At 65.9% G+C, this 57,671-nt stretch carries 50 protein-coding genes and 1 pseudogene (1 of these 51 running past the window's edge); 23 read left to right on the forward strand and 28 right to left on the reverse strand.

What is annotated here, in order from left to right; translation table 11 throughout:
- The 9 genes from ABQ039_RS12480 to prmB all read right to left on the reverse strand — a co-directional run.
- A protein-coding gene (locus ABQ039_RS12480) for a phosphoribosylanthranilate isomerase (protein ID WP_016903693.1) crosses the window boundary here: on the reverse strand, nt 1-412 show its 5' portion. It extends 257 nt beyond the left edge of the window; 412 of the gene's 669 nt are visible here — the first part of the coding sequence; its start codon is at nt 410-412; its stop codon lies beyond the left edge, outside the window.
- Nucleotides 409-1,182: a tRNA pseudouridine(38-40) synthase TruA gene (gene truA / locus ABQ039_RS12485; protein WP_054592523.1), complete on the reverse strand. Its 774-nt coding sequence runs from the start codon at nt 1,180-1,182 to the stop codon at nt 409-411. The genes ABQ039_RS12480 and truA overlap by 4 nt, the downstream gene beginning before the upstream one ends.
- Nucleotides 1,183-1,220: 38 nt before the next feature.
- Entirely contained in the window at nt 1,221-1,607 is a 387-nt protein-coding gene (locus tag ABQ039_RS12490; RefSeq protein WP_065031771.1) for a VOC family protein, read from the reverse strand.
- Nucleotides 1,604-3,574, reverse strand: coding sequence for a FimV/HubP family polar landmark protein (locus tag ABQ039_RS12495; protein WP_349778415.1), 1,971 nt, complete (start codon nt 3,572-3,574; stop codon nt 1,604-1,606). Before ABQ039_RS12495 ends, ABQ039_RS12490 begins: the two co-directional genes overlap by 4 nt.
- A gap of 220 nt (nt 3,575-3,794) precedes the next feature.
- Nucleotides 3,795-4,820, reverse strand: a complete 1,026-nt coding sequence (locus ABQ039_RS12500) for an aspartate-semialdehyde dehydrogenase (protein ID WP_039510062.1) — start codon at nt 4,818-4,820, stop codon at nt 3,795-3,797.
- Between the two features lie 87 nt (nt 4,821-4,907).
- Entirely contained in the window at nt 4,908-5,984 is a 1,077-nt protein-coding gene (locus ABQ039_RS12505) for a D-glycerate dehydrogenase (RefSeq protein WP_349778414.1), read from the reverse strand.
- Entirely contained in the window at nt 5,977-7,080 is a 1,104-nt protein-coding gene (aroC, locus tag ABQ039_RS12510) for a chorismate synthase (RefSeq protein WP_102596344.1), read from the reverse strand. The genes ABQ039_RS12505 and aroC overlap by 8 nt, the downstream gene beginning before the upstream one ends.
- Nucleotides 7,070-7,558 carry a hypothetical protein gene (locus tag ABQ039_RS12515; protein ID WP_104542607.1) on the reverse strand — a complete coding sequence of 163 codons (489 nt, stop codon included), beginning with the start codon at nt 7,556-7,558 and terminating at the stop codon, nt 7,070-7,072. Before ABQ039_RS12515 ends, aroC begins: the two co-directional genes overlap by 11 nt.
- Nucleotides 7,548-8,474: a 50S ribosomal protein L3 N(5)-glutamine methyltransferase gene (gene prmB, locus ABQ039_RS12520; RefSeq protein WP_349778413.1), complete on the reverse strand. Its 927-nt coding sequence runs from the start codon at nt 8,472-8,474 to the stop codon at nt 7,548-7,550. The genes ABQ039_RS12515 and prmB overlap by 11 nt, the downstream gene beginning before the upstream one ends.
- 80 nt (nt 8,475-8,554) lie before the next feature.
- Here prmB and ABQ039_RS12525 point away from each other — a divergent pair, with 80 nt between their 5' ends.
- Together ABQ039_RS12525 and asd are read left to right on the forward strand one after the other, a co-directional pair.
- Nucleotides 8,555-9,205: an SCO family protein gene (locus ABQ039_RS12525; RefSeq protein ID WP_349778412.1), complete on the forward strand. Its 651-nt coding sequence runs from the start codon at nt 8,555-8,557 to the stop codon at nt 9,203-9,205.
- Entirely contained in the window at nt 9,202-10,050 is an 849-nt protein-coding gene (asd, locus tag ABQ039_RS12530) for an archaetidylserine decarboxylase (RefSeq protein ID WP_349778411.1), read from the forward strand. The genes ABQ039_RS12525 and asd overlap by 4 nt, the downstream gene beginning before the upstream one ends.
- Before the next feature lie 636 nt (nt 10,051-10,686).
- On the opposite strand, the gene ABQ039_RS12535 is transcribed toward asd, so the two are convergent.
- On the reverse strand, nt 10,687-12,270 hold the full coding sequence (locus ABQ039_RS12535) for a transglycosylase SLT domain-containing protein (protein ID WP_228911635.1): 1,584 nt from the start codon (nt 12,268-12,270) through the stop codon (nt 10,687-10,689).
- A gap of 285 nt (nt 12,271-12,555) precedes the next feature.
- On the opposite strand from ABQ039_RS12535, the gene ABQ039_RS12540 reads away from it, so the two are divergent.
- Both ABQ039_RS12540 and ABQ039_RS12545 read left to right on the forward strand, forming a co-directional pair.
- Nucleotides 12,556-14,061, forward strand: a complete 1,506-nt coding sequence (locus tag ABQ039_RS12540; RefSeq protein WP_349778410.1) for a helicase HerA-like domain-containing protein — start codon at nt 12,556-12,558, stop codon at nt 14,059-14,061.
- Nucleotides 14,062-14,127: 66 nt separating this feature from the next.
- Nucleotides 14,128-14,643, forward strand: a complete 516-nt coding sequence (locus ABQ039_RS12545; RefSeq protein WP_080689456.1) for a hypothetical protein — start codon at nt 14,128-14,130, stop codon at nt 14,641-14,643.
- A gap of 67 nt (nt 14,644-14,710) precedes the next feature.
- Here the strand turns inward: ABQ039_RS12545 and nudK are convergent, their stop codons facing one another.
- Nucleotides 14,711-15,310, reverse strand: a complete 600-nt coding sequence (gene nudK / locus ABQ039_RS12550; protein ID WP_024939544.1) for a GDP-mannose pyrophosphatase NudK — start codon at nt 15,308-15,310, stop codon at nt 14,711-14,713.
- 356 nt (nt 15,311-15,666) lie between these two features.
- On the opposite strand from nudK, the gene ABQ039_RS12555 reads away from it, so the two are divergent.
- Nucleotides 15,667-16,941: a hypothetical protein gene (locus ABQ039_RS12555; protein WP_181142371.1), complete on the forward strand. Its 1,275-nt coding sequence runs from the start codon at nt 15,667-15,669 to the stop codon at nt 16,939-16,941.
- 414 nt (nt 16,942-17,355) lie between these two features.
- Here the strand turns inward: ABQ039_RS12555 and ABQ039_RS12560 are convergent, their stop codons facing one another.
- Nucleotides 17,356-18,822 (reverse strand): rhomboid family intramembrane serine protease, encoded by a 1,467-nt coding sequence (locus tag ABQ039_RS12560; RefSeq protein ID WP_349778084.1) that lies wholly within the window; start codon nt 18,820-18,822, stop codon nt 17,356-17,358.
- Between the two features lie 106 nt (nt 18,823-18,928).
- Here ABQ039_RS12560 and greB point away from each other — a divergent pair, with 106 nt between their 5' ends.
- Complete coding sequence (gene greB, locus ABQ039_RS12565; protein ID WP_104607978.1) at nt 18,929-19,435, forward strand: transcription elongation factor GreB; 507 nt, start codon at nt 18,929-18,931, stop codon at nt 19,433-19,435.
- Between the two features lie 125 nt (nt 19,436-19,560).
- Here the strand turns inward: greB and rimO are convergent, their stop codons facing one another.
- Nucleotides 19,561-20,934 carry a 30S ribosomal protein S12 methylthiotransferase RimO gene (rimO, locus tag ABQ039_RS12570; RefSeq protein WP_024939540.1) on the reverse strand — a complete coding sequence of 458 codons (1,374 nt, stop codon included), beginning with the start codon at nt 20,932-20,934 and terminating at the stop codon, nt 19,561-19,563.
- 180 nt (nt 20,935-21,114) lie between these two features.
- Here rimO and ABQ039_RS12575 point away from each other — a divergent pair, with 180 nt between their 5' ends.
- From ABQ039_RS12575 to ABQ039_RS12590, 4 genes are all read left to right on the forward strand, one after another.
- Entirely contained in the window at nt 21,115-21,777 is a 663-nt protein-coding gene (locus ABQ039_RS12575; RefSeq protein WP_016905084.1) for a dienelactone hydrolase family protein, read from the forward strand.
- Complete coding sequence (locus tag ABQ039_RS12580; RefSeq protein WP_349778083.1) at nt 21,774-22,211, forward strand: HIT family protein; 438 nt, start codon at nt 21,774-21,776, stop codon at nt 22,209-22,211. Before ABQ039_RS12575 ends, ABQ039_RS12580 begins: the two co-directional genes overlap by 4 nt.
- 27 nt (nt 22,212-22,238) lie before the next feature.
- The gene (locus ABQ039_RS12585) at nt 22,239-22,406 is read left to right on the forward strand and encodes a LiaI-LiaF-like domain-containing protein (RefSeq protein ID WP_349778082.1); all 168 of its coding nucleotides are present in this window, start codon (nt 22,239-22,241) and stop codon (nt 22,404-22,406) included.
- A gap of 489 nt (nt 22,407-22,895) precedes the next feature.
- Complete coding sequence (locus tag ABQ039_RS12590) at nt 22,896-23,081, forward strand: LiaI-LiaF-like domain-containing protein (protein WP_024939537.1); 186 nt, start codon at nt 22,896-22,898, stop codon at nt 23,079-23,081.
- Nucleotides 23,082-23,103: 22 nt separating this feature from the next.
- On the opposite strand, the gene dcd is transcribed toward ABQ039_RS12590, so the two are convergent.
- Both dcd and apbC read right to left on the reverse strand, forming a co-directional pair.
- Entirely contained in the window at nt 23,104-23,673 is a 570-nt protein-coding gene (dcd, locus tag ABQ039_RS12595; RefSeq protein WP_010366727.1) for a dCTP deaminase, read from the reverse strand.
- Nucleotides 23,674-23,769: 96 nt separating this feature from the next.
- Complete coding sequence (gene apbC / locus ABQ039_RS12600) at nt 23,770-24,621, reverse strand: iron-sulfur cluster carrier protein ApbC (RefSeq protein WP_024939536.1); 852 nt, start codon at nt 24,619-24,621, stop codon at nt 23,770-23,772.
- 339 nt (nt 24,622-24,960) lie between these two features.
- Between apbC and ABQ039_RS12605 the strand changes: the two genes are divergently transcribed.
- Nucleotides 24,961-27,951 (forward strand): TonB-dependent receptor domain-containing protein, encoded by a 2,991-nt coding sequence (locus ABQ039_RS12605; RefSeq protein ID WP_349778081.1) that lies wholly within the window; start codon nt 24,961-24,963, stop codon nt 27,949-27,951.
- Between the two features lie 380 nt (nt 27,952-28,331).
- Nucleotides 28,332-31,436: a TonB-dependent receptor plug domain-containing protein gene (locus ABQ039_RS12610; protein WP_179465526.1), complete on the forward strand. Its 3,105-nt coding sequence runs from the start codon at nt 28,332-28,334 to the stop codon at nt 31,434-31,436.
- A gap of 98 nt (nt 31,437-31,534) precedes the next feature.
- On the opposite strand, the gene ABQ039_RS12615 is transcribed toward ABQ039_RS12610, so the two are convergent.
- Nucleotides 31,535-33,130 (reverse strand): NAD(P)/FAD-dependent oxidoreductase, encoded by a 1,596-nt coding sequence (locus tag ABQ039_RS12615; protein ID WP_349778080.1) that lies wholly within the window; start codon nt 33,128-33,130, stop codon nt 31,535-31,537.
- 339 nt (nt 33,131-33,469) lie between these two features.
- On the opposite strand from ABQ039_RS12615, the gene ABQ039_RS12620 reads away from it, so the two are divergent.
- The 3 genes from ABQ039_RS12620 (at nt 33,470) to ABQ039_RS12630 (ending at nt 38,147) form a co-directional block, all read left to right on the forward strand.
- Nucleotides 33,470-35,572, forward strand: coding sequence for a M13-type metalloendopeptidase (locus ABQ039_RS12620; RefSeq protein WP_349778096.1), 2,103 nt, complete (start codon nt 33,470-33,472; stop codon nt 35,570-35,572).
- A gap of 106 nt (nt 35,573-35,678) precedes the next feature.
- Nucleotides 35,679-35,963 carry a M13-type metalloendopeptidase gene (locus tag ABQ039_RS12625; protein ID WP_374057799.1) on the forward strand — a complete coding sequence of 95 codons (285 nt, stop codon included), beginning with the start codon at nt 35,679-35,681 and terminating at the stop codon, nt 35,961-35,963.
- Nucleotides 35,964-36,134: 171 nt separating this feature from the next.
- Complete coding sequence (locus tag ABQ039_RS12630) at nt 36,135-38,147, forward strand: M13 family metallopeptidase (RefSeq protein ID WP_349778079.1); 2,013 nt, start codon at nt 36,135-36,137, stop codon at nt 38,145-38,147.
- A gap of 212 nt (nt 38,148-38,359) precedes the next feature.
- Here the strand turns inward: ABQ039_RS12630 and ABQ039_RS12635 are convergent.
- The 7 genes and pseudogenes from ABQ039_RS12635 to ABQ039_RS12665 all read right to left on the reverse strand — a co-directional run.
- Nucleotides 38,360-38,515: pseudogene (locus ABQ039_RS12635) on the reverse strand (DUF1751 domain-containing protein); the annotation flags it as partial.
- Between the two features lie 138 nt (nt 38,516-38,653).
- Nucleotides 38,654-39,352: a rhomboid family intramembrane serine protease gene (locus ABQ039_RS12640; RefSeq protein ID WP_054591556.1), complete on the reverse strand. Its 699-nt coding sequence runs from the start codon at nt 39,350-39,352 to the stop codon at nt 38,654-38,656.
- Between the two features lie 40 nt (nt 39,353-39,392).
- Complete coding sequence (locus ABQ039_RS12645; protein ID WP_126965952.1) at nt 39,393-39,800, reverse strand: MGMT family protein; 408 nt, start codon at nt 39,798-39,800, stop codon at nt 39,393-39,395.
- A gap of 188 nt (nt 39,801-39,988) precedes the next feature.
- A complete protein-coding gene (gene gorA / locus ABQ039_RS12650; RefSeq protein WP_046343417.1) occupies nt 39,989-41,359 on the reverse strand; it encodes a glutathione-disulfide reductase in 1,371 nt (456 codons plus the stop codon).
- A complete protein-coding gene (locus ABQ039_RS12655) occupies nt 41,356-42,606 on the reverse strand; it encodes an FAD-dependent oxidoreductase (RefSeq protein ID WP_349778078.1) in 1,251 nt (416 codons plus the stop codon). Before ABQ039_RS12655 ends, gorA begins: the two co-directional genes overlap by 4 nt.
- A 7-nt stretch (nt 42,607-42,613) precedes the next feature.
- The gene (locus tag ABQ039_RS12660) at nt 42,614-43,858 is read right to left on the reverse strand and encodes a DUF418 domain-containing protein (RefSeq protein WP_126967373.1); all 1,245 of its coding nucleotides are present in this window, start codon (nt 43,856-43,858) and stop codon (nt 42,614-42,616) included.
- A gap of 207 nt (nt 43,859-44,065) precedes the next feature.
- Entirely contained in the window at nt 44,066-44,545 is a 480-nt protein-coding gene (locus tag ABQ039_RS12665; RefSeq protein ID WP_024939526.1) for a peptidylprolyl isomerase, read from the reverse strand.
- A 73-nt stretch (nt 44,546-44,618) separates the two neighbouring features.
- On the opposite strand from ABQ039_RS12665, the gene ABQ039_RS12670 reads away from it, so the two are divergent.
- Both ABQ039_RS12670 and ABQ039_RS12675 read left to right on the forward strand, forming a co-directional pair.
- Nucleotides 44,619-45,200 carry a C40 family peptidase gene (locus ABQ039_RS12670; RefSeq protein WP_039512201.1) on the forward strand — a complete coding sequence of 194 codons (582 nt, stop codon included), beginning with the start codon at nt 44,619-44,621 and terminating at the stop codon, nt 45,198-45,200.
- 109 nt (nt 45,201-45,309) lie between these two features.
- Nucleotides 45,310-46,059 carry a C40 family peptidase gene (locus tag ABQ039_RS12675; protein WP_016903983.1) on the forward strand — a complete coding sequence of 250 codons (750 nt, stop codon included), beginning with the start codon at nt 45,310-45,312 and terminating at the stop codon, nt 46,057-46,059.
- 147 nt (nt 46,060-46,206) lie between these two features.
- Here ABQ039_RS12675 and ABQ039_RS12680 read toward each other — a convergent pair whose 3' ends face one another.
- The 3 genes from ABQ039_RS12680 to ABQ039_RS12690 all read right to left on the reverse strand — a co-directional run bounded on the left by ABQ039_RS12680 (nt 46,207) and on the right by ABQ039_RS12690 (nt 48,991).
- Entirely contained in the window at nt 46,207-46,698 is a 492-nt protein-coding gene (locus tag ABQ039_RS12680; RefSeq protein WP_024939524.1) for an acyl-CoA thioesterase, read from the reverse strand.
- A 106-nt stretch (nt 46,699-46,804) separates the two neighbouring features.
- On the reverse strand, nt 46,805-47,641 hold the full coding sequence (locus ABQ039_RS12685) for a bifunctional 2-polyprenyl-6-hydroxyphenol methylase/3-demethylubiquinol 3-O-methyltransferase UbiG (protein WP_184609110.1): 837 nt from the start codon (nt 47,639-47,641) through the stop codon (nt 46,805-46,807).
- Nucleotides 47,642-47,650: 9 nt separating this feature from the next.
- The gene (locus tag ABQ039_RS12690; protein WP_102256552.1) at nt 47,651-48,991 is read right to left on the reverse strand and encodes a dicarboxylate/amino acid:cation symporter; all 1,341 of its coding nucleotides are present in this window, start codon (nt 48,989-48,991) and stop codon (nt 47,651-47,653) included.
- Nucleotides 48,992-49,132: 141 nt separating this feature from the next.
- Between ABQ039_RS12690 and ABQ039_RS12695 the strand changes: the two genes are divergently transcribed.
- From ABQ039_RS12695 to ABQ039_RS12715, 5 genes are all read left to right on the forward strand, one after another.
- Nucleotides 49,133-50,839 (forward strand): alkaline phosphatase, encoded by a 1,707-nt coding sequence (locus ABQ039_RS12695; protein ID WP_349778077.1) that lies wholly within the window; start codon nt 49,133-49,135, stop codon nt 50,837-50,839.
- A 91-nt stretch (nt 50,840-50,930) separates the two neighbouring features.
- Nucleotides 50,931-52,226 (forward strand): tRNA lysidine(34) synthetase TilS, encoded by a 1,296-nt coding sequence (tilS, locus tag ABQ039_RS12700; RefSeq protein WP_349778076.1) that lies wholly within the window; start codon nt 50,931-50,933, stop codon nt 52,224-52,226.
- A gap of 31 nt (nt 52,227-52,257) precedes the next feature.
- Nucleotides 52,258-52,521 (forward strand): exodeoxyribonuclease VII small subunit, encoded by a 264-nt coding sequence (locus tag ABQ039_RS12705; RefSeq protein WP_016903977.1) that lies wholly within the window; start codon nt 52,258-52,260, stop codon nt 52,519-52,521.
- Between the two features lies 1 nt (nt 52,522).
- The gene (locus ABQ039_RS12710; protein WP_065032482.1) at nt 52,523-53,398 is read left to right on the forward strand and encodes a polyprenyl synthetase family protein; all 876 of its coding nucleotides are present in this window, start codon (nt 52,523-52,525) and stop codon (nt 53,396-53,398) included.
- A 503-nt stretch (nt 53,399-53,901) separates the two neighbouring features.
- Complete coding sequence (locus tag ABQ039_RS12715; RefSeq protein ID WP_349778075.1) at nt 53,902-54,999, forward strand: M35 family metallo-endopeptidase; 1,098 nt, start codon at nt 53,902-53,904, stop codon at nt 54,997-54,999.
- A gap of 70 nt (nt 55,000-55,069) precedes the next feature.
- On the opposite strand, the gene ABQ039_RS12720 is transcribed toward ABQ039_RS12715, so the two are convergent.
- Complete coding sequence (locus ABQ039_RS12720) at nt 55,070-55,537, reverse strand: DUF4870 domain-containing protein (protein ID WP_349778074.1); 468 nt, start codon at nt 55,535-55,537, stop codon at nt 55,070-55,072.
- 106 nt (nt 55,538-55,643) lie between these two features.
- The gene (pmbA, locus tag ABQ039_RS12725; protein ID WP_065032483.1) at nt 55,644-57,011 is read right to left on the reverse strand and encodes a metalloprotease PmbA; all 1,368 of its coding nucleotides are present in this window, start codon (nt 57,009-57,011) and stop codon (nt 55,644-55,646) included.
- A gap of 52 nt (nt 57,012-57,063) precedes the next feature.
- Between pmbA and yjgA the strand changes: the two genes are divergently transcribed.
- Entirely contained in the window at nt 57,064-57,645 is a 582-nt protein-coding gene (gene yjgA / locus ABQ039_RS12730) for a ribosome biogenesis factor YjgA (protein ID WP_349778073.1), read from the forward strand.
- The last annotated feature ends 26 nt before the right edge of the window (nt 57,646-57,671 follow it).

Raw genomic sequence — 57,671 nt, forward strand, 5'->3', positions numbered from 1 at the left:
CGAACAGGAAACCGGCGGTATTGGGAAAGGCGAGCTGCAAGGTTCGCGCGTTGGCGTCCTCGCCATTCATCCCGCCGCTGCCCATCGGCACCGCCTTCAGATACGGCAGGTTGAAGCTGCGGCAGAACGCGTCATCTTCCTCGCCATGGAACTGCAGCAAGGTCGGGCGTACGGTGCGCACCACTTCGCGCACTTCTTCCTTGGAATTATTGCGGAACAGCGCCACCACATCGACCATCGGCGCAGTGGCCTGGCGCATCGCGCGCGCTTCGGCTGGCGCCACGCGGCGCGGGCTGCCATGCGCAAAGATGAAACCTACCGCGTCCACACCCAGCTCGCCGGCCAGTCGGATATCACCGGCGCGAGTCATGCCACAGAACTTGATACGGGTGCGGTACAGCGATCGATTCATTGGGTTACCTCAGCGGGCAGATGCCACTCTGCGGGATACAGCGGCCCGACGAAGACCAGGCCTTGTGGCGGCGCTGTCGGCCCGGCCACCGTGCGGTCGCGGCCGGCCAGCAACGTCGCGATCCAGTCGCCCGGTTGTTCCCCGGCTCCGATCAGGATCAGCGAGCCAACAATATTCCGCACCATGTGATGAAGGAATGCATTGGCCTGGACCTGCACCTCCACCACCTCGCCGATGCGTTGCACGCTGATGGCCTGCAGGTTGCGGCGTGCATGCAGAGCCTGGCACTGCACGCTGCGAAATGCGCTGAAGTCGTTCTCGCCCAGCAAGGCCTGCGCGGCTGCGTGCATGGCATCGGCATCCAGCGGGCGCCGTTCCCAGCTCAAGGTCTGGCGATATAGCGCCGGGCGTATCTGCCGGTTGAGCAGGCGATACCGGTAGCGGCGTGCACGCGCGGAAAACCGCGCATGGAAATCGGCGGCGGCCGGTACGCACCAGCGCACCGCGATCGAGGGCGGCAGGCGCGCGGTGGTGCCCAGCATCCAGCCACGCGGCGCGCGGCGCGCATCGCTGTCGAAATGCACCACCTGGCATTCGCCATGCACCCCGGCATCGGTGCGGCCTGCGCACACCACCTGCACCGGGGCATCGGCCACCGAGGACAGCGCCGCCTGCAGGCTGGCCTGTACGCTCGGTCCGCCATGTTCCCCCAACTGCTGCCAGCCCTGGAACTCGCTGCCGTCGTACTCCACGCCCAGCGCGTAACGCATCGGAACCTGCCTGTTATCGAATCGATGGAGCGCGCGGACTAGCCGACCGTGCGCTCGGACCACACTGCCAGCGTGTTACCGCCCGGCTCGCGGAAATGAAAGCGGCTGCCGCCGGGAAAGCCGAACACCGGCTTGACGATCTCGCCACCGGCCGCGCGAACGCGCTCGGCCATGGGCTCCAGCGCGTCGGCATACAGCACGACCAATGGGCCAGCGTCTGCCGGCGCTACCGCGGTGGCGCGATAGAAACCGCCGTCCAGACGACCGTCGTTGAAGGCCAGATAATCCGGGCCATAGGCCTGAAACTGCCAGCCGAACACGGCTTCGAAAAAGGCGCGGCTGGCCTCCAGATCGAGCGAGGCGAATTCCACGTAATCGATGCGGCGCTCGCGTGCGGCGGCCATGCTGTCCAGCGCCGGGCTCATGCCAGGCGTTCCAGCAGTTCGGCGGCCTCGGCGCGGCTGGCCTCGTCGCCGGTTGCCGCGACTTCCAGCAACAGGCCACGCGCGGTGTCCCTGTCGCCAAGGTCCATGTAGGCCACGGCCAGCTCCAGACGATCGCGCCCTGCCGAGACGAATTCCCTGCTGTTCACCGCGCTGGGCGCAGCGGCAGGCGCAATGGGGGCCGGATCGACATCCAGGCGGTCCTGCGTGGCGACCGACGCGGACGGCACGCCCGGCGGCAGATCGCTGCTGGCATGCGCAACATCACCTTGCGGTACCTGGCCGTCTTCCGGCTGCGCGTGCGCGGACCTCGGCGGCTCCGGCACCGCGTCCTCGGGCGCGACGAACGCCGGCTGCTCTACCGGAGGCGCTGGCGGCGTTGCGCGCAGCGAGCGCCAGTCATCGCTGGCGACCACCGGCGGCGCGGCGGCAGGCTCGGACAGCGGCGGCTCGCGGCGCAGCACATCGGACAGCGGTTGCTGCGTCTGCTGGGCGCGTTCTTCCTCGCGCAGATCGGCCTGCTCGAATTCGGGTTCGTGCAGCACATCGTGCTCGCTGGGCACGGTGGCCTGCGCATCGTCCTGCGGTTCGGCGGCGTCTGCCGCGGCACCGACCGGTACGAAATCGAACTGACGCCGCGGCAACGGCGGCAGCGGCGAGGGTTTGCGCCGGCGCGCCGCCAGCCAAGCGACGACCGCCGCGACGATCAACACCAGGCCACCGATCAGCCACAGCGGAAACCCGCTGCCCTGCTGTGCCGCAGCCGGCGTCTCCGACAGCCGCTTCTGCGCGGCCGCCAGGTCGGTGTCCTTCATGGCGATCAAGGCCTGCTGTTGCTGCTTGAGCTTTTCCAGATCGGCCACGCGGGTGCGCAGATCCTGTAATTCCGCATCGCGGGTGGCGATGTCTTCCCTGGCCTGTTGCAACTGTTGGTTGGCCGCCATGTCGCCCTCGCCTTCGGCACTGGTGCCGGACGTGGCGCCGGCGGTGTTGGTCTGACTCGCCACTGCAGGGGCGATCTCGAGCCGCGCGCCGGCACCTGCTGACGCCGCCGCTGCGGCAGGCGCGGGCGTTGCGGCCGCAGCGCCAGCCTCGGCCGGCTGCGGAACCGCCGAGCGCGCCTGACGCCACTGCGCGGCCTGCTCACGCACCATCACCGCCGCCTCGGCGGCGCCGACCTGTGCCAGCGCATCCTCCTGCGGGGTGCGCAGCACTGCGCCCTGCTTCAATCGATTGATGTTGCCGCCGATGAAGGCGTCCGGGTTGGTACGCAGCAGCGCCAGCATGGTCTGGTCGAGCGAATGCCCGCTGGAACGGGCCACCGCGGCAGCGATCTCCGACAAGGTCTGGCCCGAGCGCACCGCCGGCAACGCATCGCCGGCCGGCACCGGCGCGGCAGCGCGCGTGCTGGAACGTGCGCCAGGCGCCGCCGCGTCGGCGGCCTGTCCGGCGCGTTCGGCGGCGGCTGCGGGCGCGGCGGCCGGCGCGCGTGCGATGGCATTGCTGGCCCCGGCGCGCGGCGCCTCGATGCCTGGCTCGGCGATCGCCGCGGCGGTGTTGGGCGCATCGACCAATGCGGAATATTCGCGCACCAGCCGGCCCTGGCCCCACTCCACCTCGATCAGGAAGTTGATCGCCGGCTGCTCCACTGCCTGGCTGCTGGTCACGCGGATCACCGCACGCCCGCGCGCGTCCTGCGCGAACTGGAATTGCAGGTTGCTGACCAGCCCCTGCGGGCGTTCCAGACCGACCCGTGCAAACGTGGTGGCCGATGCCAGCGCCACGCGTGCGTTGTCGAGTTCGCCCGGCTCGTTGGAGATGACCGGAATCTCGGCCACCAACGGCTGCCCGGGCCTGGACAGCACCCGGATATCGCCCAAGCCCAACGCCATGGCAGCGCCGCTGCAAGCCATCAGCAGCAGCGCACCTATCCCTTGTATCGGACGCATCGCGCCCCCGCCCCTATGTTTCATGGGCATCAATATAGCCGCTGCATGAGCGAAAAAGTCGGCGACCCGACGCAGAGCGCAGATGCCGCCGCGATGCCGCGATGCGACATGCATGCTGCAGCTCATCGGCAACGCATGGGTAGGAGCGCACTTGTGCGCGATGAGGCTTCACTGGGAGAGCTTCATCGCGCGCCAGCGCGCTCCTACGGCACTACGGCGATCAGCCTTCCTGTGCGACCAGCTCGGCCAGCTGCACGGCATTGAGCGCGGCGCCCTTGCGGATGTTGTCCGAGACGATCCACAGATTCAGGCCGCGCGGATGCGACAGGTCCTCACGGATACGGCCGACGAATACCGCGTCCTTGCCGGAGGCATGCGTGACCGGCGTCGGGTAGCCGCCAGGCTTGCGCTCGTCCACCACTTCCACGCCGGGCGATGCGGCCAGCAGCGCGCGCGCGTCTTCGACGCTGATCTTGTCGCGAGTTTCGATCGCCACTGCTTCAGAGTGACCGTAGAACACCGGCACGCGCACCGCGGTGGGATTCACCTGGATGGAGTCGTCGCCCAGGATCTTGCGGGTCTCCCAGACCAGCTTCATCTCTTCCTTGGTGTAGCCGTTGTCCTGGAAGTCGTCGATGTGCGGAATCAGGTTGAAGGCGATCTGCACCGGGAAACGCTGCGGATCGATCTGCTGGAAGCTCAGCAGCTCGCTGGTCTGCTTGCCCAGCTCTTCCATCGCCGAACGCCCGCCGCCGGAGACCGACTGGTAGGTCGCCACATTGATGCGCTCGATGCCGTACTTGCGGTGGATCGGGCCGAGCGCGACCAGCATCTGCATGGTCGAGCAATTGGGGTTGGCGACAATGCCGCGCGGGCGCTGCTTCAGCGCTTCGGGATTGACCTCCGACACCACCAGCGGCACGTCGTCGTCGTAGCGGAACGCGGAGGAATTATCGATCACCACCGCGCCGGCGGCGGCGAACTTGGGGCCGTACTCCTTGGACACGCTGCCGCCTGCGGAGAATAGCGCGATGTCCACGCCGGTGGGGTCGAAGTCGGCCAGGTCCAGCACATCGACCTTGCCGCCATTGAACTCCACCTGCCCGCCGGCCGAGCGCGCCGAGGCCAGCGCGTACAGGGTGGCGACCGGGAAGTTGCGCTCGGCCAGGATGCTCAGCATGGTCTCGCCGACAGCGCCGGTGGCGCCCACGACCGCGACGTTGAAACGACGGTTTTCGTTGCTCATGAGATTGTCTTTATCGAATAAGAAAAGAGGGGGAACGCGCTTGCGCAGTGGGTTCGGGGAACCTCCAAAGCTGGCCGCGGAGGTTCCCTATCGTTTGGTCGTGATGGTTTTGCCGGTGCCGGTGCTGGTCGCTTCGTCAGCGCGCGCGCCGCCCTGTTTGGCAGCAGCCACCGCATCGGCATTCAGCGCGCTCGGCGGATGGCCGGCATTGGCGCCTTTGCCCAGCGCGGCAATCAGGTTGTCCACCGCCAGCTGCACCATCGCGCGGCGCGTGGCCAGGCTGGCGCTGCCGATGTGCGGGGTGAGCACGACGTTGTGCAGGGCCAGCAGCTCGGGACGGACGGACGGCTCGCCTTCGTAGACATCCAGGCCGGCACCGGCCAGACGCCCGTTGGCAAGCGCATCGGCCAGCGCGATTTCATCGACCAGGCCACCGCGCGCGATATTCACCAGCGTGGCGGTGGGGCGCATCTTGCCCAGCGCCGCGGCATCGATGATGTGGTGCGAGTCCCTGGTGTACGGCAGCACCAGCACCAGGTGATCGGACTGCGCCAGCAACGTGTCGCGGTCCACGTACTGCGCGCCGAGCGCCTGTTCGGTGGTGGCCGGCAGCTGGCTGCGGTTGTGGTACAGCACGCGCATGCCGAAGCCATGCGCGCCGCGGCGGGCGATGCCCTGCCCGATCCGGCCCATGCCCAGGATGCCCAGCGTGCTGCCGTGGAGATCGGCACCGAGCATGGTCTTGAACGACCACTGCCCCCACTGCCCGTCGCGCAGCCAGCGCTCGGCTTCGGTGATGCGGCGCGCGGTGGTCATCAGCAAGGCAAAGCCGAGATCGGCGGTGGTCTCGGTCAACACATCCGGGGTGTTGCTGGCCAGGATGCCGGCTGCGCTGAGCGCATCCAGATCCAGGTTGTTGTAGCCCACGCCGACGTTGGCGATCGCGCGCAGTTGCGGTGCAGAGGCGATTTCCGCCGCGCCGATACGCTCGTTGAGGGTGATCAGCGCACCGTCCAGCGATGCCAGCCGCGCAGCCAGCTCGGCCGGCGAATACGCGGTGACGCGCGCGGTGGTGGTCAGCTCGAAATGCTCGCCCAACTGCGCGACGACATCGTCGAACAGCGGCTGGCTGACCCACACCTTGGCGCGGGGCGACTCAGACATCGGCCTGACCGGGAATGCGTGGCGTCACCTCGCCGACATCGCCGCACTGGGCGCGATGACGCAAGGCCTGGTCCATCAGCACCAGCGCCATCATCGCCTCGGCGATCGGGGTGGCGCGGATACCGACGCAGGGATCGTGGCGGCCGGTGGTGATCACATCGACCACCGCGCCGTCCGCGTCCACGGTCGCGCCGGGCAGGCGCAGGCTGGAGGTCGGCTTGAGCACCATCGAGGCGGTGATCGCCTGGCCGGTGGAAATGCCGCCCAGGATGCCGCCGGCATGATTGCTGAGAAAGCCTTCCGGGGTGATCAGGTCGCGGTGTTCGGTGCCCTTCTGCGCGGCGCTGGCGAAGCCGTCGCCGATTTCCACGCCCTTGACCGCATTGATGCTCATCAAGGCGGCGGCCAGTTCGGCATCGAGCTTGCCGTAGATCGGCTCGCCCCAGCCCGCCGGCACTCCACCGGCCACCACGTCCACGCGCGCACCGACCGAATCGCCGGACTTGCGCAGCGCGTCCATGTAGGTTTCCAGCTCCGGCACCTGCTCGGCATGCGGCCAGAAAAACGGGTTGTCCTCGACCGCATTCCAGTCGAAACCGGTCGGGCGGATCTCGCCCAGCTGCGATAGAAATCCGCGCACCAGCACGCCGTAGCGCTGCTTGAGCCACTTCTTGGCGATCACCCCGGCGGCCACGCGCATGGTGGTCTCGCGCGCGGACGAACGCCCGCCGCCGCGCGGATCGCGGATGCCGTACTTCTGCCAATAGGTGTAGTCGGCGTGCCCGGGACGGAACTGCTGGGCGATGTTGCTGTAGTCCTTGCTGCGCTGATCGGTGTTGCGGATCAGCAGGCCGATCGGCGTGCCGGTGGTGCGGCCTTCATAGACGCCGGACAGGATCTCGATCTCGTCGGCTTCGCGGCGTGCCGAGGTATGCCGGCTCTTGCCGGATGCACGCCGCTGCAGATCGTGGGTGAATTCTTCCGGCGCGATCTCCAGGCCCGGCGGGCAACCGTCGACCACGCAGCCGATCGCCGGCCCGTGCGACTCGCCGAAGGTGGTGACCGTCAACAGGCGGCCGAAACTGTTACTGCCCATGACGGCATCCTCTCAACATTGCAGCAGGTGGCGTGGCGCGCAGGATGCGCGGCAGGTGACGTGCCGCCACCAGCATCGGTGCCACCGCCAACAGGCCGCTGAACACCAGCACAAAGACATCCAGCTTAATGCGCCCACTCAGCAGCCAATCGGCGAGCAGGTGCAGCGCAACGCCAGTTCCGACCAGCAGGCCGAGTGCCACGATGAGCGTGCGGCGCCGATGCGCACGCAAGGCCGCATCCGAACTGACCACCACGATCCACGCCGACACCAGGCCGAAAAACGCCATCAGGCCGAAGCCGATCTCCGCCCCCGCCCTCAACAAGCGCTGAGGCAAGGGACCGCCGTACATCGGGTCGAACAGGCGGTACACCACGTCGATCAAACCGAGCGGAATGCCGACACCGAAGATGGACACCGGCACCAGCAACAGCAGATCGCTCAGCTGCGGCCGCGCGATGGACGACTCAGCGCGCACTGGCCAGCTCGGCGATGCGGGCGCCGTGCGCGATCAGCTCGCGGCATTCGACCGCGAAGATGCCCATCTGCCCCACCTTGAACTCGACCCAGGCCAGATCCACTTCCGGCAGCAGCTTGATCAGGTGCTGCTCGGACTCGCCCACTTCGCAGATCAGCAGGCCATCTTCGCTGAGGTGCTGCGGCGCATCGCGCAGGATCTTCAGCACCAGATCCAGGCCGTCGTCGCCCGCACGCAGACCCAGCTCCGGCTCGTAGGAATACTCCTGCGGCAGCGCATCGGTTTCGTCGTTGGTGACATACGGCGGATTGGTGACGATCAGGTCGTACTGGCGGCCACCCAGCCCGGCGAACAGGTCCGACTTGAGCAGGGTGACATTGTCGGCATGCAGGCGCGCCTTGTTTTCGGCGGCCAGTGCCAGCGCGTCGTCGCTGATGTCCACGCCGTCCACGTCCCACTGCGGGTTGTAGTGGCCCATGGCGATCGCGATGCAGCCCGAACCGGTGCACAGGTCCAGCGCGCGGGTGACTTCGCGTCCGCCCAGCCAGGGTTCGAAGCCGGCCTCGATCAGCTCGGCGATCGGCGAACGCGGCACCAGCGCGCGCGCATCGCTCTTGAAGCTCAGCCCGGCGAACCAGGCCTCGCCGGTCAGGTATGCCGCCGGCACGCGCTCGTTGATGCGGCGCTCGAACAGGACCAGCACCTGCTCCTTTTCCGAGCGCAGCAGGCGCGCCTGGCCATAGGCCGGGCCCAGATCGTGCGGCAGATGCAGGCTGTGCAGGACCAGCTGGGTGGCCTCGTCCAGCGCATTGTCGTAGCTATGGCCGAAGGTCAGACCGGCTGCATTGAAACGGCTGGTGCCGTAGCGGATCAGGTCGATGATGGTGTGCAGTTCGTCGGCCGCGGCGGCAGTCATGGCAACAACTAAAGAGGAATCGGCCCACGATTATAGAGGTCGGATCGGTATCATGAGCGTCCGTTGCACTGGAAACCGCCATGTTCAATCGCAATACCGGCATCGTGCTGCTGGTGGCGCTGGCCGCCGGCCTGGGGCTGTTGCTGGGCCAGAAGTTTCTTGGCGCCGCGCCCAGCTCGCCCTGGCCGCCCACCCGCACCATCACCTTTTATCCGCAGCCACGCACGCTGCCGCAGTTCAGCCTGCGCCAGTCCGACGGCACCCAGCTGGTACCCGGTGAGCTGCAGGGACATTGGACGCTGGTGTTCCTGGGCTTCACCTTCTGCCCGGACGTCTGCCCGACCACGCTGACCGATCTGGCGGTGGCGCAGCAGCAGTGGGAAAGCATCCCCGATGGCCTGCGCCCGCGCGTGCTGTTCGTGTCGGTAGACCCGGAGCGCGACCCGCCGGCGCGCCTGGGCGAATATGCGCATGCCTTCCACAAGGACACCCTGGCCGCCACCGCCGAGGTGCCGGCACTGCAGCGCTTCGCCACCGCGCTGGGCTTCGTGTTCCAGAAAGTGCCGGGCAAGGGCTTTGCGGACAATCCCAACGACTACAGCATGGATCACTCGGCCGGCATCGCCGTGCTCGATCCGCAGGGCCGCCTGGCCGGGCTGATCCGTCCCCCGCTCGACCCCAAGGCGATCGCCGCCGACCTCCAGCAACTGACCAAGGTAACCGCTCCGTGAGTCTCGTCACTTCCCTGACCTACGTGCTGCCGCACCGGTTGCTGTCCTCGCTGGCGCGCGCGCTGGCCTATTCCGATACGCCGTCAACCAAGCAATGGTTGATCGACACGGTCACGCGCAAGTTCGGCGTGGACCTGGGCGAGGCACTGGAACCGGACCCGCGCGCCTATCCCACCTTCAATGCATTCTTCACCCGCGCCTTGAAGCCGGGCGCACGCGTGCCCGACGCCGATCCTGCGGCGCTGCTGATGCCCGCCGACGGCCGCATCAGCCAGCTCGGCCCGATCGAGAACGGCCGCATTTTCCAGGCCAAGGGGCAGTCGTTCACTGCCGCAGAATTGCTCGGCGACGCCGAAGCGGCGCAGCCGTTCAACGACGGCCTGTTCGCCACCGTCTACCTCTCGCCCAAGGACTACCACCGCGTGCATATGCCGTGGACCGGCACCCTGCGCGAGACTGTGCACGTACCCGGCCGCTTGTTCAGCGTCGGCCCGGATGCGGTGCGCAATGTGCCGCGGCTGTTCGCACGCAACGAGCGCCTGGTCTGCCACTTCGACACCGACTTCGGCCCGATGGTCTCGGTGATGGTGGGCGCGCTGCTGGTGTCGGGCGTGGAAACGGTGTGGAGCGGCGTGGAGATCCCGCGCTACGGCGACCGCATCACGCGCAAGGACTATCGCGGCAAGGGCATCGTGCTGGAGCGGTTTGCGGAGATGGCGCGCTTCAATTACGGCTCGACCGTGATCGTGCTGCTGCCGCCCGGTGTCGCAAAGCTCGATGGCGGACTTGCCGCGGAGACATCGGTGCGCCTGGGGCAGGCGCTCGCCCGTCGCCAGGTGAGCTGATCACCGCCGCGCGCCTGCGCTGTTCGCTTCGGTAATGCAACAGCGACGCCCTCGTAGGAGCGGGCCTGACCGCGACAGGGCCTTCTCGACGACGTTCAATGCGCAGGCGCATGTCGCACCCCCAGTCTTCGATATAGAGCGTTCTCGCCTGCGTTGGAACTATCCGGACCGCTTCTTCGCGGCCAGGTCCGCTCCTACCACGGCGCAGCCCGGCGCAGTGCCCCGATGCGGTGCGCCTGCCTACGCTGGCCGACGATCTCCGCTGATCAATTCGATGGCCTACTCCGATGCAGGAGCATGGGTCTGCGACGAAAACGCCGCCGCGACGGTGTCATTGCCGCCAGGCTCGCTCGCTACAAGACCGATGCCCACTCAGGCTCCCAACAAGACGATGCGGGTGTAGGAGCGGGCCCGACCGCGACGTGGCATGCGCAGTGAGGCTGGGGGCTTGCGCCTTTGGCACGCCCAGCCCCCGATTTGGAGCCGCCTTGCCTGTGCTGGAGCTACCCGGGCTGCTTTGTCGCGGCCAGGTCCGCTCCTACGGGGCGGCCTACCGCTTCTAACGGAGCGCGGCTCGGCGCAGCTTGCCGAAGCAGCTGGCCGATGCTCTAACCGACGTAGTACTGCAAGCGCTGCTCAGCGATCGCAGCCGGCCAGCTTGATGCTCTGCCCTGGCTTGAGCGCATACGACGGTGCCTTCAGGCCATTGGCCTTGGCCAGCTCCTTGATCTCGCACTGATACTTCTGCGCGACGCGGCCGAGCGTGTCGCCCCTGGCGATGGTGTAGCTGCGCGCCTGCTTGGCCTTGGGCTTGGCGATCGCCGGCTGGCCGGTGGCCACGGTGGTCGGCACGCCGGCCATCGGGCTGACATCGCCCACCGCCACGCTGGGCACGTACTCGGGGGCGCTGCTGCTGCGCACGATCGCGCTGTTGAGATCGGCGGTGATCAGCGTGCGTGCCAGGTCCGCGCGCGGGCCGTTCACGCAGTAGCGCGTGTACAGGCTGGCGATGCGGTTGGTGGCGTTGATGACGGTGCCGGCCGGGATCCAGCCATCGGATTCATAGCGCGGGTTGAGGTTGCGCAACGCACGCATGTAACCGTCGCGCGTGCCCATGCTGCCCAGGCAGATGGTGAGTTCGTAGATGGTGGTCGACTTGGCCAGCTTCAGCGTGGCCGGCTGCGCGTCGAGCTTGGCGAAATCCACACCGTACTGGCGCGGGTGCAGGAAGATCCATGCCGCGGCGATCACCATCGGCACGTAGTCCTTGGTTTCGGCCGGGAACTGGTTGTAGACATCCTGCTCCCAGAACCCGCGCCCGCCGCTCTGCGAGAACACGCGCGCGGCACGGCCTTCGCCGCCGTTGTAGGCGGCCAGCGCCAGTTCAATGTTGCGGTTGAGCCCGGCCATGCGCTCGTTGAGGTAGGCGGCGCTGGCTTCGGCGGCGCTGCGTGCATCGAAGCGCGTGTCGAAGCCGGTGCCGTCCGGGCCCAGCCCGAAGCGACGCCCGGTGGCCGGCATGAACTGCATCAACCCGGCCGCGCCGGCACGCGAACTGGCGTGCACCTTGCCGTTGGATTCCTTGGCCATGATGCCGAACAGCAGTGCCTCGGGCAGGCCGCGCTTCTGCCATTCCGGCCACATCACCCCGCGCAGGTTGCTGTAGTTCTCGTAGCTGGTCAGCAGCGCCGGGCGCATGTCGGTCAGCCAGCGGCGGATGCCGGCCTGCACGGCAGGGTTGTACTGCACCATCTTGTCGAAATCGTGGCGCTGGTCGTTGAGCAGCGTGGCGGCACGCGCCGCCTCGGGCACGCCGTTCGCCGCCGGGCCGAGGTGGTCCGGGTCGGCCTGCAGCAGGGTGTCGTCGTCCTGCGGATCTTCGGCGGCCGGCGCTTCGGCATCGGCGCGCGCCTTCAGCAGGCGCTTGTAGGTGGCCAGCTGATTGGCGACCAGGCAGCCACGCTGCTTGATGCAGGCGTCGATGACATCTTCCATGTCCTCCAGCGCGGCATCGCCTTCGGCGGTGCCCTTGGGGTCGGAGTTGTTCACCAGCACCAGCGCATCGCGGTAACGCTTTTCGGCGGCGGCCATGCGGGCATCGAGCACGGCGGCCTTCTCCGTGTCGCGTTTGGAAATGGCGTGGGCAGCGGGGACGACAGACATCAGCGCCACCACGACCAGAACCGGCCATGGGCGCAAACCAAAATGAGCGAGCGGCATCGTAGGCAGTACAGCGGAAAGGCAGGCAGGGTAGCCGCCGGGGCGACACCGGGGCAAGGCGGCGGGGCCGGCAGGGTCAGTGGGCCGTTAGCTTGGCAGTGGCGCAGCGGGCCTGGAATGCCTGGGCAAACGGCGGCAAGCGGCTGGCACACCGGCTGCGTCATTGCACCGCCTGTCGGCCGCCGGCAGCCGGACAGCGCGGTCGAAATCCGGGGTCAAGCGCCCGCCCGGTCTGCGCGGCCGGATTGCCCGCTAGAATCCGGCGTTTCCCACCGGATCTGCGCTATGGCCTCGTTCCTGCTCGGCAAAGGCGTCACCGACGACATCCCGGTCGTGCTGGAAGGACGCTTCGGCAATCGCCACGGACTGGTGGCCGGCGCCACCGGCACCGGCAAGACCGTGACCTTGATGACCCTGGCCGAAGGCTTCTCGCGCATGGGTGTGCCGGTGTTCCTGGCCGACGTGAAAGGCGATGTCGCCGGACTGGCGGTGGCAGGCGACGGCGCCGCCGGCGTGCTGCAGCGCGCCACGGAGATCGGCACCGCCGATTACGCGCCGGCCGCCAGCCCGGTGGTGTTCTGGGATCTGTACGGCCAGCTCGGCCACCCTGTGCGCACCACCGTCAGCGAGATGGGCCCCACCCTGCTCGCGCGCATTCTGGAACTCAACGACACCCAGTCCGGCGTGCTCGACATCGTGTTCAAGCTGGCCGACGACCGCGGCCTGCTGTTGCTGGACCTGGACGACCTGCGCGCGCTGCTTGGATTGGTGGTGGAAGAACGCAAGGAACTGTCCACCAGTTACGGGCTGGTCTCCAGCCAGTCGGTGGCCGCGATCCAGCGCGCCCTGCTGCGGCTGGCGCAGGACGGTGGCGAGCACTTCTTCGGCGAGCCGGCGCTGGAGCTGGCCGACCTGATGCGCGTGTCTGCGGACGGCCGCGGTGTGATCGGCATCCTGGCGGCCAATCAACTGGTGCTCAAGCCGAAGCTGTATTCCACCTTCCTGCTGTGGCTGCTGTCGGAACTGTTCGAGCGTCTGCCCGAGGTGGGCGACCTGGAACACCCCAAGCTGGTGTTCGTGTTCGACGAAGCGCATTTGCTGTTCGACGATGCGCCGGCTGCGCTGGTGCAGCGGATCGAGCAGGTGGTCCGGCTGATCCGCTCCAAGGGCGTGGGCGTGTATTTCTGCTCGCAGTTTCCCGACGACATTCCGGACAACATCCTCGGCCAGCTCGGCAACCGCGTGCAGCATGCCCTGCGCGCGTTCACCCCGCGCGACCAGAAGGCGGTCAAGACCGCGGCGCAGACCTTCGTGGCCAACCCCAAGCTCGATGTGGCCACGGCGATCTCCAGCCTGGGCACCGGCGAGGCGCTGGTGTCGCCGCTGCAAGGCAAGGGGGTGCCGGCACCGGTGCAGCAAACGCTCATTGCCCCGCCGCGCTGCCGCATGGGCGCCATCAACGAGACCGAACGCGCGCAGGCGCGCGCGGCCAGCCCGGTCGGCACCCGCTACGACACCGCGATCAACCGCGAATCGGCTGCCGAGCTGCTGGCGCGCCGGGTCGAACAGGTCGCCGAACACAACGCCGCACCGCCGGCACGCACCCGCGAGGACGAGGAAACGCAAGACAGCGGTTTCGGAAAAGCCGTCAAGGATGCCGTGTTCGGCACCGGCCGCCGTCAGGGCATGCTGGAAACGATGGCAAAGCAGACCTCGCGCACCATCGGCAGCAAGATCGGCCAGCAGATCGTGCGCGGCATCTTCGGCAGCATTTTTGGTGGGAAGCGTTAGGTAAAACGAATAACCACAGGGACGAACACTATGCGCAAGATATGGATGCATCTTTGTGGGATTGCCATGCTTGTTCTGACTGCAACTTGCGGAGCACAGGAAAAAACACGCAACCCCAACTACGACTACCACGATCCTGGCTATGGCCCAATCAAGTGGCCATTGCGCAGCCAGCACCTTCTCGCCGGCCACTACTCAGGCCTCTTGCAGATAGAGGGCGAACGCCCTGAATGCGCAAGTGCACACGCTGACTTGTGGCTGGAAGCCGCCGTCAAGGATCAGAAAAGTCATCGCTATACGTTGAAGTACACCTGTCTGTCTGGACAAGATCCTAAACATCACAGACAGACAGTGACCTTGCGTAGTACGTGGTGGGTGGATGAGATCGCGGGCAGCTGCTTGATCTTGCAAGCAGAGCCCGACCCACGCTTTTCCTATCCCTCTCCGCTCTACGGATTCCGGATTGATGAAACTGACAACCCCAAACCCGGTGTTGCTGAGTTCCTATCCCAGGATGGCGGAAGCTGTCAGAGCGGCGGAGCATCCGAATACCAGGACAAGATCCTGAAGCGCGTGCATTGAGTTGCAAGCGACCTAGATCTTTGGCAGCCGACTCTGAGGCGCTACCGCCATAGCGCAACGTGCTGCTCTATGCCAACACACCATGCAACTTGGCGTACTGCAACAGCATGATGGTCTTGGCATCGGCGATCTCGCCCGAGCCGATCATCGCCAGCGCTGTATCAAGGGACAGCTCGAGCACCTCGATCTCTTCGCCGTCTTCTTCGAGTCCGCCGCCCTCGCTGACCTTGTCGCCGTCGAAGTATTCGCCAACGAAGAAATACAGACGCTCGGTCACCGAACCCGGGCTCATGAAGGCCTCGAACACCTTGCGCACGTTGTCGATGCGGTAGCCGGTTTCTTCTTCGGTTTCCTTGCGGATGCAGGTCAGCGCATCGTCCTGGTCGAGCAGGCCGGCGCAGGCTTCGATCAACATGCCGTCGGGATTGCCGTTGAGCAGCGTGGGCAGTCGGAACTGGCGGGTGAGCATCACCGTCTGTTTGGCACGGCTATACAGCAGGATGGTGGCGCCATTGCCACGATCGTAGGCTTCACGTGACAGGGTCTGCCAGCGGCCGTCCTTGCGCTGGAAATCGAACGTGACCTTGCGCAGCACATACCAATTGTCCGAGAGCACATCGATGCTGCGAATGCGGACCTGCGGGTTGCCGGTGGCAGAAGGATTCAAGCGACACTCCCTGTGATGCGAGCAACGGCAATGCCAGGGGCGCGGCGCGCCCGGTCGCTCGTATGGGCCGCAAGATTGCGGCGGGCCATTATTTTACCTATCGCCTCCTCCGGTGCGTCGGACAGATCACGCACGCAACGCATCGGCGGTCTGTCGATGCGCGTCCGATGCTATCGGACACAGCGAGCTTCGATGCAATGCCGGCACTGATGCACGGCCTGGCCAGCAGTATCCGGACCATGCCCGCGACATGTCCCCGGTCGCTGGCGATCCAGGGTAGTCGGCGTCCCTCCCCCAATTGCGTGACGGCACGCACCACCGCACAATCCGGTCACATCACACGCCTGGGGAGCGTCATGGAAGACCGTTTTCGCGCACGCAAGGTTGCCGCGCAGGCCGCGCCGGCACCGTTCTGGACCCGCATTCCCGCCATTGCCACCTATCCGCTGCGCGGCTCGGCGCTGTACGCATTGATCGCGCTGACGCTGTGCAGCGCGCTGCTGGTGCTGCCCGGCATCCTGAAACTGGTGGTCGCCGGCGTGCTGGGCATGGCGACCTACACCTATGCCTTCGACATCCTGCGCCATACTGCCGACGGGCAAGCCGACGCGCCCCGGCTGGGCTACAACAGCTTCGACAGCGCGGTGCCGCGGCTGATCCTGCTGGCGCTTGCGTTGGGCATCGTCATTGGTGCCGCTGGCGTGCTGGCGGGCAAGCCTGGCCTGACCATCGCCTATCTGGCAGTCCAGCTGCTGCTGCCGGGCATGATGATTGCGCTGGCCATCGATGGCAGCCTGCGCCGCGCCCTCAATCCGGCCGTGTCGATCGACATGGCAATGCGCATCGGCTGGCCGTACCTGGCTGCATACGGTTTGCTGTACGTGATCCAGGGCAGCGCCACTGCGGCGATCTTCATTGCGGTGAAGTATCTGCCGCCGATCGTGCGCGAGGCGACGATGGTGATCGCCTCGATCTGGAGCCTGTTCGCCAGCTTCCACCTGATGGGGTATCTGGTCTACCAGTACCACGAAGACCTCGGCTACGTGCCCAGCGGCGATGCCGCGTTCGAGCGCGAAGACCCCGATCAACGCCTGCTCGACGAAGCCGAACAATATCTGCGCGACGGACATTCCGACGAGGCATTCCAGGCGCTGCGCGGGGCGGTACGTTCGCGTGCGGTGAGCCTGGCGGTGCACGAGCTGTATCAGCGCCTGCTGCGTCAACACCATCGCAACGACGAACTGCGCGAGCACACCCGCCAGTACATCAACCGCCTGCTTCAGGAAAAACAGGAGCGTCGCGCTCTCGCATTGCAGCGCGAAGCGCTGGACGGCGACTCCACGTTTACCCCGCTGACGCCTGAGCACGCCACCTTGCTGGCCGAGCGCGCAAAGATGGCCGGGCAATTCCAGCTGGCGACCGACGGCCTGCTTGCGGCAATCGCCGCATGGCCACGCGACCGGATGATGCCGGCCTGGTCGCTGGATGCCGGCCTGCTGTTGGGCGAACGGTTCGGCCGCGATGAGCAGGCGCGCGCAGTGCTGCAAAACGCACTGGCTCAATGCGACGACGATGCACTACGCGCGAAGCTGGAAGCCGCGCTGAAAGCGGTGGCGATTCAACCAGCTTGAGCAGCCAACAAAACTTTCTAAGGCGCAGATCAGATGCTCCACCATCGGTCCGTCGCGCGACGTGTACTGCTCGCAACCCTACATACCGACCATCTCGACTGGTCCTTGCCCGCTCACCGTCGCGGGACCTTACGCGGCATGGATGCCGCGTAAGAGCCTACAAGGACGTACTCGCGGCGTGTCCTGCGATGGTGGGCGGGCAAGGGCCCTGCAGCCACACCGCAGATCAACCGCTCTGCAATTGATCCATCCGCGCTAGACAATTCTGCTCGAGGCAGAAGAAACAACAGCAACCCGGACCTCGCGTAGCAGTGTCTTTCAAGTCCAGTCGAACGCCAGATCAAAAGCTCCGGTGAGTCGAGTGTACGGTGCCCTCACCGCTTGCGTTGGCAACACGGATCAAGCAGAAACCACTCATCCGTTCTCGAGCAAAAAGCGCGCCTTGCTGGCCTGTGCCTGCTCGGGGAACTGCTCCAGCAGCTGACGCAGCAAGCGCGCACGCTGCGCGCCGTCCTGCAGCTCGCCGTGTCGCAGGGCCAGTACGAACCAGTGGTGCGCCAGCTCGGCGCGCGGCATCCCCGACTCGCCTTCCTTCAACAGACGTTCGGCATCGGCCAACAATCCCGTGCGCAGGCATGCGCCGATCAGTGCCATGCGTGCCGATGGCGCGTACCCGATCCCGGCCTTGCCCAGTTCGGCAGCGACTGTCAGCTGGATGCGCGTCTGCTCGGCGTGGTGCGTGTGCAGCTGCAACAGCGTTTGCGCGTGTTGCAGGCTGTCCTGGTTGCGGCCGGCATTGCGCGCGGTGCGGTAGCGCGCCAGCGCCACGTCCAGGTTATGCGGCTGCTCGCTGGCCAGCTCCGCCAACAGGCGCTCGGCTTCCACGTTCTCCATGCGTCCCAGGTGCCGCTGCGCGCGCTCCCAACGATCGTCCACCAGCACTGCCTCGCTCTCCTGCATGAAGGCCGGGCGCGTGCGCCGCAACAGCACCAGTACGACACCGAGCAGGGCGCCACTGACCAGCCCACCGGCGTGTGCCTCGAAGGCGACACTGCCGTTGTCGCTCCATAGCAGGCTGTACAGCTCCCAGCCCAGCCACAGCGGCAGCAGCAGGATCGCCGGCCCGCGTACGTAATCGAATACCACAAAGAACCAGTAGAAGAAGCGCACCTTGCGCCTGCCCCAGACCACGCAGAACGCGCCCATCAAGGCAGCGATCGCACCGGAGGCGCCCAGGCCGCCGCCCGGCGCGCCCCAGCGCCACCACAGGCTGGCCGCGCTGGCACCGAACCCGCCGAGCAGATACAGCAGCAGGAACCAGCCGCTGCCGATCGCACCTTCCAGCAAGGTGCCCAGCGCCAGCAAAAACAGCATGTTGCCCAGCAAATGATCGAAGCTGCCATGCAGGAAGGTGGCCGTCAGCATCCTCGCAGGTGACCACTCGGAGCTACGCTGCAGATGCCGCAACGTGAACACCTTGGACAGGCGCGCATCGTAGGGCGCGCGCAATGTGCGCCATTCGCGCTGACGCTGCTCGTCCTTGAACAATGCGCCGCTGCGCAATGCCTCTGTAAAGGCCAGGTCGTGCATCGTCAGCTGCGCCAGATACGCAAGGCGTTGCCGCGCGGGCACGCTGTTTAGCTTTGCCTGGCGCGCAGCGCGCAACCTGGTGTCGTCGGTCTGCTGCAGATAGCGCTCGTGGGCTTGCGCCTCCACTGCACCGAGGCCGGACTCGACGTAATAGCGCACCGCGTTTTCGACCAGCGCGTCGTCCTTGCGCTGATAGCCCAGGTACACCACCACATTGACCAACACCAGTAGCAGCGTCACCCAGGGAATGTTCTGGCGCGACCAGGGTTTGTGCAGCGGCATCAGCAACATGACAACGTCCGTGTCCGAGAGAGCGCAAAGCTTCGCCGTGCGACGGCAGATGCGCAAGCCGGCCATGCGCGCTAGCATCGCGGCCCCGCTGTCCGATACACCGCCCATGAGCCGCTGGCGCCCGCCCGCCGAAAAAAGCACCGCACTGATCACGCCCGACGGCCACGCCCGGCTCAAGGCCGAGCTGGAAGAGCTGTGGCGCGTGCGTCGGCCGGAGGTGGTGCGTGCGCTGGCCGCCGCAGCGGCAGAGGGCGACCGCTCGGAGAACGCGGAGTACACCTATCGCAAGAAGCAGCTGGGCGAGATCGACCGCCGCGTGCGTTATCTGAGCAAACGGCTGGAAGCGCTGCGCGTGGTAGATACCGCACCGACCGATCCGCGCGCCGTGTTCTTCGGCGCACAGGTCGAACTGGAGGACGCCGACAGCGGCGAGCTGCTGCACTACCGCATCGTCGGCCCGGACGAAACCGACGCCGGACGCGGCTGGATCAGCATCGACTCGCCCTTGGCGCGCGCGCTGCTGAAAAAACGCGTGGACGACGAGTTCGAAGCGCAGTTGCCGTCGGGCAAGCACACCTTCGTGGTGGTGTCGGTGGAATACGCCAGCCAGTAGGCGAGTGACCGCACTCTGCTGACCTGCGTGTAGGAGCGCACTTGTGCGCGATGGGGCGTTATCGATCAGGCCCCATCGCGCACAGGTGCGCTCCTACGGACAGGTGTGCAAGGACCAGCGTCCAGTTACACCATCTGCAGATTCAACGGACGTCCCTGCTGGATTGCGACATTGGCCGGCAATGCATCGCCGAACAGATCGTGCTCGTCGCTGTCGGTGATTTCCACATCGACCAGGTCGCCGACCTTCAAGCCGCGCTCGCCGCCATTCTGGATATGCACCAGGCCGTCGATTTCCGGTGCGTCCGCGCGTGAGCGCGCCACCGCGATATCGTCCTCGATCAGGTCGACCAGGCATTGCTGCACGCTGCCGATCTTGGCCTCCAGCCGCGCGGCGGAAATCTCCGCCTGCCTGGCCATGAAGCGCGCCAGACGCTCCTGCTTGAGCTCTTCCGGCACCGGATCCGGCAACGCGTTGGCGCTGGCACCCTCCACCGGCGAATACGCAAACGCGCCGACGCGATCGAGCTGGGCCTGATCCAGGAAGTCGAGCATGGATTCGAATTCGGCATCGGTCTCGCCGGGGAAGCCGACGATGAAGGTGGAGCGCACCGTGATCTCCGGGCACATCGCCTTCCAGCGCTGCACGCGCTCGAGGGTTTTTTCCACCGCACCGGGCCGCTTCATCAGCTTGAGGATGCGCGGGCTGGCGTGCTGGAACGGGATGTCCAGGTACGGCAGCAGCTTGCCTTCGGCCATCAGCGGAATCACCTCGTCCACGTGCGGGTACGGATACACGTAGTGCAGCCGCGTCCACACGCCCAGCTCCGACAGGCCTTCGCACAGCGCCTTCATGCGGGTCTGGTACATGCGGTCGCGCCACGGGCGCTCGGCATATTTCAGGTCCACGCCGTAGGCCGAGGTGTCCTGCGAGACCACCAGCAATTCCTTGACCCCGCCACGCACCAGGCGTTCGGCTTCGCGCAGCACCTCATCGACAGGACGCGAGGCCAGGTCGCCGCGCATCGAGGGAATGATGCAGAAGCTGCAACGGTGGTTGCAGCCTTCGGAGATCTTCAGGTACGCGTAATGGCGCGGGGTCAGCTTGATGCCGTAGTCGGGCACCAGATCCACGAACGGGTCGTGGCGCGGCGGCAATGCGGCGTGCACCGCCTCCATCACGCTCTGGTAGTCCTGCGGGCCGGACACCGCCAGCACCTGCGGGTAGGCCTCGCGGATCTGTTCCGGGCGCTTGCCCAGACAGCCGGTGACGATCACCTTGCCGTTGGCGTTCATCGCCTCGCCGATCGCATCCAGCGACTCGGTCACCGCCGAGTCGATGAAGCCGCAGGTGTTGACCACCACCACGTCGGCAGCGTCGTAACTGGGCACGATGTCGTAGCCCTCCACGCGCAACTGGGTGAGGATGCGTTCGGAGTCGACGAGCGCCTTCGGGCAGCCAAGGCTGACGAAGCCGACTTTGGGGTTCAGCTGGGACATGGAAGCAGGAGCCTGGGAACGGAGCGGCCTGGGGCCTGAGTGGAGCAATTATAGCGGCGCGCGGGCAGCGCTCTGAACCGCGCTGCAGGCAGGCAAGGTCATCTTAGCGAGACCCTCACCTGCAGCGCCGCCGATCCGGTCGATAATGCGCGCCTTCCCCCTACCGCAGCAGGAGTTCCCATGGGTCACTGGACCACGCTCGACACCCCCGACGGCCAGGTCGCCGCCTGGCACGCCACCCCGACCTCCAGCCCGCGCGGCGGCCTGGTGGTGATCCAGGAGATCTTCGGCGTCAACGAACATATCCGCGCGGTGGCCGACGATTACGCCGCACGCGGCTACGAAGTGCTGGCGCCGGCCTTCTTCGACCTGGAAGAGAAGGACGTGCAGCTGCCCTACGACCAGGAAAGCCTGCAGCGCGGCCTGGCACTGGCCAATGCGGTCGGCCTGGAGCGCGCGGTGGAGGTGGTCAAATCCGCCGCCACCCTGCTCGGCCGCGCCGGCAAGGTCGGCACCGTGGGCTATTGCTGGGGCGGCTCGGTGGCGCTGCTGTCGGCGATCCGCCTGGGCCTGCCCTCGGTGAGCTACTACGGCGGCCGCAACACCCAGTTGCTGGACGAAACCCCGAAGGCGCCGGTGATGTTCCACTTCGGCGAGCAGGACACCAGCATTCCGCCCGAGGCGATCCAGGCCCACCGCGAGAAGCTGCCGCAGATGGAAACCTTCGTGTATCCGACCGGCCACGCCTTCAATCGCAGCATCGACCCCACCCACTACGACGCCGACAGCGCCGAGCGCGCCCTGGAGCGCACCCTGGGCTTTTTCGAAGCGCATCTGGGATGAGCGGGACTGCAGCCGGCATGTCCGGGGCGAGCGGCTTCCAGCTCGATGCGCGGCTGGCCGCAGACAGCGTGTTCGTCGCCGACGGACCGCTGTCACAGGTGCGGCTGATGGACGACAGCCGCTTCCCGTGGCTGGTGCTGGTGCCGCGGGTCGCCGATGTCAGCGAGTGGATCGATCTGGATGGCCGCCAGCAGCGTCTGTTGCTGGCCGAGATCAATCAGCTCTCGCAGTTGCTGCGGGTCGAGCCCGGGGTCGCCAAGCTCAATATCGGCGCGCTGGGCAACATCGTGCGGCAGCTGCACGTGCATCTGGTCGGCCGGCATCCGGGCGATGCGGCCTGGCCTGGCCCGGTCTGGGGCAGCGGCAGCGCGCAGCGCTTCGAGGCCGACGCGCTGCACCAGCATGTCGCTGCGTGGGCGCAGCGGCTACGATAGGCGCCCGTCTCACAACCACCTGTCCGCATGAAATCCAATGTCGTCGCCGCGCTGATCCTGATCCTCGTCGGCCTGCTGTTCCTGGCCAACAACCTGGGCTGGACCAATGTCAGTCTTGGCCGGCTGATCGCCACGTGGTGGCCGGCGGCGTTGGTCGTCTGCGGTGTGGGGATGTTGTTTGGGCGGGGCAAATAGCCGGGAATCGGGATTCGGGATTGGGGAATCGTAAGAGCGCCCTTTTGGCGCAGTTGGTTCCCGAACTATCCGGCCGTAGCTGCTGATCTGTCATTGAATGAATGCGGCAATGCGCCTTGAGGCGCGGCTCTTGCCTGTGCGCATGATGGGCGTTAGCGCCCAAAAATATGGAATGGAGCGATTCCAGCAGTCAGCCCCAGCGCCTGGTCAGAGCGCCGACATCCCTTCTCCCAGCAGGAGAAGGTGCCCCGAAGGGCGGATCAGGGTACGCGCGCAGCCTCATGCGCTAGCCGACTGCACCCCCGCCCGCAGAAAGCCAGGGCTTCTGTATCCCCGGGACTGCCAGCGAACACGACACGGCCACCAATGCAGCCATGACCTTGCGGCCTTGCTGACATGACGTTTGTCATCTGCAAGTGTTGACTTCCGGCACCTGATCGGTGGGTGTATTGCGCGCAGCATGGGCGCACACCTACCGAGGACATCGCCATGCACTATCGCCTGATTCCCGCCCTGTTCCTGATCACGCTGGGCACGCTGTTTCTGCTGGACAACCTCGGGCTGGCCCGTATCGACCTGGGCAACCTGGTGTCGACTTGGTGGCCTGCGTTGCTGATCGCCGCCGGCGTGCGCCAACTGCTGCGCTACCGCGAGCGGGCCACCGCGACCTGCTGAAGGCCGCAGCTGCTCCACTGCATCAGGTGCGCGGCAGGGTCACGCCGGTCTGGCCCTGGTACTTGCCGCCGCGGTCCTTGTACGAGGTCTCGCAGACTTCGTCGGACTGGAAGAACAGCATCTGCGCCACGCCTTCGTTGGCGTAGATGCGCGCCGGCAGCGGCGTGGTGTTGCTGAATTCCAGCGTGACGTGGCCTTCCCACTCCGGCTCCAGCGGGGTCACGTTGACGATGATGCCGCAGCGCGCATAGGTGCTCTTGCCCAGGCATACCACCAGGGTGTCGCGCGGGATGCGGAAGTATTCCACCGTGCGTGCCAGCGCGAAGCTGTTGGGCGGGATGATGCACACGTCCGATTCGATATCGACAAAGCTGCCCGGATCGAAGTGCTTCGGGTCGACGATGGTCGAGTTGATGTTGGTGAAGATCTTGAACTCGCGCGAGCAGCGCACGTCGTACCCGTAGCTGGAAGTGCCGAAGCTGACGATGCGCTGGCCGGCGGCATCGTGCTTGATCTGGCCGGGTTCGAACGGCTCGATCATCGCGTGCTGTTCGGCCATGCGCTTGATCCAGCGGTCGCTCTTGATGCTCATGCGGTGTTCCTTGAAGACGGAAGGCGACAGGCCGAGCGGCCCGCGCGAAAGGCAGCGAATTCTAGCAAGCGGCCGGCACCAGCGCCGGCCTGCGCGCTACAGCAGCGACGCCGAAATCGGGATGCTGGCGCGCGGCCGCTTGCCCAGCTCCTCGGACAGGCGCGCGGCAGCGGCCAGATAGGCCTGCGCTGCCGCCGACTCCGGCGCGGCCACCACGATCGGCTGGCCGGCATCGCCCTGCTCGCGGATCGCGATCGCCAGCGGCAACGACCCCAGCAAGGGCACGCCGTACTGGGCGGCCATGCGCTCGCCGCCGCCTTCGCCGAACAGGTGCTCGCGGTGGCCGCACTGGCTGCAGGTGTGCACCGCCATGTTCTCGACGATCCCGAGCACCGGCACCTCGACCTTTTCGAACATCTTCAAGGCCTTGCGCGCATCCAGCGTGGCGATGTCCTGCGGCGTGGTGACGATGACCGCGCCGGCCACCGGGATCTTCTGCGACAAGGTCAGCTGGATGTCGCCGGTGCCTGGCGGCAGGTCGATCAGCAGGTAATCCAGGTCGTCCCACAGGGTGTCGTTGAACAGCTGGGTCAATGCCGAGGTTGCCATCGGCCCGCGCCAGATCATCGGCGTGTCCTGGTCGACCAGCAAGCCGATCGACATCGCCTCGATTCCGAACGCGCGCAAGGGCTCGATCGACTTGTTGTCCGGGCTGTCCGGCCGCCCGCTCAGGCCCAGCATCGCCGGCACGCTCGGCCCGTAGATGTCCGCGTCCAGTACGCCGACGCGCGCGCCCTGCTGACGCAAAGCCAGCGCCAGGTTCACCGCGGTGGTGGACTTGCCCACCCCACCCTTGCCGGAGCCCACCGCGATCACATTGCGGATGCGTGGATGCGGCGCCAGCGCGCCCTGCACCGCATGCGCGGGGATTCTGCGCTCGCCGCTCATGCGCGTGCGCTCCGGGAGGGGTCGATCACCTTGCTTGAAGCGTATTGCACCATCGTCGTCATTGCCTGCCTGATTCGTCGTGCGCTGCGAATGCAGCGATGGCTGCGTCGCCAGCCGCAGCGCTGGGAAGACCGTCAGTTTACCGGCTCGGCCATAGGCAGACGCGTTTCAAGCCACCACCAGACACCGGCGCCGCACGCTCACACATGTGTCAAACCGCGGCAAATTTCACAAACGTGGACACATGATTAAGGAATTGTTACGTTTGCAATTCAGTTCAGCCAGCGCTCAGCGAGCACAGCTGTGCCGCAAAATCCCCCGCAAGGAATCTGCAAGCGCATGTCGAGTCGCCTTCTTCAACCCACCCAGCGTCATCGTCTGAGCACCGCGCTGTTTGCCGTGCTGGCCGCTTCTGCCGGCCATGCTGCCGCGCAGTCAGAAAACGGGGTCGCACCCGGCACCACCGATCTGGACAAGGTCACTGTCACCGGCTCGCGCATTGCGCGTACCGGCTTCGTCACGCCCTCGCCGGTCACCGCGATCAGTGCCGAGGAAATCCGCGCCACCGGCGCGACCACCATCAGCGACCTGATGGCGCGCATGCCGGCGCTGGCACCGAGCTACACGCTGGGCAATTCCACCCGCTTCATCGGTACCGCCGGGCTGGGCCTGCTCGACCTGCGCGGCATGGGCACCGACCGCACCCTGGTCCTGGTCAACGGCCGTCGCCACGTGGGTTCCAGCCCGGGCTCGACTGCGGTGGACGTCAACACGATTCCGGTGGAATGGGTGGAACGCGTCGAAGTCATCACCGGTGGTGCCTCGGCCGTCTACGGTGCCGACGCAGTCGCCGGCGTGGTCAACTTCATCCTCAAGAAGACCTTCACCGGATTCGAGACGCGCGCGCAGACCGGCCTGGCTGATGAGGGCAACTACAACCGCTCCTTCGCCAGCTTCTCGGCAGGCACCGACTTTGCGGACGGCCGCGGCAACATCGCGGTGTCGGGCGAATACAGCAAGCAGGACCGCTTCGGTCGCGGCAACCGCGCCATCGGCCGCGAGTACCTGGTGTCGGTTCCTAACCCTGGGTTCGATCCGAGCCAACCGCCGAGCGAGCGCAATCCGCAGAACGTGCTCAGCGGCCCGGGCGGCAATCATTCCACGTCCTACGGCGGCACCTTCAACCTGGGCACCTTCGATTTCCGCAACCCGGCCAGCTATGGCAACCGCTACCTGTTCAACCAGGACGGCAGCTTCCGCCGCAACCGCTACAACGGCACGGTGGTCAGCAACACCTCCTGCGTGGACTGCGATTTCGTCGATCTGAATGCGGTCGCCGACCTGCAGCCCGGCTTCGATCGCAAGAGCGTCAACACCATGATCAACTTCGAGGTCAGCGAGAACCATCGCCTGTTCTTCGAAGGCAAGTACAGCGAGACCGATTCGGAATTCTTCGGCCAGCCGGCCTTCGACAGCTCGCTGCGCGTGCGTCGCCAGAATCCGTATGTCAGCCCCGAACTCGGTGCGCTGATGGATTCGCGCGGTGTCACACAGATCCTGATGAACCGCTTCAATGTCGATGCCGGCCGTCGCGGCGAGAACATCGAACGCAAGACCTACCGCGCAGTGCTCGGTGCAGAAGGCAACTTCACCGACAACTGGAGCTACGACGTATCCGCCAACTACGGCAAGACCACGGTCGACCGGCTGAACCTCAACAACCGCATCAACGAGCGCTGGCAGGCCGGTATCGATGCCGCACGTGATGCCAGCGGCAACATCGTCTGCCGCACTACGCTGGATCCGAACGCGATCAATCCGCACACCAATCGCGTCTATTCGGCGCTGGCGCGCGAAGGCTGCGTGCCGTTCAGTGTGTTCGGCAACGGCGCGGTGACCCCGCAAGCAGCCGCATGGTTCAACACCACCGCGCGCTCGCAGGCCAAGATCCAGCAGACCGTGTTCAGCGCATCGGTGGCCAACAGCAACCTGCTGTCGCTGCCGGCCGGCGACATCGGATTTGCCGGTGGCGTGGAATACCGCAAGGAGCAGAGCGAGGAAATCACCGATCCGCTGGCGGCCTCGGGCGCGACCTTCCTCAACGCCATCCCCAACAGCGGTGGCGAATACACCGTCAAGGAAGTCTTCGTCGAGAGCACCATTCCGTTGCTTGCCGGCCTGCCGGGCGTGGACCGGTTGGCACTGGATGTGGCAGGACGCTATTCGGACTACGACAGCATCGGCTCGACCAAGACCTGGAACGTGGGCCTGGACTGGACCATCATCCCGTCGCTGCGTCTGCGCGGTACCGTGGCACAGGCAGTGCGTGCGCCCAGCATCGGGGAGCTGTACGACTCGCAGAGCGAAAACTTCGCGACCATCAACGACCCCTGCAACTACCTGCCGACCAACACCAACCGCCCGGGCACCGCGGGCGATGTGGCATTGCGCCAGGCCAACTGCAGTGCGCTGGGCGTGCCGGTGGGCTGGATCGATACCTTCACCTCCACCCGCCCGGGCGTGAGCGGCGGCAACCCGGAACTGAAGCCGGAGCGCGCGCGCAGCCTGTCCTATGGCCTGGTGTGGCAGCCGGAGTTCTTCGACGGCTTCGGCATGTCGATCGACTACTGGCGCATCGACCTGCAGGACGCGATCGGCACCGTGACCGCAGAGACCAATGCCACGCGCTGCGTGGACAATCCAGGCGGCCTCAACAACAGCTTCTGCGGCTTCGTGCAGCGCGCCCCGCTAGGTGGATTCACCGACCCGCAGGGCCGCATCTACCCCGAGCACAGCATCATCGGCTGGCAGGCGCTCAACGAGAACCTGTCACGCTCGCGGCGTGTGGGCGTGGATCTGGAAATGGACTACCGCTTCCAGCTCGGCGAAGGCAACACCGTGCTGCGCCTTGTCGGTACGCGCCTGATCCAGTCGCGCGAATGGGTGTTCCAGGACTTCCCGGCAGAGTACGACGAGTACGTGACCTACGTGACCGATCCGCGCTGGCGCGCCCAGTTCCAGACCAAGTACAACTGGAACGAGTGGCGCGCCTCGTGGGACATGAACTATGTGGACGGCAACCTGCGCGTGACGCCGGAAAGCTACAACAGCAATCCGGGCTCGGCCAGTCCGATCAAGAACGGCTCGTACACCTACCATAACTTCCAGTTCGGCTATCAGTTCCCCGGCTCGAAGATCGACGTCTACCTCGGCATCGACAACGCCTTCGACAAGGATCCGCCGCGCAACTACTTCGGCTCGGACTTCACCTCCGCGCTGTACGACAACATCGGCCGGTTCTTCTACCTGGGTACGACTGTCAGGTTCTGAGCGCTGTTGACGATGCATCGAAAAGACCCCGTTCGACGGGGTCTTTTTTTGACTTCATGTTTCATATGAAACCAGTAACTCCGGACACGACACTCTCAAGATGAACGCGGCGCCATGTAGCGTCCGGTTAGTCGGCGCAATGTCATGCCGCATCGCACGCACTGACAAAAATGAATACTCGTGCCGCACACGTCCGCGATTGTTCGCATGCCCTGCAATTTGTGCGCAGATCCGCATATTTGATGCGGATCTCGCCCTTTTCATTAACCAATCATTCAAACCGCTTGCGACCCAGACCACACATTCATTACGTTCGGGTTAAGGCCATCTGACTCTCCGGTGACCGCCACTTCTCCCGATACCCAGCTGAAAGGTTAGGAATGAGCAATCAAATTCGTCGCCATGCCCTCAAGCGCACCGCTCTGGCTGTTGTGCTCGGCGCCTGTCTCGCCAATGGCGCGGTCTACGCACAAAGCACCACCGGCAGCATCTACGGTAGCGCTCCCTCGGAAGCCGGCAGCACCATCGTCGTTCAAAGCGACACCGGTCTCAGCCGGACGATCACCATCGACGCCAACGGCCGTTACAACCTCGGCTCGTTGCCGGTGGGCGCTTACACCGTCACCCTGAAGCGTGGCGATCAAGTCGTCGACACCCGCAAGAACGTGCAGCTGCGCGTGGGATCCGGCACCGAGGTGTCGTTTGCTGGCGCAGCTGCCAGCGGCAGCACCGATGCAACCACGCTCGGCGCGATCACGGTCACTGCCGCCAATGCACCGAAGATCGACGTCAGCTCCACCAGCTCGCGATCGGTGATCACGTCCGAACAGCTGGCAACCCTGCCGCTGGGACGCAGTGCAGAAGCGATTGCGCTGCTTGCTCCCGGTGCTGTCTCGGGTGCCGGCGCATTCAACAACGGTTCGCGCTCCGTCGTGTCTTTCGGCGGCTCGGGCGTTACCGAAAACGCGTATTACATCAACGGCTTCAACGTCAGCAATCCGCTGAGCAACCTGGGCGGCGTCAGCCTGCCCTATGGCGCCATCGACCAGCAGGAAACCTATACCGGCGGCTATAGCGCCAAGTACGGCCGCTCCACAGGCGGCGTGATCAACCAGCTCGGCAAGCGCGGCACCAATGAATGGCATTTTGGTGCTCAAGCAGTATGGGAGCCAAAATCACTTAGCAGTTCACGTGGCGATGTATGGTTTCCAAGCAATACACTGAACCCTAACCCTCGTTACCGTTACGAAGATCCTGAGCTCCCGGGCACGATCTATCGCAGCAGCAAGGACGATGTCCAGAGCCGCACAGTCTATAGCGCATATGCGGGTGGCCCGCTTATCGAAGACCGCCTGTTCGTGTTTGTCGCCGGCGAAACGGACAAGACCGACGGTGCTGCGACCAACACCTCGGTTGCTGCAACGAACCAGGGCCGCAATCATTATGAATACAGCTCGCCCAAATTTTATGGAAAGCTGGACTGGAACATCAACGACAGCAATATCGTTGAATACACTCGAATCGAGAATACGGATCGCAGATCGGGTTATTATAGCGGCTATGATTACGATACCCGCTCTGATACCGGCCCATCGGGTCTCTATGCCGATACGTACAAACTGAAAGACACGTACGACATCTTCAAGTATACCGGCTACATTACAGACGACCTGACACTAAACGCGACGTGGGGCAGAAGCACGCAACACAATCAGCAATTTAATCCATTGATCTCTTCGCTCCCATTCATTGCCGGATTAAATCTGCAGAATCCTGCCATTACGGGCGGAACGCCAGTTTCCAATGCACAGGCAACCAATCGCTCGAAGGCAGAGGATCCGATCAACAAGACCCGTAATCTTCGTCTTGAGCTGAACTACCGGTTGGGCGACCATGACTTGACCGCAGGCGTGGACAACATGTACTTCAACGCCTATGACGAAGGCGTTCGTACAACAGGCCCTGGCTATCAGTGGATCTATGGCCGCGCGGTAGACGAAGTTAGCCCTGTCCGTGGCACGCTAGGTGTTGGCGCCACCGGTCCGGGCACCAATGGTTACTATGCGCAGCAGCGCATTTTCACCACAACTACAAGCATGGCTGTTGAGCAGAAAGCCTATTACCTAGAAGACCGCTGGCAGGTCAACGACAAATGGCTGCTGACGCTGGGCATCCGCAATGACAAGTTCACCAACTTCAATAGCGACCATGTTGCCTATGTAGACAGCGGTGATCAGTGGGCGCCGCGCATTGGTGCAAGCTGGGACGTTTTCGGCGATTCATCACTGAAGGTCTTTGCAAATCTCGGGCGCTATTATCTTGCACTGCCTAATCAGGTCGCTATCCGCGGAGCATCGGCGTCGACCTATACTGATGAGTATTTCGCATACACCGGTATCGATTCAAATGGAGAGCCAACTGGTCTACGCCCAATCGGGCCTGGCCCGGTGTCTAGCAATGGTGAGTACGGCCAGGCCCCGGATCCGAATGCCTTTGCGCCAACCGATTTGAAGTCCCAGTACCAGGATGAATTCATCTTGGGCTTCGAGAAGACGTTGGGTGAAAGCTGGAACTCGGGTGCAAAGGTCACGTATCGCAAGCTGCAGGCCGCCATCGACGACGTCTGTGATACCGGCCGTATGGCTGACAAGATCGATGCTAGCGGTGGCGATTCCAGTTCGGTGGCCATTCCCGGCTGCGTGATGTTCAATCCTGGCAAGACCAATACGTACAACCTGCCTAATTCGGATGGATCCGGATACACGCAGGTCGCCATGTCGCAGTCGGACTGGGGATTTACCGACAAGGCCAAGCGCAGCTATGTATCGGTTGATCTGTTTGTGGAACATCCCTTCGATGAAAAGTGGTACGGCCGCGTCGATTACACCTGGTCGCACAGCTATGGCAATACCGAAGGTCAGGTGAAGTCCGACCTCGGCCAGGCCGACGTGTCCAAGACGCAGGATTGGGACTCGGCCGAACTGATGTACTACGCCGGTGGCAGCCTGGCTAACGATCGGCGTCACCAGCTCAAGGCGTTCGGGGCATATCAGATCAATCCGGAATGGATGGCGTCAGCAACACTACGGGTCATGTCCGGCACGCCTATTTCCTGCCTTGGCTTCTATGGCGGGCCGGATGCTGCAGAGGTCGACTACGATCCGATTGGCTACGGATCGTCCTACCACTACTGCGGCGGGCAGCCGTCCAGTCCAGGTGATGCAGGTAGGACGCCCTGGTTGAAGAATCTTGACCTGGGACTTACTTACCGGCCCACCTTCGCCGATCACAAGCTTGCCTTTAGCGTCCAGGTATTCAATGTTCTAAACGATCGGGCGGCTACTCGCGTGGATGGCGTGTACGAAGGTGATTCGCCGTTTGTTGTCTCCAATACCTACGGTATTGGCGTTTACGATGCTGCTCGGCAGAACTTCAACTACAACCCGCCACGCTATGTCCGCCTGACCGCCTCTTACGATTTCTGATGCGGCAAGACGACCGGAGACGTCACGACGTCTTCGGCGCGTCATCAGCACTTGCTCCAGGCCCCGGTTCGTCCGGGGCTTTTTTTATGCGGCCTGCCTCAGCCGTGAAGAATCACCCGCGCTGCATTATGCCCAGGCGCTCCGGTCACTCCGCCACCGGGGTGCGTGCCGGACCCGCATAGATACAGCCCGGCAATCGCGCCGCGATAGGCGCCCTGCCCCAGCATCGGGCGTGCGCTGAAAAGTTGATTGAGGCTGAGGGCGCCGTGGAAGATGTCGCCGCCGGTCAGCCCGAAGATGCGTTCCAGATCGAGCGGGCTGAGGATCTGCCGGCCCAGTACCGAGGCCGCGAATCCGGGAGCGTAGCGCTCGACCGTCGCGATCATCAGATCGGCCACCTCCTTGCGATGATCGTCCCAATGCCGGCCATCCGGCAGCTGCGGTGCCACGTGCTGGCAGAACAGGCTGGCCACGTGTTGACCGGGCGGTGCCAGCGTGTCGTCCAGCGTGCTGGGAATCAGCAACTCGACCACCGGTTCGCGTGACCATCCCGAAGCGCGCGCGTCCTGCCAGGCACGGTCCATGTAATCCAGGCTGGGCGCCAGGATGATGCCGGCAGTCAGATGATCGCCCGTGCCCGGCAAGGCGGTGAAATCCGGCAGCCGCGAGAGAGCGACATTCATGCGGAAGGTGCCCGATCCGCAACGGTAATGCGCCATGCGTTCGCGTGTCGCCGCGGGGACATCGTCCGGCTGCATCAAGCGCTGATACAGCAGCTTCGGATTGACATTGGCCACCACTGCACGCGCACGCAGCGTCTCTCCTTGAACGGTGATGACACCGACCGCACGCCCCTGCTCCACCAGCACGCGCGCCACTGCGCAGCCGGTGCGAATCGTCACGCCAGAGTCGCGCGCACTGGCGGCCATCGCCTGGGTGATCGCGCCCATGCCGCCGATGGCGTGCCCCCAGGCGCCTTTGACGCCATTGCTTTGCCCGAACACGTGATGCAGCAACACGTAGGCGGTGCCCGGCGTGTAGGGGCTGGCGTAATTGCCGACGATGCCGTCGAAACCGAATAGCGCCTTGATCAGTGCGCTTTCGAACCAGCGATCCAGATACTCGGCGGCCGAAATCGTGAACAGGTCGAGCAGCTCCTGCCGCAACGCGAGCGGTAGCTCCTGCAGCTGCAGCCCCAGCTTGCCCGCGCGCCATAGCTGCGGCAACGCGCGCAGCCATCCACCATCGCTGACATCCGGCGGTGGCTGCAATGCCAGCGCACGCAGGACATCGGCCAGTTGCTCCAGGCGCGCTTCATAGGCGGGCAATGCAGCGGCATCGCGCGCGGAGAACTTGCCGACTTCCATAGCCGTGCGCCCCGCACCGGCCAGCAGGTACTCGCCAGTCGGCAATGGCAGAAAGTTGTTGATGCGGCGCGCCACCACGCGCAGACCATGTCGCTCCAGGTCAAGATCGGCGATGACCTTGGGTTGCAGCAACGACACCGTGTACGCCGCCACCGAGTTGCGAAACCCCGGATGGAATTCTTCGGTGACCGCTGCGCCGCCGACGACGTCGCGCGCTTCCAGCACCACTACCCGCTTGCCGGCTTTGGCCAGGTAGGCGGCGCAGACCAGGCCATTATGGCCAGCGCCGATGATCAGGGCATCCAACGGTTCGAAGGCGGTAGGCATGCGCTTGTATATAGCACTGCTTGCACAGCAGGAGCATTCAGGTACTCGCCCCTCTCGACCGCCGCCCGCGCAACGACACAGACTGCCGGACCAGGTAAGCACAGCCTCAAGCCACAGCGCACGGGATGCGAAAACACCGGGCCGCCACTGCGCTGGTGCCCTGCGCAGGACTGCCGCCCATCCGGACACCGTCGGGCCGGTTCACCTACACATGCCGCACCCATGACCTTCGACACCATGCCATCCGGCTGGCGAGGCGTAGAGTGCCGGCCACAGCCCCGGCGACGGGGCTTCCCACATCTGCTCCTGGAGCCCTTTGTGATTCGTACACCTCATTTGTTGACCCTGTCCCTGGCCGTGGCCGCCGCGCTGAGCGGTTGCAAGAAATCCGAAGACGCCGCGCCGTCCGCGCCCGCGGCCGACACCGCCGCAACCACCCCGGCGGCTCCCAAGACGCTGACCCTGGACCAGAGCAAGCTGCCGGCCGTGAACCAGTTCACCGCCGCCGACCTGGATACCAACGGCAACGCCTGCACGGATTTGAATGCGTACGCCAACGCCAAGTTCCTGGCCGCCAACCCGGTGCCGAGCGATCGCACCAGCTGGGGAGCGTTCGAGATGCTCGACGAGCGTTCCAATGCGATCCAGCAGCAACTAGTCGAACAGGCCGCGGCCGACACCAGCGCCACCGGCGTGGAAAAGATCGTCGGCGACCTGTGGTCCACCGGCATGGACGAGGCCAAGATCAACGCCCAGGGCATCGAGCCGCTGAAGCCGGAACTGGCCGCGATCGACGCCATCAACGACCAGGCCAAGCTGGTCGACTATCTGCGCAGCAGCGCCGCCAAGGGCAACAACGAGCTCTTCAGCTTCGGCGCCGAGGCCGACTTCAAGAAATCCAGCCAGAACATCGCCTATGCCATGCAGGGCGGCCTGGGTCTGCCGGATCCGGAGTACTACACCAGCGCCGCCAACAAGGCCAAGCTGGAGGCCTACCAGGCGCACGTGGCCAAGGTGCTGGAACTGTCCGGCGTGGCCGCGGCCGATGCCGCCGCGCAGGCCAAGCAGGTGGTCGCGTTCGAGACACGTCTGGCCAAGGTCTCCAAGACCAGCACCCAGATGTCGCGCGATGCCTCGCTGGCCTACAACCCGATCTCGCCGGCCGATGCCGACAAGCTGACCCCCAACTGGTCGTGGACCGAGTTCTTCAAGTCGCAGGGCGTGGCCACGCCGGAGATGTTCTCGCTGGCGATCCCGGCCTTCCACCAGGAAGTGAGCAAGATGATCGCCGACACCGATCCGGCGATCTGGCGCGCCTACCTGCGCTTCCACACCGTCGATGGTGCCTCGCCGTTCCTCAGCCAGCCGTTCGTCGATGAGAACTTCGCGTTCTATAACCAGACCCTGCGCGGGCAGAAGCAGATCAAGCCACGCTGGAAGCGTGTGCTGGCGACCATCAATGGCCAGACCGGCGAAGCGCTGGGGCAGATGTACGTCAAGGTTGCCTTCCCGGCCGACTCCAAGGCCAAGATGGAAACCCTGGTGACCAACCTGCGCACCGCGCTGAAGGCCCGCATCGAAAAGCTGGACTGGATGAGCCCGGAGACCAAGACCAAGGCGATCGCCAAATGGGAAAGCTTCACGCCCAAGATCGGCTACCCGGAAAAGTGGCGCGAGTGGAACGGCTTGAACACCAGTCGCGACAGCTACCTGGGCAACGTGATGGCTGCGTCCGAGTACAACTACAAATGGAACCTGTCCAAGATCGGCAAGCCGGTGGACAAGACCGAATGGGGCATGAGCCCGCAGACGGTCAACGCCTACTACAACCCGTTGCAGAACGAGATCGTGTTCCCGGCCGCGATCCTGCAGCCGCCGTTCTTCGACCCGAATGCGCCGGAGGAAATGAACTACGGCGGCATCGGTGCGGTGATCGGGCATGAGATGACCCACGGCTACGACGACCAGGGCAGCCGCTTCGGTGCCGATGGCAACTTCATCGCCGATCCGGGTTGGTGGACGCAGAAGGATCTGGACGCCTTCAAGGCACGCACCGGCAAGCTGGTCGCGCAGTTCGACGGCTATCGCACCCCGGCCGGCGACAAGGTCAAGGGCGACCTGACCCTGGGCGAAAACATCGCCGACCTGGGCGGCCTCAACACCGCCTACGACGCGATGAAGACCGCCACCGCCGGCAAGGACGACCCCAAGACCGACGGCATCACCCGTGACCAGCGCTTCTTCCTCAACTGGGCAACAGTGTGGCGCCGCAACTTCACTCCGGAAGAACTGGTGGTGCGCCTGAAGACCGATCCGCATGCCCCGGCCAACTTCCGCGCCATCGGCGCGCCGTCGAACATGCCGGCGTTTGCCGCCGCGTTCTCGTGCAGGGCCGGCGATGCGATGGTGCGACAGGGCGATCAGCAGGTCGTGATCTGGTAATTGCGCAAGCGCGGTAGTTCGGGCGGGCGGCGATCGAAAGATCGTCGCCCGTTTTTTTTTCCTTCGGTTTTTCTGTTGCGTCCGCGGGGAAATCACGGCCGGCCACATGCATCGCCATCGCCGTCACTGCATCCAGCCCCACCCCGAACACGCCCTGACGATCAATGGGTGTTGCCCGGAACGACGCTTCTTCCTGGGCTGTGCGCGCAACTGGCGCGAACAGATCCGCGAGCAGCAGCAACTGGTCTATCTGGCCCCGGGCCCGCATGCGCCCGGCAGCCTGCGTGCCACTGCCGTCCCTTCGAACATGCCGTCCTTCGCACAGGCTTTCGCATGCAAGGCAGGTGCTCCGATGGTGCGTGCCGAAAAAGACCGCGTGGTGATCTGTTAGGCGGCTGCAAGCGCTTTCAGCTCGATCGCAACATGCACAGGCCCGCGCTTGCGGGCCTGTCGCATTCATGCAAGCGGCCGGCACCGAAGACCGGCAGTAGCTCGCGCCCGCCTGTACGGGGCGCAGCCTTGCTAAACTCCGCCGACTTCAATCTGGCCACCCTTCTTCTCGATGCCCACCATTCGTCCGCTTGCCCTCGCTCTTGGCTTCAGCCTGATCACGCTGCTGTCCGCCCCCGACGCCGACGCCGCTCGCAAGAAGAAGGCCGCTCCCAAGGCCCCGGCCGTGTCGGCGGCCTGCACCGATTTCTACGATTACGCCAATGCCGGTTGGCTCAAGGCCAACCCGGTGCCGCAGGCCGGCGCCGTCACCGCGCTGGGCCAGCTGTCCGAGCGCGCACTTCAGCAGCAGCGCGAGTTGCTGGATGCGTCGATGAAGGCGCCGCAGGGCAACGTGCAGAAATTGCTCGGCGACTTCTGGGCCAGCGGCCTGGACGAGGCCTCCGTCGAGAAGGACGGCTCCAATCCCATCGCCCCCTTGCTGTCGCGCATCGACGCGATCAAGAAGGCCAAGGATGTGCCCGCTTCCATCGCAGCATTGCATCAGGTCGGTATTCCGGTCGGCTTCAATTTCGGCCCTGACGTGGACCTGAAGGCGCTGGATCGCCACATCGGGTATTTCATGCAGGGCGGCATGGGCCTGCCGGACCCGGCGTTTTACACCCGCACCGACGCCGACACCCAGGCGCTGATGGGCCGCTACCGCGCCTACGTCAAGCAGATCCTGGCGCTGACCGGCACCCCGGCCGATAGGCTCGATGCCGATGCCGCTTCGGTGCTGCAGATCGAGACCGCGCTGGCGCGCAGTGCGCAGTCGGTGCAGGGCATCAACAACCCGTTCAACAACTACGCCCCGATCGCCACCAAGGAGCTGACCAAGCAGTACAAGAATCTGCGCCTGGCCGACTTCCTGGAAGCGCAGGGCGTCAAGGACGACCTGGTGTCGATGGCCGACCCGGCTATGTTCAAGCAGCTCGACAGCATGATCGTCAGCATCAAGCCAGACCAGTGGAAGGCCTATCTGCGCTGGCGCGTGGGCGATGCGATGGCGCCGTACCTGTCCAAGAGCTTCCACGATGCCGAGTACCAGTTCCGCGGCCGTCTGCTGCGTGGCGATGCGCTGCCGCCGCAGCGCTGGCAGCAGGTGCTGGACGCGATTAATATCGCCGCCGGCCCGATGCTCGGCCGCGAATACGTGGCGCGTTACCTGAGCAGCGACACGCGCCGCCAGGCCGAAGCGATCGCCAACCAGGTACGCGACGCGCAGCTGGCCGCGCTGGAGCGCACCGGCTGGGGCAACGGTGAAGTGATCGCCGAAGCCAAGGCCAAGCTGGCGGCGATGAAGATCGAAGTCGGCGCACCGCGTCGCGATCTGGATTACACCGTGCAGCCGATGGGCCGCGGCAGCTTCGGCGGCAACATGCTGATCGCCTCGACCTGGCGTCACCGTGAGGAGATGAAGCGCATCGGCAAGGGCAACGCCGACCGTCGCTGGGACGTGTTGCCGCAACAGCCGGCAGTGGCCTACGACATCGCACAGAACCGCCTGATCATCACCGCCGCCGTGCTGCAGTCGCCGGTGCTCACCGCCGGCAGCACCCCGGCCGCGCAGTACGGCGCTTACGGCGCGCTGGTCGCCCACGAAATGACCCGTGCCATCGACGCCAAGGGCTCGCTGGTGGATGCCAAGGGCGAGTTGCGCAGCTGGTGGACGCCGGCCGAGAAGAGCAGCTGGACCATGCTGACCGGCAAGGTGGCCAGCCAGTTTGGTGCCTATCCGTATCCGGGCGTGCCCAACGTCAAGGTCAACGGTGCGCAGACCGCCGAAGAAAACCTGGCCGACCTGGCCGGCGTGGAACTGGCCTGGCAGGCCTTCAGCAAGGCACAGCCAGCGGCCACCGAGGCCGACAAGCAGGCGTTCTTCACCGCCTGGGCCGGTTTGTGGGCCCAGCAGCTGTCGCCGAACGAAGCGGTGCAGCGTGCCAGCGCCGACATCCGGGCGCCGGGCCAGTGGCGCACCAACGGCCCGCTGTCCAACCTGCCGGAGTTCGGTGCGGCATTCAGCTGCAAGGCCGGCCAGCCGATGCAGCGCGTGGATGCCGAGCAATTGAAGATCTGGCGCTGAGTCGAGCGCCAGGAAGTCACTGGCAATCAACACGCAGTGGCAGTCAATAAAAAAGAGCGCGGACTCCGCGCTCTTTTTTTGTGCCTGGCATTTAGTCCATCCCAACACTTGGTAGGAGCGGCCCCGGCCGCGATGAAGCCTTACCGGTAACGCCCTATCGCGGCCAGGGCCGCTCCTACGGATCAGTGTGGATCCGCCTCTCCGCGACTACCTCAACGCACCACGCGCAGCGGCGGCTTGCGCCCCTTGCCACCACCCTTCCTGCCGCCGCTGCCGCCAAACGGCGACTGCCCGCGCCAATAACGGATCATCAGCCAGCCGAACAGCATGCCGCCCAGATGCGCAAAATGGGCCACGCCCGGCTGCCAGTCATCCATCCGTTGCTTGCCTGACAACGCACGCTTGGTAGGAGCGGCCCCGGCCGCGATGAAGCCTTACCGGTAACGCCCCATCGCGGCCATGGCCGCTCCTACGGATCAGCGTGGATCTGCCACGCCGCGACTACCTCAACGCACCACACGCAGCGGCGGCTTGCGCCCCTTGCCACCACCCTTCCCGCCGCCGCTGCCGCCAAACGGCGACTGCCCGCGCCAGTAACGGATCATCAGCCAGCCGAACAGCATGCCGCCCAGATGCGCAAAGTGGGCCACGCCCGGCTGCCAGCCGGTCGCACCCAGGAATAGTTCAATTGCACCGAACACGATCACGAAGGTGCGCGCCTTCATCGGGATCGGCGGAAACAGCAGCATCACCCGCTGATTGGGGAACAGCATGCCGTAGGCCAGCAACAGACCGAACACCCCGCCCGACGCCCCCACCACCGGCGCCCCGCTCTGGGTGAACCAGGCCATCAGCAACTGGCACACGCCGGCACCGGCTACGCACACCAGGTAATAGGTCAGAAAGCGCTTCTGCCCCCAGGTCTGCTCCAGCGCCGCGCCGAACATGAAAAGCGCCAGCATGTTGAAGAACAGATGGTTGAAACCGCCATGCAGGAACGCATAGGTCAACAACTGCCATGGCATGAAGCTGGCGCCGGGCGAGAACGCATCGAAGCCATTGGAAATCGGCCATAGCATCAACGAGGACAGCGCCGCATCGGAGGGCAGCACGCCGGCGCCCAGGTCGCCCAGTGCCCATTGCAGCAGGAACAAGCCAATATTGGCGATCAACAACGCTTTGGTGACGGGCGGCAGTTGGGGCATGACGGCATCCTTCGGAATGCCAACCATCATAACGGCAGGCTTATGAAGGTCCCCACACGGCGGCATCCAACCGCTGCGCGGCGCTGGCACGGCGCACCCGGCCCTGCTCGACCACCACGCCTTCGGCACGCAGCCGCCGGCATTGCTCACGGTAGCCGGACGAGCCTTCCGGCAACGCGATCCGGCCATCGCTGCGCAGCACCCGGTGCCACGGCAGCTGCGGATCATCATTGCCGCTGAGCACGCGCGCCACCAGCCGCGCCCGCCCGGGCAGGCCGGCGCGTAGTGCGACCTCGCCATAGCCGGCAACCTGGCCGGAAGGTAATGCCCGAATCGCCGCAAGAATGCGCAGCCGCGCCTGTTCGCCGGAGAGCGGCTCGGCGTTGGAGGCGGCACGCGCAGATGGATTGGCGGATCGACGCGTCGTTGGTTTGCGGGGCTTGGACATCGCGCAAGGATGCCAGCTATGGGATTGAAATCCCTCTTCCGTCCGAGCGAGGAGGCAGTGTTTGCGCGCGGGGCTGCCGCAAGTTGTGGCACGCAGGGGCCGACGCGAGTCCCTGCATCCGGCAGGGCGCTGATGCCCTCGTCGGCCCGGTCACAACTGCCGCACCAATGCATCAGTGCATCATTGCATCAGTGCATCAACACGATCTCTTCCGACGAGGTGGGATGGATCGCCACGGTCTCGTCGAAGTCGCGCTTGGTCGCACCCATCTTCACTGCCACCGCAAAGCCCTGCAGCATTTCGTCGGCGCTCTCGCCCAGCAGATGCACGCCGACCACGCGCTCCTGTTCGCCCACACAGACCAGCTTGAACAGGCTGCGCTGCGGCGCGTCGGCCAGCGCGTGCAACATTGGGCGGAAGTTGCTGCGGTAGACACGCACCGCGCTGCCGTGCCGCGCGCGCGCCTGCTCCTCGGTCAGTCCGACCTGCCCGAGCGGCGGATGCGAGAACACCACGCTCGGCACGCCTTCGTAGTCCATGCGCGCATCCGGCTGCTTGCCGAACAGGCGATCCATCAACTTGCGTCCCGCCGCGATTGCCACTGGCGTCAGTCCGACCTTGCCGCCGACATCGCCGATGGCATGGATGTTCGGCACGCTGGTGGTCTGGCCTTCGTCCACCACCACCTCGCCCTTGTCGCCCAGGCGCACCCCGACCTCTTCCAGACCCAGCCCCGCCGTGTTGGCGCGCCGGCCGGTGGCGAAAAACACCTTGTCGAAGACGTCGTTGCCCTGCTCGCTGGGGTGCGCGGGATGACCATGCACGCGCAGCCTGCCTTCTGCATCGCGCTCCAGGCCGGTGGTGGAAAACCCGAAATGCAGGCGCACACCCAGATGCCGCAGGTTGTCGGCCAGTTGCAGGGTCAGCTCGGCATCGAAGCGTTCCAGCAACCGCTCGCCCTGCACGAACAGATGCACCCGGCTACCCAGCGCCTGCAACAAGCCGGCGATTTCCACCGCGATATAGCCGCCGCCGACAATCGCCACCTGCGCGGGCGCATGACAGAGATTGAAGAAATCGTCGGACACCTCACCGTGCTCGGCACCTTCGATGTCCGGCCGCAACGGATGCGCACCGGTGGCGATCACGATGTGCTCGGCGGTCACCGGCACGCCGTCGCCGCCCATGATGGTATGGCGATCCTGCAACACACCGCGCTGCGGAATCATGACCACGCCATCTTCGTCGAGGCGGCGCCGATAACTGGCGTGGATGTTGCCGATGTAGCCCTGCCGGTGGGTGACCAGTTCCTGCCACGCCAGCGTCGGTCGCGGCACATCGAAACCCAGCGCCCCGGCCAGCTCGATCTTGCCGGCCAGATCGGCCGCCAGCCACATCGCCTTCTTCGGCACGCAGCCGAGATTGACGCAGGTGCCGCCCAATTCGTTCGGCTCCATCATCGCCACGCGCGCGCCATACTTGGCCGCGCGAAACGCAGCGGCCAGTCCACCGGAGCCGCCTCCCAGGATCACCACGTCGTAGTCGTACCGGGCACTCATGCGAAGCGCTCCGCCCGGTAGGGATGCGGGTCCAGCGCAGGTGCGCGGCCCGTGATCAGGTCGGCCATCAGTTGTCCGCTTGCAGTGCTCATGCTGATGCCGAGCATGCCATGTCCGGCTGCGAGCCAGACGTGAGGACGGCCCGGCACCGCGCCCAGCACCGGCACGTCGTCCCAGGTCATCGGCCGCCATCCATACCAGCGCTCGATCACGGCCGGACCGGCCGGCGCATGCAGATAATCGGACGCTGCGCGCTCCAGTGCCGCCAGGCGCGTGGGGTTGAGGTGGGTGTCGTGCCCGGAGAATTCCATCGTGCTCCCGATACGCAGACGATCGCGCCATGGCACCACGAACACCCAACGGTCTTTCAGCACCACCGGGCGACGCGGCATCAGCGCCGGGGCGGTATAGGTGATCGAATAACCCTTGCCGGCCTGCACCGGCAGACGCAATCCCAGTTGCGCCGCCAGCAGCGGCGACCACGGGCCGGTTGCGATGACCACCTCGCGCGCCTGCAGTCGCCCACGCGCGGTGTGCACGCACGCGCCACGTACGTCCGGCACCACCGCATCGACGCGGCACTGCGCATGGATCACCGCACCGCGCGCGCGCAGCACTCTTGCCAGTTCTGCGGTGTAACGCTCCGGGCGCAGATGCGCATCGCGGGGGAAATGGATCGCACCGGCAATGCCCGCGCGGAATGCCGGATCCTGGCGCACGTAGTCGGCACCGTCGATCATTTCGGCCTGGATACCCCACTGCGCAAGCACGTTGCACTCGTGGCGATAGTGCGCAAAGCGGCGCGCATCGGCAAACACGTAGTCCAGCCCATCGCTGCGAAATTCGCAGTCCAGCGCATAGCGCTCGACCCAGTCGTCGAAGCGTTGCCGCGCATCGCCCAGCAACGCCGCGCGCGCCTGCGCGCTGGCCTGCCAGTGATGCGTATTGCAGCGCTGGGCGAACTGCAGCAACCAGCGCCACAGCGCCGGGTCCAGACGTGGCCGGATATACAGCGGCGCGTCCGGCGTCAGCATCCATTTCAGCGCCTGCGCGATCATGCCCGGCGCTGCCAGCGGCGGCGCATGGCTCGGCGTGATGGTGCCGCAGTTGCCGTACGACGTCGCCGCACCCACCGCACCGGCATCGAGCACGTGCACCTGCCGGCCCGCTTCGACCAGTGCCAGTGCAGTCGCCAGCCCAATGGCGCCGGCACCGACCACCACCACATCGACAGGCGCGCCGCTCATGTGCGCACTACCCCACGCGCGCGTCGCTGCGGCGCATCGGCGGCACACGCAGATAGGTCACGCTGCGCCATAGCCATTCCATCGGCCCGAAGCGGAACCAGCGCAACCACCATTGGCTCAGCACCACCTGCAACGCAAACAGCGCCAGCGCGAACGGCAGCTGCCATACGCGCGGCAGCTGCTCGAAATAGCCCAGCCCGTAACCGTAGAAGATCCACGTGCACACCAGCGACTGCAGCAGGTAGTTGCTCAGCGCCATGCGTCCGGCGGGCGCAAGCCAGGCCAGGCGCGGCGCCAGGCGCACCACCCAGGCCGCATAGCCCAGGCTCATCAGCGGGCCGGCAATCAGCGACAACGCGAACGCACCCGACAGGCGCAGATCCAGCCGCGCCGGATCAATCCACGGCTCCAGCGCGTAACTCACCCCCATCACGCCCAGCCCGAGCGGCAGCACCACGTAGCGCAGGGCCCGAAACAGGCGCGGGAAGCGCTCGGGCGCGGCGATCGCGCCACTGCGCACAAACCAGCTACCCAGCAGGAACATGCCGAGCATCGCCGGGCCATTGATGCTGAGCCCGGTCATCGCGTGCTGCAGGTCGTGCCAGCGCTGCAGCGTGGCCTGCGCATAGCTGCCGCTCCCGAAGGCGGCGCGCTGCGCCTGCACGTTCGCTGCCGCCTGTTGCGCCGCATCGGCCATCGCGGCCTTCCATTCCACGGCAGCCGCCGGATCGAGCTGCATCAAGGTGCCTGCGACGCCGTACAGCAGCGTCAACCCGGGCGCGCAACAGTAGACCAGCGCGGCAAACCACGGCAGCGTCACCGTCGGCACCGAGCGCGTGGCCAGCAGCAACAAGGCCAGCAAGGCGTAGGTGACCAGCACATCGCCGGACCACAGCAGCAGCGCATGCAGCAGGCCGATCACCAGCAGCCCGACGGTACGACGCAGATAGGTGCCGAACAACCCGCGCCCGGCCTGCGCGGCGCGTTGCGCCATCACCGCAAAGCCCATGCCGAACAGCAGCGAGAACAGCGTGTAGAACTTGCCCTGCACCAGCAGGTACACCAGCGCATCGGCAACCCGGTCGGCGCCGTGCCAATGCGGCTCCACGCCGGTGACCGCCAGATCGAGCGGGCCGACGAAGGCTTCGATATTCATCAGCAGGATGCCCAGCAGCGCAAAACCGCGCAGCACGTCGAGCACCGCGATTCGCTCGCTGATTGCGATGGGCAGCAAAGGATCGCGCGGGGTCATCTCGGCTCGGGCAGCGCGGCGCGGCGATCGCGGCGCGCAACATGCAAACAGCCCGCCGAGATGGCGGGCCGCGGAAACACATTCAGCCAACGCTGGTCACACACACACGATCGGCGCGTGCAAGCCGGCATCACCGTGCGGTGCATGCCGATCCTGCAGATAGCCCGCATCGGTCCGCCTGCCACACGGGCCGTGTGAGGACTGCGCTCAGTGGTGATGGCCGCCTTCGCCATGCACATGCCCGTGGTCGCGCTCTTCCTGGGTGGCTTCGCGCACCTCGATGATCTCCACGTCGAAGTGCAGGTCCTTGCCGGCCATCGGGTGATTGAGATCGACGTCGACCACGCTCATGCCGACCTTCTGCACCGTCACTGCACGCGGGCCGAAGTTGGTCTGCAGCACCACCTGGGTGCCCGGGACCAGCTTGGTGGCGCCGAAGTGCTTCTTGGGCACGCGCTGGCTCAGGCCTTCGCGGTATTCGCCGTACGCTTCGGTGGCCTTGACGTCCACGCCGAAGCTGTCGCCGGCTTCCTTGTCCATCATGGCCGCTTCCAGGCCCGGAATGATGTTGCCGTGGCCGATCATGATCGCCAACGGGTCACGCTCCTTGGAGCTCTCGATCGGCTCCTGGCCGAGCTCGGAAACGGTGTAGTGGAAGCGGACGACGCTGTCTTTTTCGATCTTCATGCCTGGCTCTGGATAGGCTGCCCGGTGGCAGACGGTGGAGGACGGCTTGTCGGCCGCCGGGTGCGCCGCCATCATGGCGACCTTTCGAACCGCCCATTATCCCGGCTCCATGCATATCACGCCAGTTTTCGCCGCCCGCGCCCGCCGCGCCGCGGCCAGTTCGTTGCTGGGCCTGCTCGTGCTGCTGGGCGGTTGCGCACAGGCGCCGGTCCGTCGACCGGCCGCCACCCCGCCACCGGCACCGCGTGTCTGGCCACAGGTGCCGCCGTCCAACCCGGCTGCCGCCAACAACATCCTGATGCGTGCGCTGGGCCTGGTCGGCACGCCGTACCGCTTCGGCGGCAATACGCCGGAAACCGGCTTCGACTGCAGCGGGCTGGTCACCTATGTCTACAAGGATGTGCTGGCGCTTTCGCTGCCACGCACCTCGCGGGAGCTGGCCGCAGTGCAGGGCCCGCGCATCCCGCCGGAGCAGTTGACCACCGGCGACCTGGTGTTCTTCGGCTCCAGCGGCAACGTGACCCATGTCGGCATTTATGTCGGTGAAGGCCGTTTCGTACATGCTCCGAATACCGGCGGTACCGTCCGCTTGGATTTCCTGGATGGCGCCTACTGGCGTGACCATTATTCAGGTTCAAAACGGGTTTTACCCTGATATGTGATGTCCATCACATTTCATAAAACGGAAATTTAACCTTTTTTGAACGTAACGATTCTTTCACCAAGGCATCATCCCGCATCGACAGCAGAATTGTGATTCCCGCGTGACGAACGACGAACAGATCAACACTGGCGCCGCACCGCTTCCGCCCCGGAAACCGCTCCGCCTGCTATGCGCCACCGCTCTTTGGCTCGCAGCCCTACCCGCCCTGGCCCAGACCGCCAACGGCACCGCATCCGCTCCGCAGACGACCACGCCAGACAGCGCCGTCGCCGCCGAGAAAGCCGCAACCCGCAGCCGCGCCGACGCCGCTGCCACCGCAACACTGGCCGCCCTGCTTCCGCACCTGGCCGCCAACGACGCCATTCCGCTGATGGACCGCTCGGCGATGTTCGCCGGTGACCTCAGCCGCCTGCTGGCCAATTACGACGTCTCCCAGAGCGCGGCCAATGCTGCCCAGAACGCCGTGGCCGACAGCCGTGTGCAGGTGATCCTGCAACGCGCCATGGCCCTGCTCGGCACCCCATACGTCTGGGGTGGCGAGTCCACCGAAGGTTTCGACTGCAGCGGCCTGGTCGGCTATGTGTTCAAGACCGCCCTGGGCATCGACCTGCCGCGCGTCTCGCGCGACATCGCACGCGACGAATCTGCTGAACTGATCAAGGACCCCAACGCGCTCAAGGCAGGCGATCTGGTCTTCTTCGGCAGGCGCGGCCGCATCGACCACGTGGGCCTGGTGGTCGGCGATGGCAAGTTCCTGCACGCGCCCAGCCGCGGCAAGGACGTGCGCGTGGATTCGCTGGCCAGCGGTTACTGGAGCGAGAAGTTCATCCAGGCACGTCGGGTGCTTTGATTTCGAGTACCTGATCCACTGCATGACAGAGGGGCCGCGGATTCCGCGGCCTTTTGCGTTGTGGACAATCTTTGCGCGGAAGCTCCCTACCGTCGCCGCGCACGCATCTGGATCCCGTACGCAGCACCACACACCTCGCCACCCCGATCAGCGCGCGGCATCGGCCTGGTAATGCGCCATGGTGTCCTCGATGCCCTTGCTCAGTTCCATCACCTTGAGCGCGTATTCGGCCAGGCGCTGATCCTCGGGCGTGCCCGGCCGCCAGGAAGGCACTTCCACCGGCGTGACACCATCCGGGTCCATCGCCACGAACACGATGATGCAATGCGTGCAGAGCCGCGAGTCGCCGCCCATCGGGCTGCGCGCTCGCACATCGATGGCGAAGTGCATGCTGGTGCGCCCGGTGTAGACCAGCTTGGCCGACACCGCGACCAGATCGCCGATCCGCACCGGCGCCACGAAGCGAATGCCGCCCACCGCCACGGTGACGCAGTAATGCCCGCTCCAGCCACTGGCCGCGGCAAAGCCGACCTGGTCGATCCACTTCATCACCACGCCGCCATGCACCTTGCCGCCGAAGTTGACGTCGCTGGGCTCGGCCAGAAAACGAAATGTCAGATCACGCTGTTGGCCAATCACCGCCCGCCCCCGTCAATGGATGAGCTGGCAGTGTGCCATGCGGGTGGGACGTCAGCGCGCCCGAGGCAAACGCCTGACACCGTGTCCGGCAATGCCGATGCTTCACTCAGGAACGCAGCGCATCCAGGTTGTCCTGCCTGCGCAGGCACAGCCACGGAAAGTGGGGTTGTTTCATCCTGAGCATTCTTCGTAGGCGCGCCCCCGGGCGGCGCGGGTCGAACAGTCGCTGCACCACAAAGCGGTCGAAGCTGGCGTAAGTATGCTGGTGGTAGTGCGCGGCCAGCGCCGGAGCGCCCAGTTCGGTGAAGTAACGCAGGCTGCGCGCGGCACTTGCGTTGGCGGCTTGCGCATCCGCATACAGCGGGCTGTCGAGGATGTGCAGCTCGCCGCCGTCGCGTAGTTGGGCGACCAGGCGCACGACCAATGCCGCAGGGTCGGCGAAATACTGGATGCAGGCCGGAACCACGATGACGTCGAACAGATCGCGTGGCAGCGCCAGGGTCTGGATGTCGGCGGCGATGAAACTCAGGCGCTGGTCATGGCCGAACACGCGCGCGGCCTGGGTCAGCTCGGTGCGGTTGACGTCGATGCCGCAGACGTCGCGCTGCAGCGACTGCGCCAGCAGCTGCGACAGCCAGCCGTTGCCGCAGCCCAGTTCGGCAATGGCGCCCTCGCCTGCCTGCGCGCGCAGGTGCTGGACCAGCAAGGCGCTGGACAGCGCACGCACCTGCCATTCCAGACTGGCGCCGAGTTTGCCGCCGGGACGCGGTAGGCTGCGCACCTGTGCATCGGTGTAGAGCCGGCCTTCCTTGCGCCGAACCTGCAGATACTGCTGCTCGAACGGATCGTCGGCCAACGACCGCTGCACCAACACGCCGTCGACGCTGTGCAACTCGGGCAACTGCTGCAGGCGGTCGCGCAGCGTGGGAAATCCAGCGCGCATCGGCGGCGGTCAGCGCTGCGTCGGCGCGTGATCGGTCAGCGGATCTTCCAGGCCCACGTTGGTCGAGGCCGACTCGTAAACGGCCTTGTCGAGCAGGCCGGTTTCCTTGGCCACCAGCACCGGCACCAGCATCTGCCCGGTCACGTTGGTCATGGTGCGCATCATGTCGAGGATGCGGTCGATCGCGTACAGGTAGCCGATCACTTCCAGCGGCAGGTTGGCCGCGCTCAACACCACCGTGGCCATGATCACCGCGGTGCCGGGTACGCCGGCGGTGCCGAAGCTGCCCAGCACCGAGGCGATCAACACCACGAAGTACTGGTTGGCGGTCAGCGGCACGCCGGTGTATTGGGCGATGAAGACCGCGCACAGGGCCGGGAAGATCGCACCGCAGCCATCCATCTTGATGCTGGCACCCAGCGGCACCGCGAACGCGGCGTAGTCCTTGCTGACGCCCAGGTTGTGCGTGATCGAGCGCATCGCCACCGGCATCGCGGCAAAACTCGATGAACTGACGAAGGCCACCTGCATGCCCGGCGCCGCGCCGCGGAAGAACTTCCACGGATTCAATCCATGCAGCAACAACAGGCTGCTGTAGACCACCACGATATGGATCGCGCAGGCCACATACAGCGCCAGCACGAAGTTGCCGAACGGCAGCAGTTTCTCGAAGCCATAGCTGCCGACCAGGCTGGCGATCAGCCCGAAGGTGCCGAGCGGGGTCATCTCCAGCACGAAGCGGGTGACCTGGATCATGATGTCGCTCAACTGCGCGGTGAGCTTGCGTGCCTCGGCCACGCGCTCGCCGAGCTTGACCATCGCAAAGCCCAGCAGCGCGGCGAAGAAGATCACCGGCAGGATCGATCCGCGCCCGGCCGCCAGCACCGTTTCGCCGGCCGCATTGGTCTTGGTGCCGATGCCGGTCAGTGCGTAGAACGGGTTGGAGGGCACCACGTCCAGCAGCACCTTGATCGGGCTGGGCACATCGCGCGGTTTCCAGGCCGAGTCCACGCTCAGGCTGAAATGGCCGGCTCCAGGTTGCATCAACGTGCCCACCGCCAGGCCCACGCCCACCGCCAGCGCGGCGGTGATGACGAACCACAGGAAGGTGCGCCCACCGAGCGCGGCGACGGATTTTTGCCCGTGCAGCGAGGAGATCGCATTGATCACCGCAAAGAACACCAGCGGGATCGCGATCATCTTGATCAGCGTGACGTACAGATCGCCGAGCGGGCCAAACCACACATCGGCAGCCGGACCCATGGCCCAGCCGGCCAGCGCGCCGAGCACGAAGCCGGCCACCACGCGTTGCCAGAACGGAATGCGCAACCAGGCCGAGACCAATGTCATGCGTCGAATCATCCGGGGGAGAGTGCATGCACCATAGCCCAGGCCCGCGTCGCCCGCGAGGCCACGACTGGAACAGCGGCGTGTCATCTGTGTGACACCAGGCATCCCGGCATAATGCGCGCTGATTCAGTCACGAGTTCGATGCCGATGCGTTACCGCCTGCCTGCCCTCGCCGCCCTGACCACCGTGTGTGTCGCCGCCTGCGCGTCCAGCGCCGGCACCAGCGCATCCGCGCCCACCGCCGTGCGCGTGGAGGTGCCGCAGGTGACGCATCCCGCCGGCGAGACGCCGCAATGGTGGTACCGCTCGGGCGCCGCGCGCGCAGCCGGTAACGGCGCCATGGCCGGGCGCGCGCGCAACGTGATCCTGTTCCTGGGCGACGGCATGAGCCTGACCACGGTGGCCGCCGCGCGCATTCTGGATGGCCAGCGCAAGGGCGGGCCGGGCGAGGAGAACCTGCTGTCGTGGGAGCAGTTCCCGGCCACCGCCTTCAGCAAGACCTACAACACCGATTCGCAGACGCCGGATTCGGCCGGCACCATGACCGCGATCACCACCGGGGTGAAAACGCATATGGGCGCGATCGGCGTCAGCAGCGGCAACCGCAGCGACTGCGCCGACAGCCTGGGCAAGGGCCTGTTAAGCTGGCTGCAGCTGGCCGACAGCGCCGGCATGGCCACCGGCATCGTCACCACCACCCGCCTCACCCACGCCACCCCGGCGGCGACCTATGCGCATTCGCCGGACCGCAACTGGGAAAACGACACCGACCTGCCCGGGTCCGCCCGCACTGCCGGCTGCCAGGACATCGCCCAGCAACTGCTGTCCAGCGCGCGCTTCGGGCGTGGCCCGCAGGTGGTGCTGGGCGGCGGACGCAGCCAGTTCCAGACCGTGCAGGAGCGCGATCCGGAATACGACGACAAGGTCGGCCTGCGCCTGGACGGCCGCGATCTGGTCGCCGAGTGGAAGCAGGCGCACCCGCAGGGCGCCTACGTCTGGAACGAACAACAGTTGCAGGCGGCCGCCGGCGCGCCCGCATTGCTGGGCCTGTTCGAGCCGGATCACATGCAGTTCGACCACGACCGCAATCGCACCGCGCAGGGCGAGCCCAGCCTGACCGAGATGACCCGTACCGCGATCCAGTCGCTGTCGCGCGACCCGAACGGCTTCGTGCTGATGGTCGAAGGCGGCCGCATCGATCACGCCAACCACGCCGGCAATGCCTACCGCGCGCTCGACGAAACCGTCTCGCTGTCCGATGCAGTACGCACCGCCGTGCAGACCGCGCCGCCGGACACGCTGATCATCGTCACCGCCGACCATTCGCATACGCTCAACTTTGTCGGCTACCCGGTGCGCGGCAACCCGATCCTGGGCAAGGTGCGCGGCACCGGCGGCGAAGAAGGCGACCGCAGCCAGCTGGCCACCGACCTGGCCGGCCAGCCCTACACCACGCTGAGCTACGCCAACGGCCCCGGCTACACCGGCGCCAGCAACGCGCAGCCGGCCGGCCCCAAGAAGTACCCGCACGAACCCAGCAACAGCGAGCCGGCCGCCGGCCGCCCGGACCTGACCCATGTCGATACCGAGGCGCCCAGCTACATGCAGGAATCGCTGGTGCCGACCAAGTCCGAAAGCCATGGCGGCGAAGACGTCGGCATCTGGGCCACTGGCCCGGGCAGCGCGGCCTTCCGCGGCACGCTGGAAGAGAACGTGATCTACCACGTCATCGTGCAGGCCACCCCGCGCCTGCGCGAGCGCCTGTGCAAGGCCGGTACCTGCGACAGCGCCGGCGTGCCGGTGGAGTTGCCGCAGTCGGCCACGTTCGAGACTGCGGCCAAACGCTGATGGGCAGGCTGCGCGCAGCGCGGACGGTGGCGGCGCGGCATGCCCCGCCGCCCGCGTGCGGATGCAGCGTCGCAGCACGCCATCTGCATCGATGACCGGATTGCTGCCACCCGCGGCGCCGCCCGGCCCGGTGCTGGTCGCCTACAGCGGCGGCGTGGATTCGAGCGTCTTGCTGCACCTGCTGGCAGCGACGCCGCGTTGTCGCGACACGGGGCTGCGTGCGGTACATGTGCATCACGGCCTGCATGCCGATGCCGACGCCTGGGCCGCGCATTGCCAGCGCCAGTGCGATGCCTTGCAAGTCCCCCTGCAAATTGCGCACGTGCAGGTCGCGCGCGACAGCGGCCTGGGGCTGGAAGCGGCGGCACGCCATGCACGCCATGCCGCGTTTGCCGCGGCACTGGCGCCAGGCGAATGGCTGGCGCTGGCGCACCATCGCGACGATCAGGCCGAAACCTTCCTGCTGCGCGCATTGCGCGCTTCCGGCCCGGACGGCTTGGCGGCGATGCGCGCGCAGCGTCCCTTCGCCGCCGGCATGCTGTGGCGCCCCCTGCTGGCGCATGCGCGCGCCGAGGTGCTGGCGTATGCGCAGGCACATCGCCTGCAGTGGATCGAAGACCCCAGCAACGCCGACGCCCGCCACGACCGCAACTTCCTGCGTACCCAGCTGATGCCCGTATTGCAGCAGCGTTGGCCGCAGTCCGCCGAGGCACTGGCGCGCAGCGCGCAGCTGAGCGCCGATGCCAGCGACCTGCTGCTGCAGGAGGACACCGCGCTGCTGCCCGGCCTGCTGACCGCCGCCGGCGCACTGGATCTGCAGGCCTTGCGTGCGCAGCCGGCAACACGTCGGCCGCGGCTGCTGCGCGCCTGGGTGGCTGCAGCGCAGGCACCACCGCTGCCTGCGCACGGCGTGGCCGCCCTGGAGCAGGAAGTCGACGACGACGCGCCGGATCGGCAGGCCTGCTTTGCCTGGCAACAGGTGCAGGTGCGGCGCTGGCGCCAGTGCCTGTACCTGCTGCGTCCGCACAGCGCGTGGCCGGCGTCATGGCAGGCCTGCTGGGATGGCACGTCCCCGCTGCCACTGCCGGATGGCGCGCAACTGCAGTTGCACGGCGCACCCGGCCTGCACTTCGGGCAACCGCTGCTGGTGCGCGCACGCCAGGGTGGCGAACGCATCGTGCTGCCACAGCGCGCGCATTCGCACCGGCTCAAGCACCTGCTGCAGGCGCTGGATCTACCGCCCTGGCAACGCGCGCGCCTGCCGGTCCTGTGGGCCGACGGCCGGGTGCTGGCAGCCGGCGACCGCATCGTCTCGGCAGCATTGAGCGACTGGCTGCGCGCGCATGGCGCATCCTTGCGATGGCGCGACCACGCCAACGCGAATTGACCCGCCTGCCTGCGCGCCGCACACTTTGACGATGGTCAAAAAATCCTTGAACGAAACATCCCCGGTCGCCCGCTTCGAACAGTCGCTGGAAGAACTCGAGCAACTGGTGCAGAAGATGGAAGTCGGCGACCAGAGCCTGGAGCAGTCGCTCACCGCCTACGAGCGCGGCATCGGCCTGTACCGCGACTGCCAGCAGGCACTGGAACAGGCCGAACTGCGCGTGCGCATGCTGACCGACCCCGCGCGCCCCGATCTGGCCGAAGACTTCCAGGCGCCGTCGCAGGACGGCGGCTGAGGTGAGTTCGGCGTTGTTCGAGCACTGGATCGGCCGCACCGAACGCAGCCTGGAGGCCAGTCTGCCAAGTCCCACCCTGGCACCGCAGCGACTGCACGCCGCGATGCGGCACGCGGTGCTGGGCGGCGGCAAGCGCATGCGTCCGCTGCTGGTGTATGCGACCGGCGCACTGTTCGGCGCCGACGAGGACCGCCTGGACACGCCTGCGGTGGCGGTGGAGCTGATCCACGCCTATTCGCTGGTGCACGACGACTTGCCGGCAATGGACGACGACGCCTTGCGCCGTGGCCAGCCCACCGTGCACATCGCCTTCGACGAAGCCACGGCGATCCTGGCCGGCGACGCGCTGCAGACGCGCGCCTTCGAGCTGCTGGCTGCGGCACCGGTCAGCGCGGAGCTGCGGGTCGGCTGGCTGCAGAGTCTGGCCACTGCCGCAGGCGCTGCCGGCATGTGCGGCGGCCAGGCGCTGGATATCGATGCCACCGGCCAGTTGCAATCGCTGCGCGATCTCGAGCGCATGCACGCCCTCAAGACCGGCGCGCTGATCCGCGCCGCGGTGCGCATGGGCGCGCTGACCGGCGCTGCCGCAGCCGACGACCAGCAACGCCTGGATGCGTTTGCCGATGCGCTGGGCCTGGCGTTCCAGGTCCGCGACGACATCCTGGATGTGGAATCGAGCTCGGCGCAGCTGGGCAAGACTGCCGGCAAGGACGCCGCGCAAGCCAAGTCCACCTATCCGGCCCTGCTCGGAATGGACGGCGCCAAGGCCAAGCTGGCCGAACTGGCTACCCGTATGCACGACATCCTGCAGCCCTACGGTGCGCCCGGCGACACGCTGGCAACGCTGGGCCGGTTTGCGGTGGACCGCGCGCACTAGCGTTCCGCGTTCGTTTGAGCTGCCGCACAGGCGCGCCGGGCGCCTCGTGTGCCGATGCCTGGCGGCATGCACAGGTTCCGCCGATGCGCAGGGCGAGCGGCCGCGCAGCCGGCTTCAACGCCACCACGCACGGCCACTACGGCAGCGCGTTCGACTTCAGCAGCCCGCAGCGATCAGGCGCTCGCACCGGCCTTTGCGCATACCGTGCGCCAGCGCACGGTGCGGCTGCAGCACACCGCCCTGCAAGCGCTGCGCTGCGTCACAGAACGTAACTTCTCCTTCCATACATTTTTCACATGAAAACTTCGGCAGAGCGGCAATAAAGTGCGGAATAACTCACACTTCCAGGCTGAATTGTCGCCATCGGTGTCCGCATTTGTCATTACCTGACTGCCGGCAGGCCAAAAACCACATCAATCGGTTCTCTTGTTGCGTCTGCTCGCTCTGCCTAGGTTGACCTGCCCGCGTCCGCGGACATCCCCCGACCACATGGAGAGTCACTGGTGAAGAACGTTTTTCTCGCATCGTTTGCAGCAGGCACGCTGGCCGTTGTTGGCGTGCTCGGTTCGGCGCAGGCGCAGTCCGTGCGCGGCCCGGTCCCGTTGACCATCGAACTGGCGCCGGTCGCCGATCAGGCCGGGCGACACCAGGGCAAGATCGCGGTGACCGTCACCAACAACGGCAGCCAGATCGCACGCGTGCCGACCTATCAGCTGCCACTGCAGACGCTGGACAACGGCATCCTGGAAGTGAGCCGCGATGGCGCGCCGGTGGCCTACACCGGACGCCTGGTCAAGCGTGGCCTGCCCAAGGCGGCCGACTTCACCATCCTCAAGCCCGGCCAGAGCGTCAAGGGCGAGGTCGATCTGGCCGGCGCCTACGATCTGTCGACCAGTGGCAACTACACCATCCAGGTCCGTTCGTCGCTGCAATACGCCTCGCTGTCCGACGGCAGCCTGATGAAGGCGGCCAACGGCCTGCCGGCCGTCGCCACCAGCACCCCGCTCACGGTCTGGCTGGACGGCGCACGGCGTGGCGTACAGCGCCAGCTCGCAGTCGGCCCGACCGCCGTGGTTAATGGCATCAACTACCTCAACTGCAGCACCACCCGCACCAACCAGGCCGCCAGTGCCGTCACTGCCGCGCGTACTTACTCGCAGAACGCGCGCAACTACCTCAATGCCGGCAGCACCGGCGCGCGCTACACCACTTGGTTCGGCGCCTACAACGCCTCGCGCTACAGCCGGGTCAGCTCGAACTTCGTCAACATCGACAACGCGCTGGACCAGAACAACGGCCAGCTGACGATCAACTGCAGCTGCGAAGCGGATCTGGCGGACGCCTTCGCCTACGTCTATCCGAACCAGCCGTACGAGATCCATGTCTGCAATGCGTTCTGGAGTGCGTCGACAACCGGCACCGACTCCAAGGCCGGCACGCTGGTGCACGAGACCAGCCACTTCACGGTCGTCGCCGGCACCCAGGACCGTGTCTACGGCCAGTCCGGCGCGCGCAGCCTGGCGATCAGCAACCCGGCCCAGGCGATCACCAATGCCGACAGCCACGAGTACTTCGCCGAGAACACCCCGGCGCAGAACTGATCGCATCATCGTCTGAAATGACAAAGGCCCGGCATCGCTGCCGGGCCTTTGTCATTTGCACCGCGCCGGATTACTTGATCAGGCGCAGCGTGAACGGATAACGGTAGTGTTCGCCGTTGTTGGCCTTGACTGCGGCCAGGATGCACAGCACCAGGTTGGCGATCCACACCAGCGTTGGCACGAAGAACAGGATGCCGAACGACACGATGGTCAGGATCACCGCAGCCACGTAGGCAATGATCACGGTGATCTGGAAGTTCAACGCTTCCTTGGCCTGATCGGTGGCAAACGGCTTGGACGGACTGGCGTCCTTGCTGATCAGCCAGATCACCAGCGCGCCGATGAAGGACGTCAGGATACCGAGCAGGTGCGCGGCCAGCGCCAGGGTGCGCTCCTCCGACGGTGTGCTGGTCCCGATCGGCGGCGGCGGCGGCGGTACGGCTTGTGACTCGAATTCGCTCATCATGTCTCCCCATGCATGGTTGTGTTGCGGCGGACTATAGCAACGATTCAGCCAGCTACCAGTGCGGGAAGACATGGTCTCGGCTCTGCACGGCGGTTGCCGCCAGGCAGAGCGGCAAGGCCCACGCGCGCCGGACGCTGTGTAGTTGGGCAGTTGGCGCAGCAGCCCTGCTCAATCACGGTCAGCTATCGCCTGCCACCGTCATGCGGTTGACCAGCACCGAGCCGATCTTGACGTGCGAGCGCGGATCGACATCGCTGCCGACCGCCTCGATGCCGGCGAACATCTCGCGCAGATTGCCGGCGATGGTCAGGCCGTCGACCGGATAGGCGATCACGCCGTTCTCGATCCAGAAGCCCCCGGCGCCGCGCGAATAATCGCCGGTCACCGGATTGACGCCGTTGCCCATCAGCTCGGTGACCAGCAGGCCGCGCGACATGCCGGCAACCAGCGAAGCCAGGTCGCCGGCGTTGGCGGTGACCTGCAGGTTGTGCACGCCGCCGGCGTTGGCGGTGGTCTGCAGGCCCAGCTTGCGTGCGGAGTAGCTGCCCAGCACATAGCGCTGCAGCACGCCGTCACTGATCAATGCCGAACGCCGCGTCGCCACGCCTTCGCCATCGAAGGCGGCCGAGCGCAGGCCGCGGCGCAGGTGCGGCAGTTCTTCGATGTTGAACCAGTCCGGGAACAGTTTGCTGCCGACACTGTCGAGCAGGAAGCTGGCGCGGCGATACAGCGCGCCGCCGGAGACCGCGCCGAGCAGATGCCCGACCAGCGAGCGCGCCACTTCCGGCGCGAACAGCACCGGCAGCTGGCCGGTCGGCAGCGAGCGTGGCTGCAGCCGCGCCAGGGTGCGTTCGGCGGCGTGGCGGCCGATCGCTTCCGGCGCCTCCAGGTCTTCGCGCGCCAGCGCGCTGCTGTACCAGCCATCGCGCTGCATGCCGTCGCCCTGGCCGGCGATCAGCGCGCAGCTGATCGAATGGTGGGTGCCGCGCTCGCGGCCGATGAAACCATGCGAGTTGGCGTAGACCGACAGGCTGAGCCCGGTGCTGGCCGAGGCGCCGTCGGAGTTGCTGATCCGCGCATCGGCATCGCGCCCGGCGCTCTCGCAGGCCAGCGCCAGGTCCACCGCGGTGTCGGCGTCCAGTGCCCACGGGTGCCAGCTGTCCAGCTCGGGGAAGTCACGCGCCATCAGTTCCGGATCGGCCAGGCCGGCAGCGACATCGTCCTCGGTGTAACGGGCGATCGCGCAGGCCTGGGCAACGGTCGATTCCAGGCTGGAATCCTGCAGATCGGCGGTGCTGGCGCTGCCCTTGCGCTTGCCGAAGTACACGGTGACCGCAATGCCGCGGTCGCGGGTGGATTCCACCGTTTCCACATCGCCCAGGCGCACGTTGACGTCCAGGCCGCGCTCTTCGCTGCAGCTCACTTCGGCCTGGGTGGCGCCGGCGGCACGGGCACGCTCGAGCAGGCGCTGCGCGATGTCGGTGAGCGCATCCAGGCGCTGCAGGCTGTCGTCCTGGACACGTGTTTCGGAGGAGAGTGCGTTCAATGCTTTATCCTAGTCTCAATGATGAATAACTTCTTGTTTCGGATGGATGGCAATGCGCGGACGCGACGAAGACACCGGTGAATTCCGCGGCGCCAGCCGCAGCCAGCAGCGGCGCGAGGCGCTGGAAATCTTCGACCTGGGCGAAAAGCTGGTGGCGCTCACTCCGGCGCAGCTGGCCAAGTTGCCGGTGCCCGAATCGCTGATCCCGCATATCGAGGAGAGCAAGCGCATCACCTCGCATATCGCGCACAAGCGCCAGCTGGCATTTCTGGCCAAGCACATGCGCCGCGAGGACGACGAAACGCTGGCCGCAATCCGCGATGCGCTGGATGCCAACAGCGACACCGCGCGCCGCGAAGTGGCCGCGATCCACCGCGTCGAGCGCTGGCGCGAACGCCTGCTCACCGAAGGCGACGTGGCGCTGGCCGAACTGCTGGAAACCTACCCGGCCGCCGACCGTCAACAACTGCGCCAGCTGGTGCGCAATGCCATCCACGAGCGGGCCAAGAACAAACCGCCGCGCGCCTACCGCGAGCTGTTCCAGGTGCTGCGCGAGTTGTCTCAGGAGCAGGGATTGGAAAGTGGGGAATCGGGACTGGAAGACGACGAATCGGCGTCGGACGCCGACGAATAAGGCTCCGCCCGATCCATCCAGCCCCG

Origin of the sequence: Xanthomonas sp. WHRI 6108, from assembly GCF_040202385.2 — a bacterium.
In the GTDB taxonomy this organism is placed as follows: Bacteria; Pseudomonadota; Gammaproteobacteria; order Xanthomonadales; family Xanthomonadaceae; genus Xanthomonas; species Xanthomonas arboricola.

Bases quoted from the DNA above. Each gene is read 5' to 3' on its own strand.
- truA (WP_054592523.1), bottom strand. From the start codon at position 1,182: ATGCGTTACGCGCTGGGCGTGGAGTACGACGGCAGCGAGTTCCAGGGC.
- ABQ039_RS12490 (WP_065031771.1), bottom strand. From the start codon at position 1,607: ATGAGCCCGGCGCTGGACAGCATGGCCGCCGCACGCGAGCGCCGCATC.
- ABQ039_RS12495 (WP_349778415.1), bottom strand. From the start codon at position 3,574: ATGCGTCCGATACAAGGGATAGGTGCGCTGCTGCTGATGGCTTGCAGC.
- ABQ039_RS12500 (WP_039510062.1), bottom strand. From the start codon at position 4,820: ATGAGCAACGAAAACCGTCGTTTCAACGTCGCGGTCGTGGGCGCCACC.
- ABQ039_RS12505 (WP_349778414.1), bottom strand. From the start codon at position 5,984: ATGTCTGAGTCGCCCCGCGCCAAGGTGTGGGTCAGCCAGCCGCTGTTC.
- aroC (WP_102596344.1), bottom strand. From the start codon at position 7,080: ATGGGCAGTAACAGTTTCGGCCGCCTGTTGACGGTCACCACCTTCGGC.
- prmB (WP_349778413.1), bottom strand. From the start codon at position 8,474: ATGACTGCCGCCGCGGCCGACGAACTGCACACCATCATCGACCTGATC.
- ABQ039_RS12525 (WP_349778412.1), top strand. From the start codon at position 8,555: ATGTTCAATCGCAATACCGGCATCGTGCTGCTGGTGGCGCTGGCCGCC.
- ABQ039_RS12535 (WP_228911635.1), bottom strand. From the start codon at position 12,270: ATGCCGCTCGCTCATTTTGGTTTGCGCCCATGGCCGGTTCTGGTCGTG.
- ABQ039_RS12540 (WP_349778410.1), top strand. From the start codon at position 12,556: ATGGCCTCGTTCCTGCTCGGCAAAGGCGTCACCGACGACATCCCGGTC.
- ABQ039_RS12545 (WP_080689456.1), top strand. From the start codon at position 14,128: ATGCTTGTTCTGACTGCAACTTGCGGAGCACAGGAAAAAACACGCAAC.
- ABQ039_RS12555 (WP_181142371.1), top strand. From the start codon at position 15,667: ATGGAAGACCGTTTTCGCGCACGCAAGGTTGCCGCGCAGGCCGCGCCG.
- ABQ039_RS12560 (WP_349778084.1), bottom strand. From the start codon at position 18,822: ATGTTGCTGATGCCGCTGCACAAACCCTGGTCGCGCCAGAACATTCCC.
- greB (WP_104607978.1), top strand. From the start codon at position 18,929: ATGAGCCGCTGGCGCCCGCCCGCCGAAAAAAGCACCGCACTGATCACG.
- rimO (WP_024939540.1), bottom strand. From the start codon at position 20,934: ATGTCCCAGCTGAACCCCAAAGTCGGCTTCGTCAGCCTTGGCTGCCCG.
- ABQ039_RS12575 (WP_016905084.1), top strand. From the start codon at position 21,115: ATGGGTCACTGGACCACGCTCGACACCCCCGACGGCCAGGTCGCCGCC.
- ABQ039_RS12580 (WP_349778083.1), top strand. From the start codon at position 21,774: ATGAGCGGGACTGCAGCCGGCATGTCCGGGGCGAGCGGCTTCCAGCTC.
- ABQ039_RS12585 (WP_349778082.1), top strand. From the start codon at position 22,239: ATGAAATCCAATGTCGTCGCCGCGCTGATCCTGATCCTCGTCGGCCTG.
- ABQ039_RS12590 (WP_024939537.1), top strand. From the start codon at position 22,896: ATGCACTATCGCCTGATTCCCGCCCTGTTCCTGATCACGCTGGGCACG.
- dcd (WP_010366727.1), bottom strand. From the start codon at position 23,673: ATGAGCATCAAGAGCGACCGCTGGATCAAGCGCATGGCCGAACAGCAC.
- apbC (WP_024939536.1), bottom strand. From the start codon at position 24,621: ATGAGCGGCGAGCGCAGAATCCCCGCGCATGCGGTGCAGGGCGCGCTG.
- ABQ039_RS12605 (WP_349778081.1), top strand. From the start codon at position 24,961: ATGTCGAGTCGCCTTCTTCAACCCACCCAGCGTCATCGTCTGAGCACC.
- ABQ039_RS12610 (WP_179465526.1), top strand. From the start codon at position 28,332: ATGAGCAATCAAATTCGTCGCCATGCCCTCAAGCGCACCGCTCTGGCT.
- ABQ039_RS12615 (WP_349778080.1), bottom strand. From the start codon at position 33,130: ATGCCTACCGCCTTCGAACCGTTGGATGCCCTGATCATCGGCGCTGGC.
- ABQ039_RS12625 (WP_374057799.1), top strand. From the start codon at position 35,679: ATGCATCGCCATCGCCGTCACTGCATCCAGCCCCACCCCGAACACGCC.
- ABQ039_RS12630 (WP_349778079.1), top strand. From the start codon at position 36,135: ATGCCCACCATTCGTCCGCTTGCCCTCGCTCTTGGCTTCAGCCTGATC.
- ABQ039_RS12640 (WP_054591556.1), bottom strand. From the start codon at position 39,352: ATGCCCCAACTGCCGCCCGTCACCAAAGCGTTGTTGATCGCCAATATT.
- ABQ039_RS12645 (WP_126965952.1), bottom strand. From the start codon at position 39,800: ATGTCCAAGCCCCGCAAACCAACGACGCGTCGATCCGCCAATCCATCT.
- gorA (WP_046343417.1), bottom strand. From the start codon at position 41,359: ATGAGTGCCCGGTACGACTACGACGTGGTGATCCTGGGAGGCGGCTCC.
- ABQ039_RS12655 (WP_349778078.1), bottom strand. From the start codon at position 42,606: ATGAGCGGCGCGCCTGTCGATGTGGTGGTGGTCGGTGCCGGCGCCATT.
- ABQ039_RS12660 (WP_126967373.1), bottom strand. From the start codon at position 43,858: ATGACCCCGCGCGATCCTTTGCTGCCCATCGCAATCAGCGAGCGAATC.
- ABQ039_RS12665 (WP_024939526.1), bottom strand. From the start codon at position 44,545: ATGAAGATCGAAAAAGACAGCGTCGTCCGCTTCCACTACACCGTTTCC.
- ABQ039_RS12670 (WP_039512201.1), top strand. From the start codon at position 44,619: ATGGCGACCTTTCGAACCGCCCATTATCCCGGCTCCATGCATATCACG.
- ABQ039_RS12685 (WP_184609110.1), bottom strand. From the start codon at position 47,641: ATGCGCGCTGGATTTCCCACGCTGCGCGACCGCCTGCAGCAGTTGCCC.
- ABQ039_RS12690 (WP_102256552.1), bottom strand. From the start codon at position 48,991: ATGACATTGGTCTCGGCCTGGTTGCGCATTCCGTTCTGGCAACGCGTG.
- ABQ039_RS12695 (WP_349778077.1), top strand. From the start codon at position 49,133: ATGCCGATGCGTTACCGCCTGCCTGCCCTCGCCGCCCTGACCACCGTG.
- tilS (WP_349778076.1), top strand. From the start codon at position 50,931: ATGACCGGATTGCTGCCACCCGCGGCGCCGCCCGGCCCGGTGCTGGTC.
- ABQ039_RS12705 (WP_016903977.1), top strand. From the start codon at position 52,258: ATGGTCAAAAAATCCTTGAACGAAACATCCCCGGTCGCCCGCTTCGAA.
- ABQ039_RS12720 (WP_349778074.1), bottom strand. From the start codon at position 55,537: ATGTCTTCCCGCACTGGTAGCTGGCTGAATCGTTGCTATAGTCCGCCG.
- yjgA (WP_349778073.1), top strand. From the start codon at position 57,064: ATGCGCGGACGCGACGAAGACACCGGTGAATTCCGCGGCGCCAGCCGC.